This is a genomic window from Micrococcales bacterium, from assembly GCA_016703125.1.
GTDB lineage: Bacteria > Actinomycetota > Actinomycetes > S36-B12 > UBA10799 > JADKAV01.
Genome location: JADJCR010000008.1, coordinates 113906 through 171576, shown reverse-complemented (window position 1 = coordinate 171576; position 57671 = coordinate 113906). Strand labels below are relative to the sequence as shown.

Sequence of the window (57671 nt, the reverse complement as noted above, 5' to 3'; positions counted from 1 at the left end):
TGCACGACAAACTCAACACCGTCGACGACGCCGAGCGGTGCCGGCGGATCGAGGACGCGCTCGCGACGCTGGAGACCCGGCTGTACCTCTACGAGGGCGGCCCCACGGGCAACGGCCCGTCCCCGGTCGTCGTGGCGAACGCCACCGGGTGCAGCAGCGTCTACGCCTCGACCATGCCTTACAACTCCTACAGTGACCCGTGGGTGAACAGTCTGTTCCAGGACAGTTCCCCGCTGGCCAAGGGGATCTTCGAGGGGATTTCGGCGCAGATGACCGCGGACGTCCGGGCCCTGCGCATCGCCGCCCTCGAGCTCGAGGATGCCTACGACCCGGCACGCCACGAGCGCGAGTTGCGCACGCTGTCATGGGAGAAGTTCCGCCCTGAGGAACTCGCCCTGCTGCCGACGATCCTGTCGATCGGCGGCGACGGCGCCAGCTACGACATCGGGTTCGGCGCGATGTCCCGGATCCTGGCCAGCGACACCCCGGTCAAGATGCTGGTCCTGGACTCGGGCGCGTACTCCAACACCGGTGGCCAGGCGTCCACGTCGAGTTTCACCGGGCAGGACTCCGACCTCGCCCGCTTCGGCGGCTCGCACTCCGGCAAGCACGAGGCGCGCAAGGAACTCGCCCTGCTCGCCTCCTTCCACCCCCACGTGTACGCCTGCTCGACCAGCACGGCGTTCCACGGGCACTTCCTGCAGACGACCCTGGAGTACCTGGAGTACCGGACGGCGCCGGCGGTCATGAACGTCTACACCCCCTGCGGGTCCGAGCACGGCATCCCGGAATCGTCGTCGAACGCGCGGGCGCGGATGGCCGTCGAGAGCCGGATGCATCCGCTGTTCGTCCACGACCCGCGCCGCGGCTCGACCATGCACGAGTGGTTCTCCATCGAGGGCAACCCCGATGCGGACAAGACGTGGACCACCAAGACGATTGAGTACCTCGACGACGAGGGCGCTCTGCAACTGCTGACCACCCCGCTGACACCGGCCGAGTTCGCGCTGGGCGAGGTGCGGTTCAAGAAGCAGTTCCGGAAACTGGCGCCCGACGAGGAAGCCAGCGCTGTGCCCATCGACGAGTACGTGGAGTTGCCCGCCGAACAGCGCGCCGAGCACCTGCCCTTCATCTACGCCACCGACGACGACCGGCACCTGATCAAGGTCGCCTGCTCGCACGGCATCGTGTCGCTGGTCGAGGACCGGCGCCGGTACTGGCAGACCCTGCAGTACCTGTCCGGGGTCCATGAGGCGCAACTGACCGCGCTGCACCGAGCGGACCTCGAGCAGTTGGGCGCGAAGTACGAAGAGGCCGCCACCGCCCGCGAGAGCTCGCTGGACGACATCGCGCGGGCCATGTCCGAACTGGCGACGTCCAGCCGGGCACCGGCCGGGGCTGGTGGGGGACTCCTGGCGCCTGCCGACGCGAGCACCGCCGCACCGGCCGAGGCGACGCCGGCCGCCGAGACCTCGCACGGCCCGGTCTGGCTCGACCCCGCCGACGAGGGTTTGTGCAACGACTGCGGGACCTGCTACCAGGAACTGCCGCAGTTCTTCGCCAAGACCACCGTGGTCATCGACGGTGAGGCCAGGGTGATCGCCCGGATGATCCCCGGCGCTGCCGACTCCGTGGAGGTCACCCCCGAGATCGCCAAACGCATCGACCGGGTGCGCGCCAATTGTGACGCGGAGATCATCCGATGACCGCCGAACTCGACCAGGCCGGCGGCGCCACCAGCACACTCGACCACCAGGTGGAGTTGCTGCGCAGGCGGTTGCAGAGCGATCCGCGGGCCTTCCGCGAGGTGTTCATCTCCGAAGGCATGCAGGCGGTGGCTTGGGAGTTCCAGCAGCCCGACCTGGGTGAGGAGTTCACCCGCAGCCTGTGGGAGATGCTGCTGCGCGGCGACGACAGCAGCACGGTCGTGATGCGGTTCGTGTGGAACCTGCCCCTGTCGGGCAAGCGCAAGTTCATCCGGGCCATCGATGCCCACCTGTCGGACCGCTACCCGATGTTCGCCGGGCTGTCGCAGGGGTGGCCGGCCCAGAACGCGATCGAGCCCTACGTCCGCGACGCCGACAGCCGGGCCGTGGACTTCGGCCTGGTCAACCGCGGCTTCCTCGGCTACCTGGAGCAGGGCTACACCCAGCGCGAGGTGGACCTGCTGGTGTGGCTCGAGGTGCTGCGCGACAAGCAGTGCGAGGAGAAGCCGTGCGAGCTCGGGGAGTTCCTCGCCGGGTGCCGGGAACCCACGGGTGGCTGCCCGGTGTCCATCCACATCCCGCAGGTCATCGAGCTGATCGGCAAGAACCAGTTCCGCGAGGCGCTGGAGCTGATGGAGTCCAGCAACCCGCTGCCCGACGTCACCGGCCGGGTGTGCCCGCAGGAACTGCAGTGCCAGGGGGCGTGCATCCAGAAGCTGCCCATCGCGATCGGCCAGCTCGAGTGGTACCTGCCGGAGCGGGAGAAGCTGGTCGACCCGGAGGCGACGCAGCGCCGGTTCGCCGGGGTGCGCGACCCGTGGGAACGGGCGACCCACCCGCCGGTGGCGATCATCGGCTCCGGGCCGTCCGGGCTCATCAACGCCTACCTGCTCGCCGCGCAAGGGTTCCCGGTCACCGTCTTCGAGGCGTTCCATGCACTCGGCGGGGTGCTGCGCTACGGCATCCCCGAGTTCCGTCTGCCCAACGAGTTGATCGACGACGTCGTCGCCAAGATCCGGCTGCTGGGCGGCCGGTTCGTGATGAACTTCGTGGTCGGCAAGACCGCCACCCTGCAGGACCTGCGCGACGCCGGATTCGCGCGGATCTTCGTGGGTACCGGCGCCGGCTTGCCCCGCTTCATGAACATCCCCGGCGAGCACCTGCTCAACGTCATGTCGGCCAACGAGTTCCTCACCAGGGTCAACCTGATGCAGGGGTTGCGCCCCGACTACGAGACCCCGCTACCGCCAACCGACGGCAAGCAGGTCCTGGTCATCGGCGGCGGCAACACCGCGATGGACGCCGCCCGGACCGCCCGCCGGCTCGGCGGCCACGTCACCATCGTCTACCGCCGCACCCAGGCCGAGATGCCTGCGCGGGTCGAGGAGCAGCACCACGCCCTCGAGGAGGGCATCGTCTTCGAGGAGTTGCGCTCACCGGTGGAGTTCCTGGGCGATGACCGCGGGTTCGTCACGACCGCCGTCCTCGACCAGATGGAGCTCGGGGCGCCCGACGACTCCGGCCGCCGCCGCCCGGTGTCCACCGGCCGCACGGCATCCAGGCGCGCCGATCTCGTCATCATGGCCCTGGGCAACGCGGCCAATCCGATCATCAAGGACTCCGAGCCGCGGCTGGAGACGTCGGCCTGGGGCACGATCAACCTCGACCACAAGGGCTCGCAGGAGACCACGCTGCCCGGCGTGTACACCGGCGGCGACGCCGCCCGTGGGGGGTCGACGGCGATCCTGGCGGCCGGGGATGGCCAGGCCGCCGCGCGGGAGATCCTCGCCATCGACGACCTCTCCCCGCAGATCATCCGGGAATCCGTGCAACGCGCGAGCGCCTACACCGAGCTCGCCGCCACCGAGGCGACCATCCTGGGGAAGGCCGACCTCAGCGACGGCATCGTCGAGTTCACCGTCCGCGCACCGCTGATCGCCAGGTCGGCGCGGGCCGGGCAGTTCGTGCGCGTCCTCCCGCAGCCCGACGGCGAACTCATCCCGCTGACGCTGGCCGACTGGGACGCCGAGGAGGGCAGCATCTGCCTGGTCGTGCAGGGGGTCGGCACGAGCAGCATCGAGATCAACCGGATGGCCGTGGGCGACGCCTTCACGGGGATCGCCGGTCCACTCGGGCGCCCCAGCGACGTCCACGCGCACGACCCCGACGCCACGGTGGTCTTCACCGCCGGTGGCCTGGGCCTGCCGCCGGTCTATCCGATCATGCGCGAGCACCTGCGGGTCGGGAACCACGTGACGCTGATCTCCGGGTTCCGCAGCGCCGATCTCATGTTCTGGGCGCAAGCCTACGAGCGGATCGGGCTGTTGCAGGCGGAGTTCGGCGACCGGCTCGACGTCGTCTACACCACCAACGACGGCTCGTTCGGCGTTCCGGGCTTCGTCACCGGGCCGCTGGAGGAGATGCTGCAGGCACAGTCACGGGCGGAAGGGCGGCGCGTGGCCGAGGTTGTGACCATCGGCCCGCCGTTGATGATGCGTGCGGTCAGCGACCTGTGCCGCGGCTACGAGACCCCTTGCGTGGCCAGCCTGAACTCCATCATGGTCGACGCGACCGGGATGTGCGGCGCCTGCATGGTGCCGGTGCTCATCGACGGCAAGCCCGTGCGCAAGCACGCGTGCATCGACGGTCCCGAGATCGACTCGCACATCATCGAGTGGGACAAGTTCCTGCCGCGCTTCAACCAGTTCAGCGCCCAGGAGCAGGCCAGCCGCGCCCGTCACGGCCTGGTCTGAGTCTGCTGGGGTTGTCGTGGTGACGGCCGGACCAGCCGGCTTCTGCTGAGATGCCACTGCAGCGGTTCCGTTTGTAGCCGCGCCTTTGCGACGAAGGTGCCGGGCACCACCGTCGCAATGCGACGAAGGTGCGCGGTCCCCACCCCTTTGCACCCAGCACCATCACCACAAACCAGCCCCAGCCCCCGCACCATCGTCACAATCGCGTTCCAGCCGCGGGTCAACCCCAGGACGGTCATCTGGACCTCTTCAGAGTCAGGGCCCCGCCCATCCGGTCACTCAAGGCCAAATGGAGGGCGGCCACGGAAGTTCGGCACGCCGGCCTGCGGTTGTCCACTCTTCATCCCCTGCCGACTCGAGCCCATTCACCGCTCTCCCCACGCTCCCCCACTGCACCAACGCCAGCGCCAACTCCTCCTCGGTGATCCCGTTCACTCCGGCTACCCCCCTATCCTCCAACTCGTCCCGAAGCCGCGCCCGCGTCTGCCATCGCGGCGGTGTGGGCGGGTAGGCCAGGTGGTCCACTTCCGGCCCGGTGAGCATCGCTACCGGCGGGGCCACCAGAGTCGTACCACTTCACAAGCTCCCCGCCGGCCATCACCGGGCTGATCGCCCAGTGCGCGGCGAGGCCTCCACGTCACCGATGTCGTAGGGGCTGCTGATGAGCCGCTGCGCCAGCCGGTCCATGATCCCGGTGCGCAGCCAGCGGGCGCAGGGTCAGGTCGGCCCGGTCGGCCTTGCCGTAACTCCACGCCAGGTAGGTGATCGAGCGAGGTTCCAGGTGCACCGCCCGCATCGTGTCGCGGATCCATGTCAGGCTCAGGGTTGCGCGCCATCACACCGAGGTAGAACTGCACCGGCAACGGGTCGTCGGCGTCGATCTCCAGGCTGATCCGGTCGACCTCGTCCGGGTGCATCCCACTCCCACATCGCGGTCCAAGGTTCACCGGGCATCTCCGGGGCCGGTTCCGGCGCGAACCCGCGGCACAGCGCCACCACCTGCCATGCGTGCGCGCCGTGGGTCAGCGCCACATGTTTCGGGTCCCGGGCGTGGGCGGCAGCGTCCTGCGCGGTCTTGTACCCCCGGCGCGCGCAACACTGGGCCTTCTTGGCCGGGTGCCACGGCCCTCGTGACTGCGTGGCGCGAATCGGGCGGGCGACCAGGCGCTGTTCCAGCGTGAACCACTCGAGCACCGCCGGCGACGCGACATCCGCCAGTTCCAGGCACGACAGGTACCCGCCGAGCGCGGCCGGGATCCGCTCCTGCTCCAAGTCGTGCCCGGTGTCCACGGTCCGTCCGGGAACAGCGTGACCGGGTGTCGCTTCGAGCCTTTGGTGCTGGTCCGGCTGGTCCGGCAGGTCACGGTCACAGTGACAGGTCCGGGCAGGTCACCCATCGGGCACTACTTCCACCCGCTGCACCCAGCCCGGCGTCGGGGGCAACTGGTCGCGGCGCCGGCCCAGCACGCCCACGATCACCGGCACCGGTACGGGCATCGTCGGCCACGGGGTGCCGTCGGTGAGCACAGTGACCGTCTGCGGGGCCGGCCGGCGAACGGACGCCCCCGCGATCCCCACGCCCATGTCTGTGCCACCACCGCCAGTCAGCCGCACCTCGCACATCGCGGACCTGCTGCACGGTGTGCACGGCGGCGTCCACCGCCAGCACCGTCACGCTGCTGTCCGGCACCGCCAAGGAGGCAAGCACCGATTTGACCTCCCCCAGCGCCTGGGCCAGCAGCCCGTCGTCGATACTGCCCGACGTGTCGACCACCACCGCGACCGCAGGCAGCGGGCGCCGCAACGCCGGCACGATCGCCGCCCCACCGCCTGCTGGCGCCGGGAGATCTTCGAGTACGTGTAGTCGACCTGCCCCTGCCCCAGCCGATCCCACGGCGCACCGCCGCGTGCAACACCTGCTGCCACGGCACCACCGGGTCAGGATGTCCCCGACCCACCGGCCCCTCCCCAGGCATGCTGCCGTACTGGGTGCAGTGCTCGCGGAACTCGATCGCCACCGTCTTGCGGATCGCCTCGGCGGCCTGCGTGGACAGCCCCGGCATCTCCCGCGTCGCCCGGTGGCAGGTCGTGCTCGCGGGCCATCCCGTCACTCCCACTGCCACAGGTGTGGTCCGGGTCCAGCCCCAGCGGCGGCTTCGTCACCGGCCGGGCCCGCAACAGCCGGAAGTACTCCTCGGCCGAGCGGTTCGGGGCCTGGTGCACCTGCCGGGGTTGCGGCAGGCCGGCATCGAACGGCAACACCTCCCCGATCGTCAGGTCGGCGGCCATCTTCCACCTGTCCCGAGACGCGGCATCCACCCGCAGTCGGTCGCCGCCCGGCGTGGTCGGCGAGCAAGTGCCACAGTTGATGGGCGATCTCCCGGGCCAGCGCATCCACATCCGCGCCCAGCACCCACAGCGGGTTGACGTAGAGCCGCCAGTAGACGTCGGTGGACATCCGCTCCACCGCTCCGTGGGCACCGTCACCAACGCGTACACCGCCGTCGACAAGTACGGCATGTCTCCTGCCGACTGCGACACCAGCCACAACTTCGCCGCCGCCAGCCGCTCGGCGACGTCGGCTCCGATCACAGCAGACCGGCCAACTGCAATGCCGGCGCGAACACCGTCAGCCCAGGCGGCAACTCCGCACCCGCCGGCCGGCGCCCCGGCCGCAGCAACGCCCGCACCACCGGTACCGCCGAATCCAGACTCGAATGGGCCGCCGCCCCGACACAGACCCCCATCGCCGCGGTCCACCGATCCGGCGTCGGGTCGGAGGTGTACGCGGCCAGCACCCCCTGCAGGGCCACATGCACCCGGTCGGCGCGCAGCCCCTTCAACCCATCACCCAACGGATCGGCCAGCAGCTCCTCCGGATCCGGCAGATCCAACGCCGAGCGCCACGTCAGGAACTCATGGCCCACCGGCGCACCCACCGCCCCGTACACCAGCAACCGCCGCACCTCCTCGCCGGCACCCGGCATGCTCCGCGATCGCCAGCAACTGCGCCGCGTAATCCCACGTCCGTGGTGTCGGGAACGCCCGCCCGCGGCCGGCCGAATCCTTCGGGATCGACGACACTGCCCGCCCCGGGTGCGCAGGAACCCGGCCACCAGACTGCCTGCGCCGAGGCCAACCCGTCGAGGTCCGCCGGTCGCTCCGGCACCGGCAGCACCGGCCAGTCCCAGTCACGATCGATTCCGTGTGCACATCCAGTGGCAACGACCACTCCAGATGCACGAACCGGTTCGCCGTCGGCGGCGCCAACTCCCACCCGACGCCGCCACATCCGCCGGGTTCGCCGCCGCCCCGAACGACACCCGATCCGGCAACTGCAACACCCCACCTGCGCATGCGTCAGCGGCCGCAACGCGCCGCCTGCACCGCCGGGGACGCGGTCGTCCACTCGTCGAAGAACACGATCGACGGCTTCGGCTCCTCGGACAACCGCACCGCCCACCCCGGCGGAGCCAGCGTGACCCGGTCCCCGTTCACCACCGGCAACCCCGCGAAGTCCGACGGCTCGTAATGCGAACAGATCAACGTCTCCACATGCCACCCGCTGCCCGCTGCCGACTCGATCACCGCCGTCTTCCCAGCCCCCGGATCACCCCATAACAGGAACGGGATCCGCGCGGCAACGCACACGCCGACCGCCTGCAGTACCGCCTCGTACGACTCGCGATCCCTGGCCATGTCTCCCCTTCCGCCGACTGGAGCCCGATTGAAACATGGGCCTACGACACGGACGCACCAAGGTCAGATTCCTCGTCGTGCGCCCACCGAGTCGAACTCCACCGTCCCGCCCGGGAGTTGCCAGTACTTCAGCCGCCGCGCCGACGGGTGTTCACCTGCAGGCTGCACCTCCACGCGGCACCCCCGTCGGCCCGGGTTTGCTGCGGTCCGGCAGGTCCGGCCCGCCATGGATGGAGCTGGCGGCCGGGCATCGATCGCACCAGCCCGGTGAGCACCTCGACAAGCACATCCACGGCCTTGTCCCGCGTCACGCCCTTGAGGTCATCCAGCGAATCGAGGAATCTCGGCCCGAGCCGATACTCCGCGAGTGGCAGTTCCGCCCGCTGAGATTCCGGAATTCGATGCAGGTACTGCAGCCGGATCTCGTGCCGCAGTTGCTCGCCCGGATCGTTGAACACCCCCATTCCACGCGCTCGATCGTCCATCTCCTGGGCACGCCTGATCGCCTGCTTGGCCTTCTTGTCAGCGTCGCGCAGGCTGCGGCGCAGCCGGGCAGCTTCGGCCTTCGCTGCGGCCAGCTCAGCCTCCGCCTTCGCCAGGCGGGTATCCAGCAGAGTGCGCTCACGGTTGGCGGCCTGCAGCTGCCCGAGCCTGGCAGGATCGGGAGTCGGCGACCTCACCGGTGCCGGAGCCACCACCTCTTCAAGAACCAGCGGTTCCAGGGCCACCGCCTCCGCCGGTTCCTCGTCCTCGATCAGGTCCTCGGGAACCAGCCAGGGCGGACCACCGGGAATCACCGGGACCGCAGGCACGGGCGACTCGTCGGTGTCCGGCAACCGGCACTCCAGCGTGTCACCGTCGGCGTGGATCTGAACAGCGACGACGTCGCCAGCATCGATCATGCGGCTCAGCGGCGGGCCGGTGATCTCTCCGAGCAGCCAGATCTCGACGTCGGGATGCAAACCCACCTTGGCACTGAGTTCCCCGACCTCGACCACCTTGGCCAGGACCACCGAGCCATCGGAGTAGGCCGACCTGACGCGCTGCATCGGATCATCGGGGATCTCGGCGATTTGGAACTGACTGATTGGCCCGCCCCTGCCGTCCAGGTACCCCGACAGACGCTGTCCTTTGACCACCAGCCGATCAGCCGCGACGCCCGGGCGGATGGTCGCGGCCAGCGCCACCGCCTGCCCACCATCGGGCACCTTCAGCAGGACGTGGAACTCGCCCATGGGGCCCTCGACGATCGCCTGACACTGTCTGGCCTTCGCCCGGGGTGCCGCCGGCGTCAACAACCCGGCGGCGTGGGCAGCCGACAGGCCCGCCTCGATCACCTCCGTGGTGATCCGCCGCGCACCGATCCCGTCCCAGCAGAACTTCAGCGGCGCCCTCGTCTCGTCCTGCAGCCAGTCCAGTTCAACCGGATAGACCCGCGCCGCGCCGCCGAACACCCCGAGCCGGTCTGGCATCGCACCCGTGAACGCCCACGACGCCTCGCCCTGGATGAGCCGGCATACCTCAACCAGTCCATCGAGGTCGCTGGCGATGCGTTCGGCATCCAGATAGGGGCCTCGCCCGTCGCGTTCGTCACCACAACGACGGGAAACCGACGGTTCGGATCCTGGAGGCGGTCTGCCATCGCCTCGGCGTCGCCCGGCGTCGCGATCCGGGCGACCCCCGATCTGGGCTTCGTCGCGGCCTGAAGTGGTGGGGCGGCTGGACGCGGGGGCACGGGAGCCAGCGGAGGACGCTGTTTGCGCTTCGGCTCCACGGAGCGGCGCAGGTGGTCGATGAGCGCGCCCGTCGCCTTGCCCGCCTCCTGCTTGCCCTGACACAGCACAAGTGGCGCCCCGAACGGGTTCCCCTTCAGGTCAATACGCGGCGGGTAGACCCGGCCCCCTCCGCCGTAGACCTCCCAGTTGGCCGGCACGTAGTCGGCCAGCAGCCACGTCAGCTTGGTCCGCCGGATCACATACACGCTGGCATCCGACCGCGCGGCGGCCAACTCCTCGGCATCGATCCACGGCTCAGCATCATCCACCCCGACGTCACCAGCACGACCGGAGTGGTGCGATGCGGCGACTGGATCCAGGCCACCACGTCAGCCAGTCCAGATTCCGACCGCACCTCAACTGCCGCACTCCCGGACTCCGCACCCAACGGTGCGAACGTGACACTGCCCGGATCCGGAACCGCCGGCTTCTTGGTCATCTGACCTCCCCACGTCATTGTGCAATCCGGGTCTGACATCTCCGGTGTGCTGCGACGCAAGAGCCGTGCCCTGCCCACACCACCCCCGGTCCCTTCCCCGATCCTGTCGCACCCGTCGGTTACGGTCGTTCAAACGGTTCCGAAGGGGGTGCCGATGGACCACGACGGCCTCGTGGCACTGCGCCAGCACCACCCTGCCTGGCAACTGCTGAGGGCGGACAACGCCCCCCTGGTCGCGACCGTCCTGCACCGCATCTTCGTGGCGGAGAACGCCCGCACCATCTCCCGGACCGCACTGGCCGAGGCGCTCGACGACGACCTGCACCGGCTCCGACTGGAGGACCCCGGCGCGTACCCGAAGGACGCACTGGCCTACCTCGCGGACTGGTCGGCGCCTGAGCGCGGCTGGCTGCGCAAGTTCTATCCGGAGAACTCCGACGTGCCCCACTTCGACCTGACCCCGGCGGCGGAGAAGGCGCTGGCGTGGCTCGGGTCGCTGGGCGAGCGGTCATTCGTCGGAACCGAGTCGCGCCTGATGACGATGTACGCGCTGCTGGAGCAGATGGTCGAGGGCACGCAGGCCGATCCGGCCGAGCGCATCCGGGCCCTCGAGCAGCGCCGCGACGCGATCGACGCGGAGATCGAGCGGATTCGCGCCGGTGAGATCCAGATGCTGGATGACACCGGCCTGCGTGACCGCTACCAGCAGTTCACCGCGACCGCGCGCGCCCTCCTCAGCGACTTCAGGGAGGTCGAGGAGAACTTTCGCATGCTGGACCGCACCGTTCGGGAGAAGATCGCCGCTTGGCAGGGTCCGCGTGGGCAACTGCTGGATCAGGTACTCGGGGAGCGCGACGCGATCGCCGACTCTGACCAGGGCGTGAGCTTCGCGGCGTTCTGGAACTTCCTGATGTCCTCGCAAAGGCAGGACGACTTCGACCGCATGCTGGAATCCGTCCTGGCCCAACCCGCCCTGAACGGCGCCGACCAGCAGATGCGTTACGTGGTCAGCGACTGGTTGAAGGCCGGTGACGCCGTGCAGCGCACCGTCGCGCACCTGTCCCGGCAGTTGCGGCGCTTCCTCGACGACCAGGCCTACCTGCAGAACCGCCGCATCGCCGAACTCATCAGGGAGATCGAAGCGGCTGCGCTGAACGTCCGGGACGGCCACCCTCCGGGGGCGTTCGCAGAGATCCCCGGAGTGCGCGCGGACGTGTCGATGCCCATGTCCAGGCCCCTGCACGACGCCTCTGACCCCGTGCACTTGGCGGAGGTGGAGGTGGTCGAGGCCGACGACGAGGTCGAGCTCGACGCCCTGTTCAACTACTTCATGGTCGACACGACGCGGTTGCGCAGCGCGATCGACGAATCGCTGCAGGACGCCGACCAGGTGACGCTGCGCGGGGTGATCGAGACCCACGGGCTGCCGCAGGGCCTGGCCGAACTGGTCAACTACCTCAAACTCGCCGACGACGACCCGCGGGGTGCCTTTGTCGACGACGGCACCGAGACAATCTCCTGGACAGCAGACGACCGGCAGGTGGCGGCGGACATTCCCACCGTGATCTTCGTGAGGAACGCCGATGGATGAGCCGAGGATCGCCGAGGCGGCCGTGCCGCTGCTCAAAGGGGTCGTCTACGCCGACTCGCACCCGGCTGCGTGGAACGCCCTGCTGACCATCCCCAACCAGGTGCGCGACCACCTGTCGGCGCTCGGCGTCGAGGTGATGATCGACGAGTCCGAGGGCTACGCCTTCCTTCGCAACGCACCCGCCGATCCGGACGGACCCGACCTGCCGCGGCTCGTCTCCCGCCGGCCGCTGACCTACCGGGTGAGCCTGCTGATCGTGCTGCTGCGCCGACGACTGCTGGAGTTGGACGGCCAAGGCGACCAGACCCGCTTGATCATCACCCGGGACGAGGCCGTGGAACTGGTCCGCACCTACCACCCGGCACGTTCCAACGAGGCGAAACTGGCCGACGAGGTGGAGGCTGATCTGCGCAAGCTCGCCGAACTGGGGTTCACCCGTTCCCTGCGCGACCAGCCCCACACCTACGAGGTGCGCCGTATCATCAAGGCCTTCGTCGACGCCCAGTGGCTGGCGGACTTCCACGAGCAGTTGCAGCAGTACCTCGTCGCGGGGAGCCGGGCATGACACTCGAACTCGACCTGTACGACGCGGCCACAACGGGCTTCCGCCTGCAACGCCTCGAGATCTTCAATTGGGGCACGTTCAACGAGCGGGTCTGGACTCTCGACCTCGACGGGGACAACACCCTGCTCACCGGTGACATCGGCTCGGGCAAGTCCACTCTGGTCGACGCCATCACTACCCTGCTGGTGCCGCCGGGGAAGGTCTCGTACAACAAGGCCGCCGGCGCGGAGTACCGAGAGCGGACGACCTCGTCGTACGTCCTTGGCCACTTCAAGGCCGAGCGCACCGAGTCCAGCGGCGTCGCCAAACCCGTGGCGCTGCGTGGCACCGGGAATTACAGCGTGCTGCTCGCCCGGTTCGCCAACACCGCCCTGCAGGAGACCGTCACCGTCGCGCAGGTCTTCTGGTTCAAGGACCGTGCCGACCAGCCGTCACGCATCTACGCGGTGTCGGGCACGGCGCTGAGCATCACTGGGGACTTCCGGGACGTGGGCAGCGATCTGTCCAACCTGCGCCGGCACCTGCGCGAGCGGGACACGACGATGCACGACAGTTTCAGCAAGTACAGCGCCGACTTCCGGCGCCGCCTGGGGATCACTCACCCGCAGGCATTGGAACTGTTCCACCAGACGGTGTCGATGAAGTCGGTAGGGAATCTGACCGAGTTCGTCCGCACCCACATGCTCGAACCCGCCGACGTCGATGCCCGCATCGAGGCGCTGATCAAGCATTTCCAGGACCTGAACCGCGCTCACGACCTCGTGGTCGACGCCCGGCAGCAGGTCGACGCGCTGACCCCGCTGGCGGCCAGGCTCGACGACCACGACACGGTGGCCACGCAGGCCGAGCAGACCCGGGCGGTCCGCGACGCGCTGTCCCCTTACTTCGCCTTGCGCCGGACCGAGTTGCTGACTGAGCGCATCGCCCGCCGGCAGGGCGAGCGGGAGGGACTGCTGAACCGCAAGGCCGCCGCCGAGCAGAGCGTGCGCTGCGCGCAGCGCGAGGAGCAGGAACTGCACGCGGCGATCCGGGAGAACGGCGGCGAGCGGCAGGAGCAACTCCAGTCCGACATCGCCGACCTGACAGCCGGCCGGGACGCCAAACGGGAGGCGCACACGCACTACGTGGGCTTGTGCCAGCAGGTCGGAGTGGCACCGGCCACCGACGAGCAGTCGCTGGTCCACCAGCAGCAGGAGCTCGCCGCCCTCAGCGGAGAACTCACCGCGGAGCGTGACCGCTTGGAGAACTCCGCCACGGAGCAGTCGGTGACCCTGCGCGACGCGCGGACCCGGCTCGACGAGATCGAGACCGAGCTCAAGGGCCTGGCCGACCGCAGCAGCAGCATCGACCAGACGATGATCCTCCTGCGCGCCCGGCTGTGCGAGGGGACCGGGCTGGAGCCGGCGGACGTGCCATTCGCCGGAGAGCTGCTACGGGTCTCCGACGAGTCGTGGGAGCCGGCCGCCGAGCGCCTGCTGCGCGGCTTCGCCCTGTCGCTGCTGGTGCGCGACGAGGACTACGCGGCCGTGGCCGGGTGGGTGGACCAGACCGACCTGCGCGGACGCCTGGTCTACTACCGGGTCCGCGAGGGCGTGCGGGTGCCGGCGGTCACCGACCCGCGCTCGCTGGTCCACAAGCTCGAGGTGCGCCCGGGCACGGTGTTCAGCGACTGGCTCGGCGCGGAGGTCCAGAAGCGCTTCGACGTAGTGTGCGCGACCTCCCCCGACGAGTTCCGCATCGAGCGGCGGGCGCTGACCCGCAACGGTCAGATCAAGGGTGGCGGGGAGCGCCACGAGAAGGACGACCGGCGGCGCCTGGGTGATCGCCGCTGGTACGTCCTCGGTTGGGACAACACCGCCAAGCGCAAGACGATGGAGCGGCAGCGTTCCGAGGCGGCGGCGCTGGTGGACCGGCAGGCGCACGAGCAGGAGGGGATCCGCGCCCATCAGCGCTCCCTGGACGTGCGCGCCCAGCAGATCGCCGTGCTGATGCAGCGCCGCGCGTGGTCCTCGCTGGACTGGCAGAACGACGCGGCCCGCTTGGAGACCGTGCGCCAGCAGTTGGCGCTTCTTCGGGAGTCCAACGACACCCTCAAGCACCTCAACCAGCGGCTCGAACAGGTTCTGACCGAGTTGCGTTCCCTGGAGGCCGCACGCATCGAACTCGAAACGCAGGACGCGGTACTGGTCGACCGGATCGGACAGGACGAACAGGACCTCGAGGAACTGACGCAGCAGCCGTTGGCGACACCCGAGCAGCGCGGGCTGGTGCAGCCGTTCGAGCCGGAGAACCTGCAGGTGCGGACCTGCGAAAGCGCCGAGCGCACGATCCGCCTCGAGTTGCAGACCACCATCGACCGGCTCGACGAGCGGGCCAAGCGCCTCAACACCTCGATCGTGGCGGCGATGGGCGAGTTCCGGAACCGGTGGCCACTGCAGACCCAGGACATGGACACCGCGGTGGAGGCCGGCCACGAGTACCGCGAGTTGTTGCAGCGGCTCCTCGACGATGACCTGCCCCGCTTCGAGGACGCGTTCAAGCGCGCCTTGAACACCCACGCCATCCGGGAGGTGGTCGGGTTCCGCACCGCGCTGGAGGTGGCCCGGGAGGACATCAAGCGCCGCATCGGCGACATCAACACGTCCCTGCGCGACATCCCGTACCAGCCGCACACCTACATCCGCCTGGAGCCGACCGGTTCCACCGACGCCGACGTCCGGGAGTTCCGCCAGCAGTTGCGCGCCTGTACCGAGGACACCGTCACTGGGTCTGCCGACGACCACTACTCCGAGCAGAAGTTCCTGCAGGTCAAGGACATCGTCAGCCGGCTACAGGGCCGGGAGGGCCGCACCGCGGAGGACAAGCGGTGGACCGCGAAGGTGACCGACGTGCGCAACTGGTTCACCTTCGCCGCCAGTGAGCGGCTCAGCGCCGACGACTCCGAACACGAGCACTACGCGGACTCCGGAGGCAAGTCCGGCGGCCAGAAGGAGAAACTGGCCTACACGATCCTGGCGGCGAGCCTCGCCTATCAGTTCGGCCTGGTCAGCGGCCGGCAGACCCGTAGCTTCCGGTTCGTGGTCATCGACGAGGCGTTCGGCCGCGGTTCCGACGAGTCCGCGCGGTTCGGCTTGGAACTGTTCCGGCGACTGGACCTGCAACTATTGGTCGTCACCCGATGCAGAAGATCCACATCATCGAGCCGTACGTCGCCCCGTCGGCTTCACCCAACGAGGGCGGCGTCACCTCCGAAGCTGCGCAACCTCACGATCGAGCAGTACCGCGAAGGCAGGCACCCGTGGCAGGGTCCCTGACCTGGACCACCCCCGCGGACATCCACGGATCCTCCTCAAACAGTGGGAATCCGGCCGCCTGCTGCAGGGCCGGGTCCCGGGGCACACCGGCGTCGAGTTCCCGCTGCGCATCCCCCTTCGGCGGCCCCGGGCGGCCGACCTCTCCCGGGACTGGGAGGCAGTGCGGGACTGGGCGGCGACCCTCATGCGGGCCACCGATCTGCGCATCGAGACCCAAGCGATCGGCCATCGCGTCCTGGGCACGCAGTCGCTGCCGGTCGCGGTGTGGATCGACACCGCGCAGGACGCGCTGACCCTGATCCGGCGGACCCGGCAGGCGGCGCGCTTCGACCAACTCATCGCTGCGACGGCCCCGCAGAACCTGGACTGGGCTGCCCGGCATCCCCTGCACCTGCTCGAGATCGGCGACGACTGGGCTGCCATCCAGTCGGCCGCAGCCTGGCTGCACGCCCACCCCGACCCCGCATCTACCTGCGCCAGACGGACATCCCCGGCGTGCACACGAAGATCATGGAGCAGCACAAGCGCGTCCTCGGCGATCTGGTCCCCGGCCGCGCCACGGCCGGACCCGGTTGGTTCGAGCGGCGCTACGGCTTCCTCACCGCGCCGGCGACCGTGCGCTTCCGGGTCCTCGACGACGCCCTGTGCCTCCTGCCGGGCGTGCGGGACATGGCCCTGCCAGCGCCGGACTTCCTGCGCCTGTGTCCCCCGGCGCACACCGTGTTCGTCACCGAGAACCTCACCAACTTCCTGGCGTTCCCACCAGCCCCGGACGCGCTAGTGGTCTTCGGTGCGGGCAACGAGGCACCCGAACTCCTGGCGGGCCTGTCCGCGCGGCGGGTCGTCTACACCGGCGACCTCGACACCCACGGCCTGGCGATCCTCGACCGGTTCCGCGCCCACCTCCCGCACACGCAAAGCATCCTCATGGACCTGGCCACGTTGCAGGCGCACCGCGAGATGTGGGTGAGCGAGAAGACCCAGATCACCCGCGAACTGCCCCAATTGCTCCCCGATGAGCAGGCCCTCTACGACGCGTTGCGGCAGAACGTGTACGGCGACCATGTGCGGCTGGAGCAGGAGCGGATCCGGTTCAGCGAGGTGCGCGATGAGGTGGCGCGGGTCGCGGGGACAACCTAGGAATCGCGCACGTCTCGTAGTGACTCGAGGTAGGGCAGCGCCCGGAGATCCTTGTCACGCTTGGACTCGATGATGTCGTCCAGGGAAGCGACCCTGATGAGCAGGCGAGAAAGTCAGGTCGAGCACGCCGAAGTCCGTCACGAGATTCAAGATGTGGACCCATGACCCCAACCTCATCGTCGGACCGACCGGCCCGGTGTTCTACCAGGACCCTGACGCTGAGGGTCACCACGTGGTGCAGCGGCGACTCGAGGCGACGCTGCCCCTCATGGAACTGCCACCCAGCACGCCGGTAACCCTGGTGAGTTGGCATGACAAAGACCAGCAACGAGACGACTGGTGCCCGTGCTTCGACTCGGGCTACGACCGCCCGTACCGGGACTTCGCACGCTTCGACTACTGATCACGACGGGGGTATGCGCAACCTCATCGCTCACAAGTACGAGGTCGTGGACCCCGTTATCGTCTGGAACACCCTGGCACACGAATCGCCGGTCGATGCTGTTGCCATCCAAGCCATCCTCGAGGGATAGCCGGTGGTCACACCCCGACAACCACCAGCGGAACGACCTCGTCCACCCCGATGCCGACCAGTTCAACAGCCGCCTGCGTCAGCGTCCACTTGCTGCGGCTGTACTCATCGACCAGCAGCACCGTTCCACCGATCCCGTGGGACTGCTGCAGTTCCAGGCGACCGGTCACTTGCCGTAGTCGACCGGATCCCTCGACGTGCTCCGCCACCTGGGCGGGCCGCTTGAACACCTCAACGACCGGCAGACCCAACTGCCCCGACGCGAGTTCCGCCAGTTCCTGCACCCGCACCGGGTGGCTGGCACTGGGGATGGGAACGATAGCGGTCACGGGCGGCATGTCCTCCCGGCGCCACCGGGCCAGTAGTTGACCGAATGCGGCCCGAAGTTCCTCGGACAGCGGAGCATCGGGGCCGAACACCTCGTCCAACAACTCCGGAAAAACTCCGCCGTCCATGCCGGTGACCGCCCGGCCCGTGGCGATGCCCGAGATCTTGCCCAATCGGCCGGACCCCGAGGGCCACAACTTCCGCGGGGTGATCCGCACCGGGCGCCGGCGCAGTGACTCGTACACCCGCTCAACGCGTGCTGGGTCCGGTGTCCGGCCCGGATGGGGGCAACTCACCTGTGCACACCGAGCACCGTCCGCACGGTTGGGAGGCAGGATCGTCCAGCGCCGTGGTGAGCAACTGCATCAGGCACTGCGCACCGGAGGCGTACGACGACATGATCCCGGCTTCATGGCGGCGCACATCCACGAGGCGGTCGTACTTGTCGGTGTCGAAACTCCACCGCTTGCCGGTGACCATCCACCGCCCGCCCTGCACATCCACGACACCGTCGACGCGCAACTGCTTGAGCAGCACCTCGACCTTGCTTTTCGAGCGGGCCAGGGCATCGACCAACTCGGTCGTCTTCAGGGGCTGTTGGCGCAGCAGTTCCAGGAGCCGGTCTGCCATCTCGGGGTCCGGCAGCGTGGCCGTGGCGAACCAGTCCCACACCTGCTGGTCGGTCTCACCGGCGGGCAGCAGCACGCCCACCGCACTGTCGAGCCCGGCCGGCGCGGCCCACCTGCTGGTAGTACGAGACCGGCGAGTCCGGTGATCCCACGTGGATGCAGAACGCCAGGTCGGGCTTGTCGTAGCCCATCCCCAGCGCCGACGTCGCTACGACAGCCTTGAGCGAATTGGCCCGCAGCCGCGCCTCGATCTGCTCGCGCACATCAGGCGGTGTCTTACCGGTGTAGGGCTCGACATCGTGGCCCTGTTCCTGAAGGAACGCGGCCAACTGTTCCACCACCGGAACGGTCAGTCCGTAGATGATGCCGGACCCCTGGGACTGCGCGAGGAACTCGTCGACCCACGCGAAGCGACGGCCGTAGTTCAAGTGGGGGATCACCGCCAACTGCAGGGACTTCCGGGCCAAAGGACCGCGGATGACGGTCGTCGTCGGACCGAGTTGCTCGGCAAGGTCGGCCACCACCCGGGAGGTCGCGGTGGCGGTCGTCGCAAGCACCGGGGTGTCCGACTCCAGTTCGAGCAGCAGGCGCGCGATCCGCTGGTAGTCCGGGCGGAAGTCGAACCCCCAGTCGGAGATGCAGTGAGCCTCATCGATGACGAGCAACCCACTCGACTTCAGGACCGGCATCGCGCGTTCCTGGAACTGCGGGTGGGACAGCCGCTCCGGCGACACGAGCAACACGTCGATCTCGTCGCGGTCGAGCCGATCGAACACCACGTCCCACTCGCTCTTGTTCGACGAGTTCACGGTGGCGGCCTGGATGCCGATGCTTTCGGCGGCCTTCACCTGGTCGCGCATCAGCGCCAACAGCGGCGAGACGACGATCGTCGGCCCGGCGCCAGCATCGCGACGCGCCAACGTGGCCGCCCAGTACACCGCCGACTTCCCCCACCCGGTGGCCTGGACGACGAGGACCCGCTGGGCGCCGCCGAGCAGCGCGGACACCGCATCCACCTGACCAGGGCGCGGTAACGCCTCCGGGCCGGCCATCGCGGCGAGCACCGCCTGGATCGCCACCGAGGCAGTCTCGGTTGACTCCGCCATTGCCACCCCCACCCTCTCGTCAGCGCGATCATCGCACCTCGCTCGCGGTCCGTGACCGACACCCGGCGGGCCTCGCGGAAACCGCTGGGGGCAGGCTGGGGTCAGGGCGATCGTGAGGTGGGGTGGGCGCATGTCAGACCAGCATCCAGGGAACACGTGGAACACCCTGTACCGCCTGGGCGCGGTTGCGGCAGGTATCGCCGTCGTCCTGTACGCCGCGGCCCTGGTCATGGTCACCGTGACGGCTACACCGCCCACAGAAGGGGGTGCGGCCACTCTCGAGTACGTCCACGCGCACCGGACGGCGTACATCATCATGCAGGTGCTGTGGGTGGCCCCCAGTTTGTTGCTCATGGTCGTCTTCCTGGCCCTGGCCGTCGCGGTCCGCGGCACAGGCAAGAGTTACGCGGCCGTCGCAGGGATGATCGCGGTGTCGTCCTGGGCGATCTCCATGGCCTGGCCGACGACCGGCGGCGGTTCGCCGGCGATGGTCCTGCTCAGCGATCACTACGCGACGGCGACGACCGCCGCGGAGCGGGCACCCTACGTGGCCGGGGCGGAACTGCTCATCGCCCTCAACGACGTGCCGGCCGTCATCGGGGTGCTGCAGACCCTCGGGTTGCTCCTGATCTCGTTGGTGATGCTGCGGGGGGTCTTCTCCAAGCCCCTGGCATGGTTCGGCGCCGTCACCGGCTCTATCGGGATCGTGTCTGAGTTGTTCCGACCGGTGCTGGGCCCCGCCTACGCCGTGTACGGACTGCTGCTGTTCTTCTGGCTGGCCTGGGTGGCGCTGGCACTGTGGCGACTCGCGCGGACCGCCGCGGATTGACCGTCACACCCCTGCCGGCAGGGCCAGGAACTGCGCGATCCGCCGGGCAACTTCCGCGGGTTCATCATCCACGATGTAGTGCGCAGCGCCGGGTACGAAGTCGATCGTCAGGTCCCGGGCGTCCGCATCGAATCCCTGCAGCATCGCCCTGGGGATCACATCGTCCTGCTCCCCGAACAGCACCAGGGTCGGCACTTCCAGCACCCGACCACGGTGCCGCCCCAGCATGATCCGCAAGAACTCAGGGACGATCAACTGCCGGTACAGAGCCGAACCAGCGCGGGCTCGTGCGGGGTCGCGCAAGGCACGGAAGTACGCGGCGGCATCCGCGGCGCAGATCGAGTCGGGCCGCGCAGTGAACGTGCGGAAGAGCCAGTGCGGGAGCCGCTGCCGGCCACCGGAGAGCAGACGCGCCCCAAGCCCGGGCGTGGCCAGCGCGTACTGGAACCACAGGTGGGGCATGGAGCGCGCCATCGCGGGATGCATCCGCAGGTACGGCGGCGGCACGGCCAGCGCCACGTACCGCGAGACGCGCTCCGGATGGTCCAAGCAGAACAGGAAGGCCACCAGCGCGCTCCAGTCGTGCGCGACAATTGCCACCCGCTGGAGTCCGAGGGCATCCAGCAGTGCCAGCAGATCGCCCTGCATCGTGGCGAGGTCGTAACGCCCCGCAGGTGCGCCGGTGCCACCTGCCCCGCGTAGATCCGGGACGATCAATCGCGCAGTTCCGGCCAGGTGGTCCATGACGCGGGCATACTCCCGGGAGTCCTGCGGGAACCCGTGCAGGAGCAGGACTGGTTCGCCCGCACCCGCCTCGACCACCCGCATGCGCAGTTCGGGCAGTTCGACCGTACGCGCGCACGGCGCGTGGCCCTCAGCCATGCCCGCACGCTACGCGCGAAACCGCTGCACGTCACCGGGCCAGTCCGGGATTCGGTCACCGCGACCCCGCGGCTGGCGATGTCTCACGGCGTCCACGTGACGGCGACGATGCCGGCACTGGTGTCCACAAAGGCCACAAGCCCGTCACCGCTCATGGCGGCCGCGGTATCGGGGTAGCCCCACACGAAACTGCCCGGGGCACCGGCCGAGGGGTTCACCGCGTAGCCCGCAGCCGTCAGCGCCGCCTGCAGGTCGTAACTCACCGCCGCGGTGCGATCACGGATCTGCAAGGGATCGGCCATACTCGCCTTCCACACCACGTATCGCCCGTCGCGCGAGGAGGTCCCGAGATTCAAGCGCATCGTGGGTGGGTCCGCCGGGATGCTCGTAGCAGTCGCCACGTCGTACCAGACGACCCCGATGGGGGTCCCCTCATCCGCACCGGAGAACGAGCCGTTGATGGTGATGGTGCGACCGTCACGGGTCATGGTGTTGCCCACCCCGCCGATATCCACGAGCCGCGTCCGGTCGAACACGGCCCGGCCCGGTTGCCACGTGTTCCCCGATTCGTACGACTCGAGCCTGCCCGGGATCAGGATCGTGCGGGCGTCCTCGGATACCGACGGAGCTTGGAGCTGTTCGGTGTCACCCTCGGCCAGGTGCACCCGACCGGCGCCCTTGAACACGGTGAGTTTGCCGGTGCGCAGGTCCTTGAGGTAGACGTCGATCTTGCCCGGCTTGCGGAAGTTCGCGCTGAACACCACGTACCGGCCGTTGCCGGAGATCTGGCCGCCGGCCAGCTGCGGCGAGTAGCGCAACTTCTGGTCCTCCTCGCACAGCGCCAGGGTGCAGCGGCTGCGCCAAGTGGGCTTCAGAAGTGCGCCGTCCGAGCGCCGGGTGACGTTGGTGGTCGTTGCCTTGCGCCGATCGAAAAGCATGACCTTCTGACGGCCCCATTCGCCGACCGGCAGCGTGTACGCCACGTACCGGCCGTTGTCGCTCAACGATGGCCGGCTGGCCTTCTGGGGCAACAGCGCCACGCGGGTACCGGTGGCCAGGTCTCGCAACTGCGGGCGCCCGTACAGCACCTCCGAGCCCACGACGTAGCGACCCGTGCGGGACACCGCATTCAGGGACTCCAGGCCGGTCTCGTGGACGGTGATGGTGACCGGGACCGCCGCTGCCGGAGCAACGCCGACCGCCGGTGTGACGGCGATGGCCAGGGCCACGGCAACTCGGGTCGTCGAAGCGTTCATGATCCCTCCCAGCCCCGCGTTCGCGGTCGGGAGCCGGGACTTCCCGGCCTTCAGGGCGCACCTCCAGAGTACGCCAGCGGGACAGGAGCAGGTACCGCTCCCGCGCTGTAGCGACGGCCGTTCGTGCGATATCAACCAACTGTCGCGAGCGCGAACCATAGGACTCGCTGAGCATGCTGGGAACGCGCAGCCCGGGAGTTGCTCGACACCGGCACGCTGAGCTTCCTCCACGGCGCGATGCCCTATGCCGACCTGCAGCGCCGGTTCGCCCCGTGACCGCCTGGTGCGAGCGCGCCGCCTGTGTTTCGCTGGTTCTGTGAGCTTCGACGACGACTGGGTCAACGACGCGGCGCAGCGCGAGGCCTCGGCGCGCGAGCGGGACCTGCAGGCCAAACGCGAACGCTGGGCCGAGTTGGACCGGGCCGACCTGCAGGGCAGGGGTGAGTCGGTGAAACGCGCGAAGCGGGCCCGGCGCTCCGAACGGTGGCGCAAGACGTGGCCGTGGTTGGTGTTCTTCGGTGTAGCGGCCGCGCTGATGATCCTCGCGCGAGTGCTGGGCTACTGAGACCCACTAGCATCAGCCCTTCGAGGACATTCACCAAGAAGGCGACTCACATGCGCAAAGCATTCATCGGCCTGGCCCTGCTCCCGCTGGCCGCCTGTTCGTCCGGCACCTCGGATACCGCGATCCCGGGCTGCCGGACAGCGCCGTGCAGATCATGGAGTCCGCGCCCTACGCGGGGCGACCTGGGCGATCCGGGTGGAGGACGCAGAGTCCGGCGAGGCGCTCGTGGACTACAACGCCGCGTCCCTGCTGGAGCCCGCCTCGGTGACGAAGACCTACAGCGTCGGCTCCGCATGGTTGAAGTTCGGCCCCGATTCGAAGATCACGACGCCCGTCGTGCGGCAGGGCCAGGTCGATGGCGGCACGCTGGACGGCGACCTCGTACTTGTCGCGAAGGGCGACATCCTCATGGGCGGCCAGACCGGTCCGGACGGGCAGGTCGTGTTCACGAATATGGACCACAACGACGCGAACGTGCTGCCCGGCGCGACCATCGCCGACAACGACCCGCTGGCCGGTCTCGACGACCTCGCCGAGCAGGTGAAGGCCGCCGGCATCGACCGGGTCGGCGGGGACGTCGTCATCGACGACCGCCTCTGGGCCACCGAGAACCTGGGCATCAACGACGGCCCAGTGTCGCCGATCATCATCAACAACAACCTCATCGACGTCGTCACCACACCCGGCGCTGTCGGTGAACCCGCCGCGGTCCGGATGCGGCCGGAGGTGGCGCCCTGGCGGGTGGTCAACCGCGTCACGACGGTGGCTGCCGGTGAGGACGGCGGCATCGACATCACCAGCCCCGAGTACGGAACCATCGTGCTGCGCGGCACCATCGCCGCCGACGCCGATCCGCAGTTGAAGGTGGAGCACTTCGACGACCCGCCCCGCTTCGCCCGCACCGCATTCATCGAAGCCCTGCAGCGCGCGGGCGTGACGGTTGCGTCCAACCCGACCGCACCGAATCCGCGCGGCACGCTGCCCGCCCCGACGAAGGTCGCCGAACTGCCCGAGGTCGCCAACCTTGAGGGACTGCCGCTGGAGGAGAACGCCACCTACATCCTCAAGGTGAGCTACAACCGCGGCGCCCAGACCCAGGTGTGCCTGCTCGCCGCATCGATCGGCAGCAGGGACTGCGACGACGGCTTCCCGGAGGTGGCGAAGGTGCTCGGTGCGGCCGGGGTCGATCCGAAGCAGGCGTCCCTTGTGGACGGCTCCGGGCTGCCCGGCAACTTCGTCACCGCCAGTTCGGTCGCACAGTTGATGAAGGTCTTCAACGACCGTCCGGATGCCCAGCGCTGGATGGGGGCGATGCCCATCATGGGTGTCGACGGGTCGGTGGCCACCGTGCAGACCGACAGCCCGGCCGCGGGCAAGGTGTACGCCAAGACCGGCACGCTCGGGGACCAGGATCTGCTGAACCAACGGCTGCGGGTCGAGACCAAGGCCCTCGGTGGCTACATCGAGGCCCAGTCCGGCCGTAAGCTCGCCATCGCGATCATCGTCAACCAGGCCATGTTCGACGACATCCAAGGCGTGTTCGCGGCCAACGAGGATCTGGGCGAGATCGCGACGAGTCTCTACGAGGCGTACTGAGCCGTCAGGGCACCGCGACGACGTCCGGGAAGGTCTCGATCAGGTACTCCAGGAACGCGGGCCCGACCCTCTCCTGCCGCAGGACCTCGACCGACACGGGGAGGGGGCGTGCGCTGAACGACGCATCGGCGACAGCCCGTGCGGCGAAGTCGTGGTTGACAATCGCGCCGCGGCCCACGGAGACGAAGTCCGCACCCTTGTCCAGGCACCACTGCGCGTCCGTGGTGGACAGCACCTTGCCCGCGACGCCCAACCTCGTCGATCCCCGCGGCAGATCCACGAAGTGATCGATGAGCAGCCCGTCGCCTCCCCTGCGCGGCCCCATGAAGACGTCCCACAGCGACAGTTCGAGGTAGTCCAGTAGACCAGAGTCGAGAGCCCGCCGCGCGTACTCCCGACCATCGGCCAGAGGGATCCCGAAACCCTCCGGAGACAGTCGCAACCCGAGTTGGAAGTCCTCCCCCGTGGCTGCGCGAACCCCCTCCATCACCTCCTGGACGACCCGGAACCGGTTGTCCAGCGATCCGCCGTACGCATCGGTGCGGTGATTGCGTGTCGAGTCGAGGAACTGTCCCAGCAGGTAGCCGTGCGCACCGTGCAGTTCCACGCCATCGAAGCCGGCGTGTTCGGCTCGCACGGCTGCCGCCACGAAGTCCGCAACGGTCGCCTCGACGTCCTCACCGGTCATGGCCACCGCGTCGTGGGCGGGATCGTCCCACGGGCATTGGGCTGCCATTCCGGTGATGGCCCGCTCCGCCCGTCGACCTCCGTGGTGCAGTTGCACCGCGCTGCAGGCATTCGCCGCACGCACTCCCTCGGCCAGGCGGCGCAGTCCCGGTAGGTGGTCGTCGGAGGCGACGCCCAACTGCCCGCGCCACACATGGCCCGCCGGAGCGACGAACGCAGCCGCCGTCATCACCAGACCGAACCCACCTTCTGCGCGAGCGGTGAGCCAGGTGATCTCGTCGTCGGACAGGCTGCCATCTGCGTGGCTCTGGCAGTTGGTCAACGGCGCCAGCGCGAGGGAGTTGCGCCACGCCCGGCCATGGGCAAGCCGCAGAGGGTCAATGGGGTTGGGCATGTGGCCCATGCTACGGAGGTGCCCCGACCGGGACCTCCAGCCGGCAGATCGCCCGCGCGAGCACCGGTGGGGCACGGCCACCGTGGAGGAGTTCGAAGCGCTGGCCGCAGAGGTCAGCGGCGTGGACCTGACGGGGATCTTCCAGGCGTGGCTGGTGGACCGGCGCAGGCCTGACGCGAGCGCGGAGAACGGATTCTGAAACCCGCGCTGCCGCCCCTGCCACAACGCCGTTAGGCTCGGCGCATCGTCTGTCAAGACACGACGGGAGCCGCGGTGGCACATTCCCTGGTCCGGACCAAGTTCCACGCACCTCGCCCGCGTCCCGGCAACATCGCCAGGCCCCGACTGGACGCCATCCTCAGGCCCGGCGACCAGGCCCGACTGACCCTGATCAGCGCGCCGGCCGGGTTCGGGAAGACCACGGTGCTCGCATCCTGGCTGGCCACCCGGCACAAGGTCGCGTGGCTGTCCCTGGCCGCGGGGGATGACGCGCAGACCACCTTCTGGGTCCAGGTGGTCGCTGCCCTGCAGACAGTGGACCCGGACATGGGCCGCAGCGCGGCGTCCCTGCTGCAGTCCCCGCAGCCTGCGATGGAGTCGATCCTCACGACCCTGGTCAACGAACTCAGCGAACTCACCCACGATGTCCACCTGGTTCTCGACGACTACCACTTGGCCGACGGGCCGGGCATCCACGAGGACATGGCGTTCCTTCTGGAACATCTCCCGCCACAGGCGCACCTTGTGATCAGCACCCGCGCGGACCCGGCGCTGCCCCTGGCGCGCCTGCGGGCGCGTGGCGAGCTGGTCGAGGTCCGTGCCGCCGATCTGCGGTTCAGCCCGCAGGAGGCGGGGGAGTACCTCGGCGCGGCAACCGGTCGGGACCTCGATCCCGCAGACGTCGAGGCCCTCGAGCAACGCACGGAGGGCTGGATCGCGGCGCTGCAACTGGCGGCGCTGTCGTTGCAGGGGCGCGAGGATGTGACCAGGTTCGTGGCGGGGTTCACCGGCGACGACAGGTACGTCGTGGACTACCTCGTCGAGGAGGTCCTGCAACGCCAGCCCGAGCAGATCCGCGACTTCCTCCTGCGGACCTCGATCCTGGACCGCCTGTGCGGCCCGCTGTGTGACGCCGTCACCGGGCAGGCCGGCGGAAGGAGCACCCTGCAGGCGCTGGACCGCGCGAACTTGTTCCTGGTGCCGCTCGACGACACCCGGCAGTGGTACCGCTACCACCACCTCTTCGGCGAGGTCCTGCAAACACATCTGCTCGACGAGCACCCCGACGATGTGCGCGAGTTGCACGGCCGGGCCAGCCGCTGGTACGACGACGCTGGCGAGCCGGTGCCGGCCGTCCGGCACGCGCTGGCGGCTGGAGATGCCGAACGCGCAGCGGACCTGATGGAGTTGGCCCTCCCAGCCCTGCGCCGCGACCGGCAGGATGCCGTCATGCTGCAGTACCTCGACGCGCTGCCCAAAGAAGTCCTGCAGTCCAGACCCGTGCTCGCCATGGGCCTAGTGGGGGTCCTGATGGCCCGTTCGGAATTCGACGCGATCGAGGACCGGCTGCGGGGGATCGAACGCGCGCTGGACGCCGGTGATCCGATCTCGGTCGTCGACCACGATGAGTTCGCCCGCCTACCCGGTGAACTGGAGCTGTACCGGGCCGCCCTGGCGCTGGTGCGCGGCGATGGCGCACGTACCGTCGACCACGCCGCACGGGCGGTTGAACGCGCCGCCGCTGACGATCACCTCACGCGCGGCGGTGCGTACGCACTGCAGGGACTCTCCTCCTGGTCGAGCGGGGACCTGACCGAGGCCCAGCGCACCTACTCGGCGGCCGTCGACGAGTTGCTCAGCGCGGGCCACATCGCCGACGTCCTGGGCTGTTCGATAGCGCTGTCGGACATCCTGATCACCCAGGGCCGGTTGAACGAGGCAGCGCGCACCTACGAGCATGCGCTCCTGCTCACCAGCGACTCCCCGATCCCGCTGCGTGGCACCCCCGACATGTACGTCGGGCTCGCACAGATCGCGTGCGAGCGCGACGACCTGCCGGCCGCCCTCGACCACCTGCACCGGGCCGAGCACTTGGGCGACCCGATGGGGCTGCCGCAGTACCCGTATCGCCGCCTGGTGGCGCTTGCCGGCATCCGTCACGCCGAAGGCGACCTGCGCGGCGCAGCAGATCTGCTCGCCGAGGCCGAGCGGGTGTACGCCGGTGACTACTCCCCCGAGGTGCGGCCGGTGGGGGCGCTGCGAGCACGGGTGCTGATCACCCAGGGCCGGCTCGACGAGGCGCGGGCATGGGTGCGCCGGGCGGGCCTGCGCGCGGACGACGACGTGGCGTACGCCCGGGAATGCGAGCACATCACCCTGGCCCGACTGCTGCTCGCCGACGCTGACGAACTGGCTGGGTCGGAGCTGCTCGAGCGGCTGCTGGCGTCGGCCGAGGCCGGCGGTCGGACCGGCAGCATCATCGAGATCCTCATCTTGCAGGCACTGGCCCACCGCGACCCGCAACCCCTGGAACGGGCACTGCGACTGGCCGAACCGGAGGGTTACGCCCGCACCTTCATCAACGGGGGCGAGAAACTGGAGGCCCTGTTGCGGGCCGTGACCAAACGCCAGCCGCGCTGGCCCTTCCCGCGCCGACTGCTGGCGGCACCCCAGGCACCCCTCAGCAGTGGCCTGGCCGAGCCGCTCAGTGAACGCGAAGCAGAGGTCCTGCGACTGCTCGGCACCGACCTCAGCGGGCCGCAGATCGCCGACCACCTCGTGGTCTCCCTGAACACGCTGCGCACCCACACCAAACACATCTACGCCAAGCTCGACGTGACCAGCCGGCGCGCCGCGGTCCGGCGGGCCGCCGAACTGGGCGTGCTCTGAGCCCCGGGCAGGATCACCACCAGGTTCACCACACGATGTGATGTGCGCTCACCATTGCGCTTCTTAGCGTGCTGTCAAGCCGAAGGACCGCCGCCCGGCGGGACCCGGAAGCCACCACCGGAGGAGCGTCATGAACCACACCGGTAGCAGCGAGGCCCGCTGGTACGAGATCCGCCTGCAAGGCCATCTCGACCCCCGGTGGGCCACCCGGTTCGACGACATGACGTTCACCCGTTGTACCGACGGCACCACCGTGCTCCGCGGTGTCGTCATCGACCAAGCCGCGCTGCAAGGCCTGTTGCACCAGCTTCGAGACACCGGCCTCGCGCTGGTCTCGGTGAACCGGGTCGGCGCGGCGCGCACATCGAAAGGACAGTGACATGACCACCTCAGTAGTGACCCTCACCACCACACCCACGACGACGGACCCCACGAGGCGAACCGCCTTCGTGGCCGGCGTCTTCTACCTGCTCACCTTCGCGTCGTCCATCCCGGCCCTGGTGTTCCTCGGACCGGTGCTGGACAACCCCGACTTCATCCTCGGGGCCGGTTCGGACTCCAGCGTGCTGCTGGGCTGCTTCCTCGACCTCGTCAACGCTGTGGCATGCGTCGGGACCGCCGTCGCGCTGTTCAGCGTGGTGAAGCGCCAGCACGAGGGCTTCGCGCTCGGCTTCGTCGCCTCCCGGCTCATGGAAGCGGCCATCATCGCGATCGGCGTCGTCAGCCTGCTGGCCGTGGTGACCCTGCGTCAGGACGCCTCGACCGCCGACCCGGCGCTGGTCACCACCGGGCAGGCCTTGGTGGCGATGCGGGACTGGACGTTCCTGCTCGGCCCGGGGTTCATGGCCTCCATCAACGCGCTCCTGCTCGGAACCCTGATGTACCGCTCGGGACTGGTGCCGCGCATCATCCCCACGGTGGGGCTGATCGGAGCGCCGCTGCTGCTGGCCGCCAACATCGCCACGTTCTTCGGCTACAACGAGCAGTTGTCCCTGGTGTCGGCCCTGGCCACCCTGCCCGTCGCGGCGTGGGAGTTGTCGCTGGGCTCCTGGATGGTCGTCAAGGGCTTCCGGGCCCCAGCCGTGCGGCCGTGAACCCCGCCCGAAGCGGTCCGTCGCCTGTGGGCACGGGCCGTTTCGGCGTGGGCGGGCAGCTACCTCGCACCGGTCGTCACGTACTCCAGGATCGCGTCACGGTCCATCCCGGCCAGCCCGCAGCGCTCAAGGGTGCGGCGGTCCTCGGCGAAGTCGGTGCCGAGCAGCGCGGAGGGCAGGTTGATCACCGACTCCATCAGGACCGGCTCCGTCCCGGCCTGCCGGCCGAGTTGAGAGTAGATCGTCAGACCCACAGGCACATCCTCGGTGAGGTAGCGGGAGTCGACCTGCGACGGTCCCTTGATCCCGTGCAGCGCCGCCACCCCCGGATCACCGACCAGAAACTGTCGCCTTGCGGGCCGTAACCCATCACCGGGTAGGTGTCGATCAGGCTCAGCAGGTCGATGCCGAAGGCCGCGCCGATGGCCAGTCGTTCCGCGTCGATCGCTTCGATGGCCTGGCAGACGTGCGGGGTCATGCCCTCCTCGTAGTAGTAGAACTCACCGTGGCTGTACTCGATGCGACTGGCGGACAGCAGCACTCCCAAGCAGTGCAGGGTCGGGTTGGGGTTGCTCAGGCCGGCGGCCAGGACATTGGGCATCACGTCGATGCCCGGGTACAGATCGTCAAGGATGGCCGCGACCCGGTCGGTGCGCTGCGCGGGGAACGTGCCGACCGACACGATCCGGCGCCGGCCGAACACGGTGACCTCCGTGGGCCCCGTGATCCGGGTGGCGTACGGCAGTGCTGCAATCTCCGAGACCGTCACATCGGCGTTCAGGTGCTGGGCCACTCCAGCGAACCCAGCGAGCCCCGGCATCAGCACCACGTTCGCGCCGTCGGTCAGCAACGGTGCGAGCATCCGCGCGAACGCCCGGTGGTGGTTGGTGGGCACGACCACGAAGACCACGTCGGATCCGGCGACGGCATTCGCCAGGTCGGCCTCCACGCGGACCGGCGCCGTGCCCTGGATCTCACCGTGGGCGACGATGTGTCCGGCCCGGGCGATCGCGTCGAGACCCGCGGCGAACTGCGGCACCTCGTAAAGCGTCACCTCGTGGCCGCCGAGGCCGAACTCCGCGGCCGCCGTGCGCCCGCCGTTGCCGCCCCCGAGAACCGTCACCTTGCGCTTGGACATGCCCACACGATAGGGACTCCGTGCGCCCGTCTGCTCCGCATCCACCCATGGACCATTCTTCACGCGGCCACAGTGCGCGCGCCGGACGACGCAGTCACCTTCACGGGTGATCTGGTCGGGTTGATCGGCGCAAAGGGAGCAGGCGGGCGCAAGCCGTCCATTCGCCCCCCGGAAATGTTACACCACCCGTACCTTGGAAGTGTGAGAAACGGGGAAGGAGGTGGCCAGATGAGCGATCCGACGCCTGATCTGGACGCCATGATCGAGGCGGCGTGGAAGGACTACCGGGCGTGCCTGGCCGAGACCCTGGACCGCCTGGAGGAGGGTCAGAGCGTCCACCTCGAACTCGACTCCGAGAGCCCCACACCGTACGTCCAGGCACTGCGTGCCGGCGACAAGGTCCTGCTGGAGGCAGCGAGCAACCGCGTCCTGGATGGTGTCTGGAAGCTCGCCAAAGCCGGCCGCAAACGCCTGCGTGAGGTGGGCTTCAACAGGCCCTGCGACGAGATTCCCAACTACTGGATCCAGTTGCCCCTCACGCATGTGGACCAGGCGGCCAGCATGGCGGTCGCGGCGATGCGCGAGGTGTTCGGCATCCTGCACCCGTCGTACCTGCGCAGCGACGGCCTCGCGTGGCACTCCGAGCCGTTCCCGGCCACTGCGGGCGAAGTTGAACCGGAATCACCGGCGACTTTCCCGGACAGCCGGGCGGCGTTGGACGGGCTCGTTGAGCACACCTTGTCCCACATCCTCAACGAGGTGCCGGACCGCGATGACGACGGCGACATCCCCATCCGCACCGGGCGCACTGTGCTCTTCGTCCGCACGCAGGAGGGCAGCCCCATGATCCGCCTGTTCGCGCTAATGGCCAAGGACGTGGCCGACCACGACGCTGCGCTGCGGGAGGTCGACCGCCTGAACCGGGCCGTCGACGGCGTCAAGTTCATCCTGCACAACTCCACGGTGATCGCCACTGCCGGACTGCTGGGCTGGCCGTTCGCGCCGACGCAGTTCCAGGCGCTGCTGACCCACATGTGCGATGAAGTCGCGAAGCAGGAAGCGGACCTGGTCGAGCGGGTCGGGGGCCGGCATTTCGTGGGAGAGCCCTCGGCGGACGAACCCGAGGAGGACGACGACATCCACCCGGCGATGCTCAGCATCCTGCAATTGGATGCCGAACGCCCGGGCGCGCTGCGGCCCAAGGACGCCGCCAAGATCTGCGGCAACGATCCCGACCTGCTGCTGGAACTCATCCGCTGGAACGAGGAGCAGGAGATCGCGTGGCGGCAGTCTCGCGCCGAGACCGACGATCCCGAAGAAGCGCGGGTCTGCGAGATCGAGCGCAAGCACGCCCACCGGACCGTGAAACTGCTGCGCAAGGCCCTGCGACGAGTGCTGCTAGGGTGACCCATGGGGGAGAGGTTCAACGGATATCGTCGTCGATTCCCCCTGTGTGAGAGGAATCACTCGTCATCCCCTTCAGACAGAGCCGGTTTTCGTCGATATGATAGAGGTGAGGTGAACTGATGAACAGCAATGTGAGGATTCGGCCAGGACGCAAGGTTCTGCATCGGACTTGGGCATTCGTCGCGCATCTTGTCGACGACGTCGAGCCTGATCGCATTTCGACCATCGCCCCCATCGCGGCCGACGGTAGCCGCGTCAAGCCCTTCTCCCAGAACTGATCGGGGAGGTTCCCGGCGGTTGATCCAGCCGCTGGTGGGTACATCGCAGCCATGAGCGATCCAAACTCTGATTCCGCAGTCCCGGTTACGGGCGAGATCCCCGATGATTCGTTGCTGGACACGGACATACCCGGCGAGGGATCCGGGCCCACCACCGATGAGCAGATACTCTCCGACGCGGATCTGACGGACATTCCGGAACCGAATATGGGACCCGCACGAGAGCCCGACCCGTCCGACATCCCCGACCTCTAGATTACCCAGCTGTGCACAGGTTCTTGCCCGGTTCGAACATGTGTTCTATACTGAGGTATGCCCGAACTCCCCGAAGACCCGTTCCCGTCCGTGAGCACCGCGCTCGCGGACGCACGGGCCCTCGGCGACCAGGAGCTCGTGGATGAACTCCAGGCGGTCAGTGGCGAGATGCGCGGGCTGCAGGCCCGGCAGGCCGCCGTCATCACCGAACTCGACGCGCGCATCCGTGCTGCGAGCCACTCCATGTCCGGGTCGGCGGAAACGGTCGCTGTCACGCTGGCCATGTCGCCGCGCTCGGCGGAGCATCTCACCGATGACAGCGTCCACCTCTGTTCCCGCGAGGTGGTATGGGCCGCGCTGGCCGAGGGCCGCATCGACTGGACCAAGGCCCAGCGCATCATCGACGAACTGCGCGAGATACCCGACCCGCGCCGCGAGCACCTCGAACTGCTGGCGCTGGAGTACGCGGAAGACCACACCCCCCATCAACTGCGCAAGTACTTGCTTGGACTCACCTGCGACCACGACCCCGACGACACCCTTCGCAAGCGCGCACTCGACAACCGCGGGGTCAGCATCATCCCGCGCGGCCACGGCATGGCCGACGTGTGCGCCTACCTGTCTGCCGAGGTCGCCGAGGCGTTCATGCAGGCCCTCGAGGCGCTCGCCGACTCACCGGACTGCCCCGACCCCCACGGTCAGGGAGACGCCCGCACCCGCGACCAGCGTCGCGCGGATGCCTTGACCGGCTTCCTCGAGGCGCACTGCACGTTTCAGGTCAGCGTCGACGTCGTCATCCCCGCCGACACCCTCATTGGCGACAACGAGTACGGCGCGGAAACCAAGCAACTCGGCCCGATCCCGTCCGAACTGGCACGCCGCCTCTGCTTCTCCCCCGATGCCCGCTGGCGGCGCCTGGTGACCGATCCGCTGTCCGGGCGGCTGGTGGATCTCAACGCCGAGACCTACCGCATCCCCGAGCGCATCCGCAACGCCGTCAAGGCCCGCGACCTCACCTGCCGCTTCCCCGGCTGCCACCGCCGCGCCGAGTACCTGGATTGCGACCACATCGTCCCGTGGCCGAGGGGCAAGACCCGCGCCGTCGACCTCGCCGGACTGTGCCGGCACCACCACCGGATCAAGACCCACTCCGCCTGGCAGGTCCGTCACGATCCCAGCACGCCCCGCCACGACCTGGTGTGGACCAGCCCGCTAGGGACCCAGCACAGAACGACCGCCCACAACTACCACCGCCGGGACTGAGCACTCAGGCTGGCACAGGTTCAAGCCGGAACCGGGGTTTCGGATCGCCGATCCGCACGGCGCTTGATCAGGAAACCGAAGGCTGCCGCGATGAAGAACATCAGCACGCCGTAGATGGCCGCGGGCAGGGACATCTCGGTACTCAGCAGGACGGACTGGGCGACGACGATCGCCAGCGTCGCGTTGTGGATGCCCACCTCGAAGGAGGTCGCGATCGACTCGCCCTCCGTGACGCGGAACATGCGCGGCACGACGTAGCCGATGGTGAGGCTCAGTGCGCAGAACACGATGGTGATGCCGGCCAGCGACGCGAAGTTCGCCCGCAGGATCTCCAGGTTGCTGATCACCGCGCCCACGATCACCAGCGCCAGGATCACCGCGGACCCGATGCGCACGGGCTTGTCCATGCGATCCGCGAACGCCGGGCGCCAGCGTCGGATGAGCATGCCGATGACCACCGGCAGCAGCACGATGGCGAAGACCTCCAGCGTCTTCTGGAACTGCAGCCCGACCCGGTCACCGTCCGGCGCGAAGTACGCGATCGACAGGTTCACCACGATCGGCAACGTGAACACGGCAAGCACCGAGTTGATCGCCGTAAGGCTGATGTTCAGGGCCACATCCCCGCGGAACAGGTGGCTGTAGAGGTTGGCGGTCGTGCCACCGGGTGAGGCGGCCAGCAGCATCATGCCGACGGCCAGGATCGGCGGCAGGCCGAACAACTTCACCAGCCCGAAACAGATGACCGGCAGCACGAGGATCTGGCAGACCAGGGCGATCGCCACCGCTTTGGGGTGACGCGCCACGTGGGCGAAGTCGTCGGTGGTGAGGCTGAGCCCGAGGCCCAGCATGATCAACCCGAGGGCGAGGGGCAGAAGTGTGGTCTCCATCGTGACTCCCGAAGCCGCCGGCAATGAGGTCTGCCTGAGCCTAGTCGTCTCAGTACCGGAATGTCACTTCTGTGGATTGGTGGCTACTGCTCCTCGGAGATCTGCGCCGCGACAGCCACGCCCAGCGCAGCACGGCGTGCACCGTGGATGAAGTCCCCGGCGAACTGGTCGATGGCCTCCTGGGTCGCGTGGCGGCCACGGATGACGACGGGGCGCCGCTTCTGAGCCCACTCGACGAACACTCTGAGCGTCGGCGCCACCCAGGCAATGTGATCGGCCTGCCAGACCACCGAGGGTGCGAAATCGCACAGGAACATCTCCACGGTGGTCGGTGACCAGACCTCCGGGCGACCCCGCAGGTCGCACGCGAAATCGATGAACAACTGCGCCAACAGGTCCACCATCTGGGGATCCGGCAGTTGCCCTTCGACCTCGGTGGCCAGGAAGTCCTTGGTGACCTTGGCCCGCAGGAACGCCCGGCGATCCTTGTCGCGCTCGGCCGCTGGGTGCGGCTTGGGAGCGTCCCGGGGTGCGGGCAGGCAACGCCGGACCCGGGAGCGCAGCAGGTACCACGTCGATGCCGTCTCTTCCCCGAGCAGTTCGCCGACATCCACCGTCAAGTCCGTGCTGTCCATCGCCCGGGTGATGGCCCCGGCCACATACGCGAGATCGGGGACTGGCAGCACGTAGAGGTCGGGGTCCGAGTTGAAGACCGCCGTCAACTGCTCGAACGTGGGCCCCTCGACGATGAACGCATCCTTCATCAGATGCAGGTTGTGGTCCACCATCGCGATGATGATGTGACAGCCAACTACGCGCCCACCATCGCGATACCCGAACTGCATGATGTAGTTCGTTTGGTCACCGAAGACGTCCTCGCTGGTGACGATCTCGAGCAAGGCGACGTTGTCCAGCAGTGGTAGCCAGCGCGGGGCCGTGCCGGTGCTCCTCAGCGCGAGCGCACTGATCGCTTCAGCCGATTCAGGCGGCCCGATGAACGCCAAGACCTCCAGCACGGCACGGCTCAATGCCCCAAGACTCGCGCTATCCCCGGCCAATTGCGTCGAGAACTGCACGACGGCGTCCGTGGGCGAGTGATCCACGCCTTTCCAGACTCCGCCGAGCACGTCGGACATCAACAACTCGGCCTGGAATGGGGTGTCCGCGAACAGGGTCGGCTCGAACGCTTGGGCGATGATGCGACTGAGGTCCGCACGTCCGGGTGCACCCATGCCGATCACGGTACCGGGGCGGACGCACCGGACACGTGACTCACCACGACATGCGAACCTCCGCGAAGCCCGCGGCCGGGGGGCGGCACGGGCGGCCGCGATGCTGCGCAGTTCGTCCCAGGGTGGTGACGGGGATGTTGGGTAACCACGGTCAACTGAATTGACGCAGGTTACCCACCATCGAACCGGGTCAAGCCCGGGCGATCGCTGCCACACTGCTGCGTGTGGACAGCCAACTGACCCGCGAACTCCACCTACTCACCGGTGTGCACGAGCAGGTGCTGCGCGAGGCCGGTCTCGAGCGCGTGGCCGCGCAGGTCGCGTCCATGCACAGGGGAGGGTTCGAGCCGCCCGCCACCGCGCAGGAGGCCATCCGGCTGGCCGACGCCTTGACGGTCCACCTACACCTGGTCAACCTCGCCGACGAGCGACACCGGGTTCGCCTGCTCAACGCCCCCGACGCCGGTGAGGATCTGTGGCCGGCGGTGTCGGCAGCCGCCGGGATCAAGGACCGGCTCGGCGGTCTACGGATCCACCCGGTGCTCACCGCACACCCGACGGAGGCCCGCCGCCGCGCCATCGCCACCGCGCTGCGCCGGGTGTCCGAACAGCTCCAGCGACTGGAGAATCCGCGGCTCGGCCCGGAGGAGAAGGACGCCGCCCACCGGCGACTCCTCGAGGAGGTGGAACTGCTGCACCACACCTCCGCGCTGCGCATGACCCAGCCCGAGCCCCTCGACGAGGTCCGCACGATCATGACGGTCTTCGATCAGACCCTCATCCGCGCCGTGCCGCGCTTGTACCGGGCCACCGAACATGCACTCATCGGGCAGCGCAGCGGGACCGTTCCGACCCCGGTGCCTGCCTTTGTCCGGTTCGGCTCGTGGGTGGGCGGGGACCGGGACGGCAACCCGTATGTCACCGCCGAAGTGACCCGGCAGACCCTGGCCGTGCAAGCCGACCATGCGCTGTCCGCGTTGCAGGTGTCCGTCGAGCGGGTCGGCAGGACGCTGACCGCCGACCAGGCCGACACCCCGCCGTCGCGGGCGCTGACGGATGCGTTGGCCCGTGACGCGGTAGCCATGCCGCAGCGCTTCGCCGAGATCCGCACCGGCTCACCCGGGGAACCCCACCGCCAGCGCATGCTGGTCATCGCCGAACGTCTGCGCGCGACGCGGGCAGGACGCGCCGAGTACTCCTACCGCGACGCCGATGAGCTGACCGCGGACCTGCAGGTGGTGCAGGATTCCCTCGCGCAGGGAGGTGCCCGCCGGGCGGCCCACGGCGAACTGCAGCACCTCATCTGGTATGCGCAGACGTTCGGCTTCCACCTCGCAGAGTTGGAGGTCCGGCAGCATTCCGACGTCCACCGGGCGGCGCTGGTGGACCTGCTCGCACAGGTGCCCGATGCGCCGGAAGGGGCGGCGGAGAACGCGGCGTTCCTGGACCGGCTGGCCCGCGAGGGGTGGCCCGACCACGTCGCGCCCCGCGAGGAGCGCACCCGTGAGGTGCTGGACACCTTGCGGGTCATGTCCTGGTTGCAGCAGCGCTGGGGGGACAGGTCCTGCGGACGCTACATCGTGTCGTTCTCGCACTCCGCCGCGAACTTGGTGGCGGTGCGCGCGCTGGCCCGGCTGGCGGTCGGTTCCGCACCCCTGCGCCTGGATGTCGTGCCGCTGTTCGAAACCGGAGCCGACCTGGCCGCGGCGGACAAGGTGCTCGCCGACTGGCTGGAAATGGCCTCCACGCAGAAATGGCTGGAAAGCACCGACCGCCGCGTGGAGGTGATGCTGGGGTACTCGGACTCCGCCAAAGACGTCGGCCCGACCGCGGCGACCCTGACGCTCGCACGGGCCCAAACGGCCATGGTCGCCTGGGCGCGCGACCACGACATCGCGCTCACGATGTTCCACGGCCGCGGCGGCTCGCTGGGCCGTGGTGGCGGGCCGTTGCACCGCGCGATCATCGCGCAGCCACCGGGCAGCGTCGACGGCCGGCTCAAGGTGACCGAACAGGGGGAGGTGGTGTTCGCGCGGTACGCCGACACCACCATCGCGCAGCGGCACCTCGAACGGCTGACCACTGCCGTGCTCCTGGCCGGCACACCGGAGGTCGAGCACCACAACGCCGAGGCGGCCACCCGGTTCGCCGCACTGGGTGAACACCTGGCGCAGGCCTCCCGGGCGGCCTACTGGGACCTGGTGCGCACGCCCGGTTGCGCCGACGTGCTCGCCGAAGCCAGCCCTTTGGAGGAGATCGGCGAGCTGCGGATGGGCTCCCGGCCGGTGCGCCGGAGTGCCGCGACGTCGGGCCGTGAACTGTCCGACCTGCGGGCCATTCCTTGGGTGTTCGCGTGGTCGCAGACGCGGGCCAACATCCCGGGCTGGTACGGCCTCGGCACGGGTCTGTCCGCCGTCAACGACCTCGACCTGCTGCGGTTGGCGTACGCGCAGTGGCCACTGTTCACCTCGCTGATCGACATCGCCGAGATGAGCCTGGCCAAGAGCCACCGAGACCTGGCCGCACGGTTCCTCGCGTTGGGCGGCCGGACGGACATCACCGATCGCATCCTGGCCGAGATGGACCTCACCGTGTCCCTGGTTCTGCAGGTCCTCGAGCAGGACCGGCTGCTGGAACGCAAAGTGGTACTGGGATCGGCGATCGCCATGCGCGCGCCGTACGTGGACGTGCTGTCGGAACTGCAACTCGCCGCACTGACCCATGTGCGTGCCGGCGGCGGGGATGAGTGGCGCCGGTTGCTGCTGCTGACCGTCAACGGCTTGGCGGCGGGTCTGCAGAACACGGGTTGAGCCGGATCCGTTAGTGATGCGGACAGCGGGGAGGGAAAAGGACCGGTTGCATCGCTCCCCGCTGTACGAATGACTAACGCCCTTACCTGGACGGGCTGTCAGGGGCGACGGATCCGCTCGCAGGAGCGCGCCACCGAGTCCTTGCGATCGGCGATGACAGTGTCGCGGCCGGCACCGCAGTCGACGCGGTCCTTTGAGCCGTCCTTCGAGCGGATGGTGTCCTTGCCGCCACCCCCGGAGATGCGGTCGGCGCCGGGGCCGCCCTTGATGCGGTCGTTGCCCCTGCCACCCTCGAGGCAGTCGTCGCCGCCCTTCCCGAGGATCTTGTCGTTGCCGGCCTTGCCGAGCAGTCGCTCGCTGGCAGCGGTGCCGCGCAGGACGTCGGCCCTGCCTGTCCCGGAACGGGTGAGGGAACACGCCGCCAGCACCGGAGCCCCGGGCACCGTTGCGGATGTGCTCGCGGTGTTGTTCGCCGCGACCGGGTCGGGCTGATCACCACCGACGGAGGCGGTGATGGGGACGGTCCCGGAGCCAGGCATGCGCACCGTCAGCAGCACCTCGCCCGCGGACCCGGAGGCGATGGAACCCACCAGGCAGGTGGCGGCGTCACCGGCGATGCTGCAGGACCCACCGTTGGCCGACAGGATCTGGGCACCAGCCGTCTGCACCACCAAGGAGGTGCCGGTACTGCCATCGGCGCCCTTGTTGCGCGCGGTTGCAGTGACGACGATGTCCGAGCCAGCCGACGGCGCGCTGTTGGACACCGACACCGCGGCCTCCCGGTCGGAGCCGACCTCGACCGCGCCGAGGTCGCAAGCGGCGGCGATCGGGCGGGCCTGGCCGCGCTGGTCGGCGGCACTCGCGCACGCCGACGCTGCATCGATGGCCGGGCTCGTGGCCGTCGGCACCCGGGTATGCGTGGGGCCGCCGTTGTCCGCCAGCGCACCGAGTTGGGCGTTGGCGATGGTGCGGGTGGCCGATGCCGCACCACAGGAGGTGTCATCCAGGAGGTTGCGGGCCAGGAATGCGGGCAGCTTCCCGCCCGACCCGCAGTTGGTCACGCCTCTGGGATCGGCGATGACAGAATCGGCCACCTCCACGCTGCCGCTGCCGCCGGTGTGCTGGAAGAGTGCGGCACCGCGCAGATTCGGGGCGTTCAGCCTGTTCCCCGCGATCGTCGAGGCGGTGACAGTGACGCCACTGTTCTGGCCGGCCCAGACCCCGCCGCCGAAAGCCCAGTCGATGCCATTGGCCGTGTTGTCGGCGATCGTGGAGTTGACCACGCTGACGGTGCCGGCGTAGACCGCCAGTCCGCTGCCGTACACCGAGCCGGAGGTGCTGGTGGCCGTGTTGCCGGAGATCTCGGAGTCCCGCACCGTCATGGTGGCGTTCTGGACGTAGACCGGCCCGTAGGTGCCACCGAGGCTGGAGGCGTTGTTGCCGGAGATGCGCATGCGGTCCAGGGTCACGACCCCGCCGGTCTGGTTGACCGCCTGCGCGCCCCCCACACTGGTCGCGCCCGTGATCGTCATATCGCTGATGGTCACGCTGCCGTTGGTCACCGACATCATCACGTGGCTGCCGCTGCCCGTAAGGATCGTGCTCTCGGCACCGGCGCCTTGCACTGTGAGGTTACTCGTGATGGTCAGGGCCGACCCCAGGCTGATCGTCCTCGCCCCCACGGTGATGACATCTGCGCCTGGCAAGGAGTTCGCCTGCTCAACGGCCGCCCGTAAGGTGCAGACGTTCGCTGCTGTGGCGCACGCGGGGTTGGCCAGGTTGGCGTCGCCAGCATCACCGCTGCTGTTGACGGTGTAACCGGCCGCCGATGCCGGGGCCACCGGCACGAAGCCCACAGTGGCCAGGATCAGGGTGGCGGCGATGCCGAACCGTCGTAACACGAGTCGTTCCCTCCGAAATCGATTCCTCATGGTACGCAAACGCCCGTGCCGCCGAACGGATGACGGGGCCGCCGGACTGGCTGTCAGCCGCCCAGCACCCAGGCCTTCGTCACAAGTCCCCCGTCCTTGCAGACATATGCCATCCGGTCCTTCTTGGCCGCCTTCTTGCGGGCGGACTTGGAACCCGGCTTGCACTTGGTGCGGAGGGCCTCGAGTCTGGGCGGGAGGACCTCACCGGTCGAGACGTACGACGTCCAGAACGCCTTCGCCTCGGCACAACTCAACCCCTTCACCTCAACATTCGTGGCCAGCACCATCCGCTGGCCGGCGGCCGCCTTGACGTTGCTGCAGTCCTGGAAACCGGCCGCTGCAGCGGGTGCAGCCATGACGGGCACGGCGAAGGCGGAGGCGATGAGAACCACGGTCAGACGGCGCATGGCGGTCACCGTACACCGCCTGCGGTTGGCCGCAGATCAGACGAACGGCCCAGACGCCGGCCGAAGGCGTCGGGGTCCAGCCATTCCACCAGATGGGAGTACACCGCATCGTCACGCATGACCGCGAGGTGGTTCACCCCGCCGACGGTGACCCCCATGTCGAAGGGGATCCGTCGAACCTCGCCGCGGCCGGAGGCGCTGGCCTGGCGGACCATCCCGTCGCCGAACATGCGGGCCGCGGGGCCACTGCTGTCCTGAGCGATCGTGGCGGCCACCCAGTAGTAGGTCACGTCGTCCAGCAGTGGGACCTGCGTGCACCGGTCGCGCAGGAACTCGTCGGGGTCGTGCCCGTCCCAGTCCTGGGTGACCAGCGCGCCGTAGCGCAGGTCCTTGATACCGACACTGCGACGGGTGAGGAAGTGGCCCAGCGGGCGGGTCTGCGGCACACTGCGCAGCACCCAGTCCCCGACGTGGACGGACTTCTCCACCGGCGAGCCGAGATGCGGCGTGCCGAGGGTGACGACCGTGGCCAGCAACGGCCGCCAGTCGCGGTCCTGCGACTGGTGGGCGGCGCTGCGGGCGACCAGGCCTCCCATCGAGTGCCCGACCAGGGCAATGGACGCGATCGGCACCTGCCAGTCACCGACGACGGTGTCCAGCAGGTCGCTGAGCAAGCGCCCGTTCTCGCTGATCCGCAGGCCGGAGTTGTAGCGGATGTGCAGTGACGTCACCCCGAGGTCGCGTTCCAGCCGGCATCCGAAACTGCCGTCCTCGCAGTCCCATGCCCGCTCGTCCTCGAACAAGCCGTGGACGAACACGACGAGGTGCTCGCTGGCCTCCGGGAAGGCACCGGCAATGTCGCGCACGTCACGGCCATCCCGGCGCACGGCCATGCGGATCGTCAGGGGTTCATCGGCGCCCGCGAGATGGTCGCCCCACAGCCCGTGGACCAGGGGAAGCACCACCTGGCCGGCGCGAGACCCGGTGACCGGTTCAGCCCGCTCGGGCGCCATCTGTCCGAGCACCTCGGGAATTCGCCGGTGCGCCGCCCCCACCCGCTGGTAGACCCGTGCCGCGTGTCCCCGGTGCAGTCCCGCCACCTCGGCGGCAACCGGCGGCAGTGTCTCCTCGACCCGCTGCACGATCGCATCGTGCATCCCTGCGACCACATCCACGACCGTTCCCAGACCGTGGCCGGCGATCCGGCCGGCCGACGCCCACTCAGCCACCCTCCACCTCCAGAACATGGCGCAGGATCGACTCACCCACCAGATCGGGCGCGTCGACGTGCGGGTGGTGGCCGGCTCCGGGGACGGCGACGAAACCGCTGCCCGGAAGCAACTCGTGCGCCTGCAGGCCGTGCGACATGGGCAACGTGGCATCGGCGTCGCCCCAGACGATGAGCACCGTCGAGGGATCGGTCACCGCACCGAACCGGCTTGTGGCACGCACCAGTTGACCCTGCGGCCCGACGACGCTGCGCACCGTGGCCAGGAACGCCTTGCGCCGGCCATCTTCGCGCAGCCGCTGCAGTTTCTCCACTGTCTTGTCGGCCATGCCGGTGCTCATGCTCCCGGTCGCCACCAGCCCGCGCGTGGCACGCCGGAGCCACGCGAGCCCATGTTCGCTGGAGATCATCCGGAAGACGACCTCCGACCCGGGCAGGCTGGCAGCGCGCAGGCCCAAGCTCACCTCGGCACCGAGGCCGCCGCTGGAGACCAGCGTCATGGACTCCACACGCTGCGGGAACTGGTACTGGAACTGCATGGCCACCCCACCGCCCAGCGAATAGCCCACGAGGTGCACCCGCGCGATGCCGAGGTGATCCAGCAGGTCCCGCAGGCGCGAGGCGTTCGATCCGAGGCTGAAGTCACCATTGCCATGGCCGGACTCCCCGTGACCGAGCAGGTCCACGGCCACTACGGTCCGGCCCGCGTCGCGCAACCGCACGATGAGATCGGCCCAGGTACCGGTCGACGAGCCGACGCCGTGGACGAGCAGCAGGGGGATACCCGTGCCCGCGTGGAACTCGTAGGCGAGGTCATCGCCGTGCAGGATGACGGTCTTCGTCATTCTTCCCTCCTTACCTACGCAAGCGTAACTTACGCAAGCGTAGGTAAAGAAGTCAGGACACCTTCAACCGGGCCACCACCCCTGCGTGGTCGGACTCCCACAGCGGGGCAGGGGTGGCGCGGAACAGACTGATGTTGGTGTTCACGCTCCCCTTGCCCTTGGCCTTGCCGTGGGTCAGTACCAGGTCGATGCGGGTGTCGTTCTCACTGACAGGGTTGGAGAGGTCCGCGCTCTGGCAGCAGCTCAAGCCCTTGCCGTCACGCTTGCGCTTCCACGAATCGGTGAAGTACGACTTCGTGAGGATCTTGTAGGTCTTCGGGGAGTAGTTGCCGTAGGCATCGGTGTTGAAGTCGCCGGTGGCCACCACCGTCCCGGCTCCCTTCTGCACCAGCTTGACGAACTCCTTGCCCTGCTTCTCCTGGATGGCTTCGGACTCCCCGCCGACCTCGAAGTGAGTGTTCGCGAATCGGAATTTCGCACCCTTGTAGGTCATGTCGGCGTACACCCAACCACGGCCGAAGGAGATCGTCTGGCCGGCGATGACATAGGTCTGCTGGGCCTTGAACTTGCCCGACTTCACGGACTTCTTCGTGTACGTCAGGCCCTTGGTCTCGGTGTTGACGAGGATGACGTCGCGGTCCTTCATGGAGATGGTGCACGGCCACCCGGAGGGCAGCAGGCCGGACGGCTCACCACAGGACGACGCGGGGTCGATGTAGGGGAACGGCCCGAGGCTGGCGTTGTCGGAGATCCCGACGACCTTGTACGCCAGTCCCTCGGCCTTCAGCGCCTTCTTGACGATCTTCAAGAAGTCCTGGCTCTGCAGGGCCGGACCCTCGGAATTGCGGGTCGTGATCCAGTTGGTCACCTCCTGCAGGCCGATGAGATCGGGCTCCTGCTCCTTGACGGTCCTGGCGAACGCGGCAGCACGGGTCTGGAAGTCCGAGGCCATGGCCTCCTGGTAGACCTTCGCCGCGGCCAGCAGGAACGCCGTGGTGCCCTGGGAGGCCGCCTCGATGGCGGGGAAGAGGTCGGCACCGAGGTAGAGGTTCTGGGTCATGACCGTGAGCTCCCCACCCTTCTTCGCCTTCGCTGCTTGGGCAGGCAGTGGGGCGGCGATCACGGCCGTGGCGATCAGGGTGCCGGCAGCAGCACCGCACAGCAGGGTCTTGAAGCGGTTTCGTAACGTCATGACAGGGCCTCCCGGTGGTGCGTCAGGCGCCCATCCTGTCAGGGGTTCCCGCGCCTTGGCCAGCGTTCGTGTCACTCGACAGGTGACAGCGCAATGTCCACCAGCAGTTCGGTGGCCAGCCGTTCGAGGTCGGCCCGTAGTGCTTCCGGCTCGGCCGACGCCGGGACCTTGACCACGATGTGCGCCTCGAAGAGCTGTCCGCCGGCCATGGGCGCCTCACGGGTATGCGTCTCCATCATCTCGATGGAGAGCTCGTGCCGGTGCAGCACCGAAGAGACCTCGTGCACGATCCCCGGCCGGTCGTTGCCCAGCAGGTCGATGGTGAGCAGTTGCTCGGGCCTGTTGTCCGCGCGACCGGACGCGGGGTACGCGGACACATCGAGTAGTCCATCCAGCGCCCGCACCGCTGCGGTCAGGGCCTCGACGCGCTCATCGGGCACCGACACCACAACGATCCCGGCGAACTTGCCTGCCAGTTCGGCCAACTGGCTGCGCTCCCAGTTGCCATCGTGGGTGGAGACGACTTCCGACAAAGCCGCCACCAGACCAGCGCGGTCGTCGCCGATGACTGTGAGCACGATTCGGGGCACGCGAGCATCGTAGGCACGTCCGGCCTCGATCACGCGCAGTGAGGTCCCGGCGTTCAGCCCCCATCCATCCTGCGGGCGTACTAGAACAGAAGGTGAGGGTCTCCTCGAGGAGGACGACATGACCTCTACGGCAACCGTTCCGAGCCGCCTGCAAACGCTGGAGCGCGCCCGCGGCCAGGGCTTGCGGGTCCTCGCGGCGCTTCCCTACCACTACCCGCGGGCCCTGATCCGCGCGCACGGGTTCCACCCGATGGAGGTGTGGGCGCCCGCTGCCGGTACGGATACGGGCGCAGTGCACTTCCAGGCCTACGCCTGCTCGATCGTCACCCGGGGCGCCGCGTTCCTCTTGGATGGCGGCTTCCGGTCCGTCGACGCGGTGCTGGTGCCACACGGGTGCGATGCCCTCCAGGGGCTCGGCTCGGTGTTGCGTGACTTCGTGACCGACCGCCCACCGGTCCTGACCCTCTACGCCCCGCGCACGCGGCGACCCGTGGATGCGGACTACCTGGTGGCTGAATACCAGCGACTCGGAGACTCCTTGGTGGCGGCCGGGGGGCACGAACCGTCGACCCAGGACTGGGCCGCGGCGTTTGCGATGGAGGACGCTGCCGACCACGCGATGCGCGAGTTGTACGCCAACCGGACGGCCCTCACCGACCGGGAGTTCTACGCCGCCGTGCGGACCCGGGAGTACCTGTTGCCCGAGGACTTCGTGGAACTCGTGGCGGGGCTGCCGCGAGGTGAGGCGGCGCGGACCGGCCTGCCCATCGTGCTGAGCGGGATCATGGCCGACCCGCCCGATCTGCTCGACATCGTCAACGACGCGGGTGCGTACATCGCCACCGACGACCTGAGCACCGGCAGCCGGCGCATCCTGCCCGCCACCGACGGCGCAGACCCGTGGCGACGCCTGGCGCAGGCATATCTGGAGGGACCCGTGGACCCCACCCGCGCCGACCCCATCGCCGACCGGGTGCGCCGCGTGCGCGATCTGGTCACCAACTCCGGGGCGCGGGGGGTGCTGGCAATCGCGCCGCCCTTCTGCGAACCCGAGCAGTTCTACCTGCCGGCGCTGCGCAAGGGCCTGGATGTGCCGTTGCTGTACATCGAGCACGAAGGCGGTGGCGACGTGGACGGCCAACTCGTGGGCCGGATCGAAGCCTTCGTGGAGACGCTGGAGGTGGCGCGATGAAGACGCCGCTGCCGATGCCGCGCATCCGGTCGGCCATCGCTTACGACCTGGTCGGACGCAACGTGCTGCGCGTGCAGCGGATGCGCGACGAGCGGGCCATGGCCAGTCACCCGCCCGGGCCGGACTCCCCGATGAACCCGCCGCCGCGCACACTGGCCAACGTCAAGGAGTTGATGAGTGCGAACTACCTGAAAGCCCGGTACGCCCCCGGGGTGCACAAGGTCGCATGGGTCACGTCCGGCGCACCGGCCGAGGTACTGCAGGCGCTGGGGTACGTGCTGATCTACCCCGAGAACCACGCCGCGTTGTGCGGGGCGCGCAAGATGGGCGCGGAATTGTGTCAGGCCGCAGAGGACGAGGGCTACAGCAAGGACCTGTGCTCCTACGTGCGCACCGACCTCGGTTCCATCGCCACCGGGAACACCCCGGTCGGCAAGTTGCCGCCGCCGGATCTGCTGCTCTGCTGCACGAACATCTGCCAGACGGTCAAGTACTGGTACGAGGTGCTGGCCGACCACTTCGGCGTGCCGCTGGTGGTCGTCGACACCCCGTTCCTGTACGAGCAGGCCCACGAACACCAGGTCGAGTACGTGCGCCGGCAACTCGAGGAGGAACTGGTGCCGGTTGCCGAGCGGGTGGCCGGCCACGACCTCACCGACCAGACGTTGCGGCGGACCACGCGGGAGGCGCAAGCCGCATCCCGGCTGTGGTGCGAGATCCTCGACCGCAGCCAGCACCGGCCAGCACCGATGACCGCGTTCGACGGCTTCCTGCTGATGGGGCCGATCGTGGCGATGCGCGGGCAGCCGGAGACCACCGCGTACTACCGCAAGGTCCTGGCCGAACTCGACGACCGGATCGCCGCCGGCGTCGGGGCGATCAAGGACGAGCGGCACCGGGTGCTGTGGGACAACCTGCCGGTCTGGTACCGGATCAGCCGGCTGTCGAAGTCCCTGGCCGCGCTCGGGGTCAACGTTGTGGCCTCCAACTACACCTACGCGTGGGCCGAGCTGGCGGACATGTTCGATCCCGACGACGCGATGGCCTCCGCGGCGCGCACCTACCTTCATCCGATCCTCAACCGGTCCACCGCGCACAAGCTGGCCGGGATGCGGCGGATGATCGATGACTTCGACCTCGACGGGGTGATCCTGCACTCCGACCGGTCCTGCAAGCCATACTCGCTGGGTCAACTCGATGAACGCGACCGCATCGTCAGCGAGGCCGGAGTGCCCGCGATGCTGCTGGAAGCCGACCACAACGACGCCCGGGTCTGGGCCGACGAGCAGACCGCGGGGCGCATCGAGGCGTTCGTGGAGATGATGGAGGCTGGGTTGTGAGCGAGGTGGACCTCGTCGTCGAATCGGACGTGCCGATCGTCGCACTGGGCATCGACGCAGGGTCCACCACCTGCAAGGCGGTGGCCGTGGACGCCGACCTCCGCATCGTCGCGTGGACACTGGCCGCCATGTCACCGCATGTGGAGAACCAGACCCGGGACACGGTGGCGGCGTTCCGGACGGATCGCGGGATGGGCGCGGAGGTTCCGGTCTTCGCCACTGGCTACGGGCGCAAACTCGTGCCCGCGGCCGACCGCGCGATCACGGAGATCACCTGCCACGCGCGGGGCGTTTTCGCCGACACCGGGATGGCCGGGACGCTGATCGACATCGGCGGGCAGGACAGCAAAGTGATCCGCATCGGTCCGACCGGTTCACCCATCGACTTCGCCATGAACGACAAGTGCGCCGCGGGCACCGGACGGTTCCTGGAGCACACGGCCGGGCGGCTCGGCGTGGAGCTCGACGACCTCGGCCCGACGGCACTGTCCGCGCCGGACGCCGTGCGGATCACCTCCACGTGCACGGTCTTCGCCGAGTCGGAGATCATCTCGCTGGTCGCACACGGGGAGACGGTCGACCGGATCCTGTTGGGTCTGCATGCGGGCCTGGTTTCCCGCATCCTCGCGATGGCACGCAGCGTCGGGCTTGTGCCGCCGCTGCTGCTGTCCGGCGGGGTGGCGCGCAACTCCGCGATCGTGGCACTGCTTGCCGAGCAGAGCGGGCTGGACGTGCACATGCCCTCGCGCCCGCAGTTGATGGGCGCGTATGGCGCGGCGCTGTTGGCTGCGGAACGTGCGGTGACCGATCCAGTGGCAGGGCCGGTGCCGCAGGTGACGACGCAGGAGTGCGATGCGTGCGAGGAACCCGCGGGGCGGCGGGGGTTGTTCGGGGCTTTCCGGCGTTGACCGGGCGGGGGTTACGCGCTACCCGGGAGGGCGGTGGGATCAGCCCCCGAGGACCCACGCCTTCGTGTTGATCTTGCCGTTGCTGCTGGTGCATGAGTAGGCCATCCGGCCCCGCTTGGCGGCCGCCTTCTGCTGCCCTTTGGAGCCGTCCTTGCAGCCGACGCGCAAGTCCTCGGTCGTGGCATCGCCCGTCTCGCCGGTCGCGAAGGACTTCCAGAAGGCTTTGGTGGCGGAGCACGGCAGCCCGCGGACCTTCACCTTGATGGCCAGGACGTAGGTCTTACTGCCGATGTCGGCGCGCACGTTGTCGCAATGGACGACCGGCTTGGCCGAGGCGCTGGCGGGCATGAACAGGATGGCGAGGGCAGCGATCGGGAGCATCAGCAACAGGCGGCGCATGGGCAGACCCTACTCCGACCGGGTCCGGGAGGGGAATACTCACCGAAGGAACCGGACCAGCGAGTCCACGAGGAGGCGCGGAGCTCTGGGCAAGGGCATCGTGGCCGAGTCTGGGGATCAACTCTACGTCGGCATCCGGCATCACCGCGGCGAGGTCGTCGATCACGGTTGGGAGGCCGAGGTCCGCCGGCATGGCAGAACTGCCACCGCGGCCGCGGCGTTACCGCAGGGCCCCGGCCAGAACTGAACACCTCGATCTGACCGTCATCGACCGGGCTGGTGACCATTGTGGCGATGGGATCCATGTGGCTCCTCTTTCCCTCTCATCGTCACACCGGAGGCGTAGCCTGTGTGCGGAGTTGATCGCCATGCCAACCGCCTTTCCGGGTTTCCGGTCCTTCGAGACGCTGCACTGCGTCACAGGGTCGATGCGCCACATCTACGACTTCCACGGCCAGCCGGTCAGCGAGGATCTGCTGCTCGGCCTCGGAGCCGGAGTCGGCTTCGTCTACTGGCACATGAAGGGGCAGACGCCGTTCCTGGGCGGCCGCGCCAACGTCGGCCGTCCCGGGGAGTTGGGGCTTGTCCGCACCGCGGGCAGTCGCACCGGCGTCAGCGTCGAGGAGTTCACGACGTCGAGCCGGGGTAAGGCCGAGAGGGCGCTGGTCGGGGTGTTGCAGAGCGGAACGCCCGTGATGATCGGGGTGGACATGGGGTTCCTGCCCTACTTCGACTTCCCTGAGGAGTACCACTTCGGCGGGCACGTGGTCGTGGTGTGCGGGTGGGACGCCGACAGGCAGGTGCTGGTCGCCGACCGCGACATGAACCTGCACCCGGTGTCCCTGGACGAGATCGCAATGGCCCGGAGCTCAACCTACAAGCCCTTTCCGCCCCGCAACGTGTGGTGGACGTGGGACTTCGCCGAAGCCCGCCCGCCGACCACTGACGAGACGCGCACAGCGATCCGGGAGGTCGTGCGGGGAATGCTCGAGCCGCCCATCGCGAATCTGGGCGTGCGCGGCATCGCCACCGCCGCCAAACGGGTGCGCGAGTGGCCGCAGGCGCTGACCCCGGAGCAGATCCAGCGGGCGTGTGTAGAGGCGTTCATCCTCATTGACTCCACAGGGGGGACCGGCGGCGGCATGTTCCGGTACATGTACGGGCGTTTCCTGGCCGAGGCCGCCGGAATCATGGGCGATCCCGGGCTGGCCCAGATCGGATCCGGATTCGAGCCCATCGGGGACGCCTGGCAGCAGGTGGCTGAGGCATTCAGCGCCGCGGGTCAGACCGTCGACGCCGCAGACCGCCTGCCGGACATCGCCGACCTCCTCGCCGGCATCGAGCCTCTGGAGCGCGAGGGGTGGGCCAGCCTGCGGGTTGCGGTCGGCCCCTGAGGTGCGAGCTACAGGTCCGCGGCGGCCAGACGGTCGTGCCAGCGGCGATAGGCCGCGCGGAGGGCGGGTTCCCGGCGCGGGGCGAAGCTGACCGGTTCCTCGCGCACCAAGGGGACCACCACCCCCACCCCGGCCGCGGCGAGCATGGCCGCACCGAGGGCGGACGCGCTGCGGTCGGGGAACACGTGCACTTGCGCGCCTGTGACATCGGCCAGCATCTGCGGCACCAGTGGGTTGCGGGCACCACCACCGGTCACGCGGATCTGCCGGGGCGCACCGCCGAGCAGGTCGATCCCCTGCCGGATCGCGAAGACCATCCCCTCGACTGCGGCGCGTGCGATGTCGGCGCTGGTGGTGGCATCGGTCAGCCCGAGCCAGGCGCCGCGACTGGTCGGCGAGGCCACACCGCCACGCTCACCGCTCAGGTAGGGGACCACGCTGACCCCGCCAGCCCCTGGGGCGACCGCGCCGGCGGCGGCGAACAGCTCGTCCCACGGCATCTGCAACCACTCGCGCACCCGGTTCAGGGCGAGGCCACCGTTCTGAAGCGCGACCATGCCGTACCAGGCTTCGCCCGCGTCGGCGTACACGTGGGTGACCGGGTCGGCGATCGGATGTGGGGAGTCGATGCCGACAAGGATCTGCGCGCCCGACCCCAGATTGACCTGGACCTCACCGGGCGCCAGTCCGCCGCTGCCCAGCAGCGCGGCTGGGGTGTCACCGGCCCCGGCGACCACCGCCGGCTCCCCTGGCAGGTCAGCGGTACCCACCACCTCGTGACTGGGCACCACCTGCGGCAGCAGGTGGCCGGGCAGACCGAGCTCCTCGACGACGTCGCCGGCCCACGCGTCCGCCGGGATGTCCCACAGCAGCGTGGCCGAGGCGTCGCTGCGCTCGCCCACAAGACCGCCGGCCAGCCCGGAACGCACGTAGTCCTTCGGCTGCAGCATCGCTTGCGCGGCTTGCAGAGTCACTGGCTCGTGCTGCTGGATCCATCCGAGGATAGGTCCAGCCATGCCCGGCGTCAGCGGGTTGGCCAAGCGGGTCCGCTGGTCCGCCGACAGAGCACGCCAGGCGGGCAACTGCGTCTCCGCCCGCCGGTCCGGCCACAGCACCGCCGGCCGGCAGGGCGCGCCCTCGGCGTCGACGAGGACGAGTCCGTGCATCTGCCCGGCGATCGCGAGACTGCGGAACCGGATCCGGCTCAGTTGCCCGAGGGTCTGCTGCAGTGCCTGGGTCCAGGCCTGCGGGTCGATCTCCGCGTGCCCCGGCAGTGGGTGTTCGACCTGGTACGCGGCCTCGGCCTCGGCGACGACCACGCCGTCCTCATGGACAGCGGACACCTTGAGACCGGACGTACCCAGGTCGATGCCGAGGAACACATTCATGAGCGCAAGTGATCGGCCATGAACTGGTAGGCGTGAGTTGCGAGGTCCTCGCTGTCGTCCCACAGGTTGCGCCAAACGGCCAGCAAGTTGCTCAGTTCCGGGTGCACCACGGCCGACGAGAAGGACTCGAACGTGACCGGGCCGGAGTAGCCGCTGGCCTTGAGTGCTGTGAAGAACGTCGCGAAGTCGATGGTGCCGGTGCCCAGGTAGCCGCGGTGCGACTCCCCGATGTGCACGTAACCCAGGCGGTCGCCGGCAGCGGTCACCGGCTCGAAGAACCCGTTCTCCTCGATGTTCGCGTGGTAGGTGTCGAGGTGGACGCCCAGATCCACCCCTGCCTCGTCGAGCAGCACGACCATGTCGGCCACCGTGTTGACCACGTTCGTCTCATAGCGGTTCACCACCTCCAGCGAGGTGGGCAACCCGGCCTGCGCGGTGCGCTCGCCCAGCCACGCGATGCTGGCCAGGACGTTCTCCCGGCCGGCCGGACTCAGTGGCTCGGGGTATTTGCCCAGCCGCGAGTACAGCACACCGCACAGGTTCCCGGCGCCGATGCCGGCAGCCACGTCCACCGCTGCGGCCAGGCGGTCCCGGCCGCGAGCGACGATCACCGGGTCCGGGCTGGACACGTCGGTGTCCTCCGACAGACCCAAGGAGCAGGCCGCCTGCAGGTCGTTGTCGGCCAGCAGCTGCCGGGTCATCCCGATGTCGAAGTGCTCGGGCTCCAGGATCGGGATCTCGATGAGGTCGAAGCCGATCCGCTTGGTGCTCTCGATGGCGTACCGGGCGGACTCGGGGGTCCACTGTCCGGTCCACACTAGGGCGTGCAGGCCCAGGGGGTTCATGGTGGTCCTTTCAGGGGGTCTGGAATTCGGGGTCGGCGGGCACCGCGCCGGTGACCAGGCCGACCAGTTCGTCGCCATGGGTGGCCGCCGCCCGCCGCGTGGCGACGGTGCGCCCGGAGCGCATGACCGTCACCGCATCGGACAGGCGTAGGACCTGGTCGAAGTTGTGGCTGATCAGCATGATGGAGATGCCCCGGGACTTCAGGTCGTGGATGAGTTCCTCCACACGTGCGGTCTCCTGCACACCGAGAGCGGCGGTGGGTTCGTCCATGATGACGATGGATGACCCCCAGCCGGCAGCGCGGGCGATGGCGACTGCCTGCCGCTGCCCGCCGGACAGTCGGCGCACCCGCGACTTCACCGACGGCACGTTGATCGCCAGGGTGGACATCATCTCCGTCGCCTGAGTGGCCATGGCCCGCCGGTTCATCAGCTGCAACGGGCCGATGCCGCGGGTCTTCTCCCGGGTGAGGAACAGGTTCTGCCACACCGTCAGGTCCTCGACGAGTGCCAGGTTCTGGTGCACCGTCTCGATACCGGCGTCGCGGGCCTGCTCCGGGTTGCTGAAGCGGACCGGCTGGCCCTGCACCTCGACGGTCCCGGCGTCGGCGAGGTGGATGCCGCAGATGCAGCGCACCAGCGTCGACTTCCCGGCGCCGTTGTCGCCGATCAGCGCGGTGACCTCGCCCGGCTGCATGGTCAGGGACGCGTCCTTGAGTGCATGCACGTTGCCGAAACTCTTGCGGATGTGACTGGCGGACAGCACCGCCTGTTGCGTCATGGTCTCAGTCATTTCTGGAACCTCGTGAGCAGGGCGGCCAGCACCACGACGATGCCGACAGCAAGCGGTTGATAGAACTGCGACAGCCCGAGCAGGGTCAGTCCGTTGACCAGTGCGGTCAGCAGCAGGGCACCCATGACGGGGCCGGTGATCGTGGCGCGGCCACCGAACAGGCTCACACCACCGAGGACGACCGCAGCCACCGAGTTCAGCAAGAAGCTCGTGTTGCTGGCCGGCTCAGCGGCGCCGACGCGTGCCACCAGCAGTACCGCGGCGACCCCGGCGAGCAGACCGCTGAGGGTGTAGACGGCGATCTTCACCCGGGCGGTACGCACACCCACTGCCCGGGCACTCTCGTCGGAACCACCGGTTGCCAGGACATGCAGTCCGAAACGGCTGTTGAACAGCGCTATGTGAGCCACGACGGCGACGATCGCCGCCACGATCACCGACCAGCTGAAGGGCCCGACCCCGCCGGAGGCGAGCTTGAGCATGAACCGGTCGAGAACGGGGATGGGCTTGCCATCGGAGATGATCAGCGCCAGGCCGGAGGCCGCAGAGAGCGTGCCCAGCGTGACGATGAAGTCGGTGATCCCGCCCTTGGCGATGATGGTGCCGTTGAGCAGGCCCACTGCGCCGGAGGCCAGGATGCCGGCCACGATGGCCAGTGCGATGTTGTCGGTGGCCTGCAAGGTCAGACCGAGCACGATGGCACCGAGGGTCATCACGGAAGCCATCGACAGGTCGATCCCCGCGGTGGCCACCACGAAGGTCTGCCCCACGGCCAGCACCACCAGGATCGCGCTGGCCTGCAACATCGCTTCGATGTTGCCGCCGGACACGAACGTTGAGTCCAGCAGTCCGAAGATCACGACGAGCACGACCAGCCCGATCGGGGCTGCGAGTTCCGGCCAGGGGGCCGAGGCGAGCCGGCTGGTCCAGCCGGCTCGCTCCTCGTCCACCTCCGCCGTGGGGGAGACGGTCGACATCGTCGATCAGCTCCCGGCCAGCGGGTTCTGGTACTCCTCGAAGGGCGCCGGGAATGCGGCAATCGCCTCAGCGGCGTTCTCCTCAGTCACCAGAGCGGTGGGCGACTCGATGTTCGTCGGGATGTCCTGACCGGCCAGCACGGCTTCACAGGCCTGCACACCGAGCGCTCCGATCTCGTACGGGTACTGGGCCACGGTGGCCGTCAGGTCGCCCGACTCCACGGCCTTCAGCGCGTCCTCGTTGCCGTCCACGCTGATCACGGCGATCTCACCGGTCTTGCCCTCGTTGGCGACAGCGCGAGCGATACCGAGGCCCATGTCGTCGTTCGCGGCGAAGAAGCCCTTCAGGTCGGGGTTGGCGCGCATGATGTCGGTCGCGGCGGTCAGTGCCTTCTGGCGCTCCCAGTCCGCGGCGACGGTCTGCACGATCTCCAGGGTGCCGTCCACCGCGGCGGTGAAGCCGTCGAGGCGGGCCTGGCTGGTCACGTCGCCGGCGATACCGCCTACCAGCGCCACCTGCCCGCTGGTGATCTGCTCGATCATGTACTCGCCGCCCTTGCCACCGGCGGCTTCGTTGTTGGTGCCGATGTAGGTCTCGAGCGTGATGTCGGCCTCTTGCGCGGCGTCGGCGTCGATCGGGCTGTCGATGTTGACGATCGGGGTTCCCTCAGCTGCCACCGGTGCGAGCGCCTGCACCAGGTTCGTGCCGGAGATCGGGTTGACGACATAGCAGTTGAAGTCCTGCTGCGACATGGTCGTGAGCTTCTCGGCCTGGCCGGTGGTGTCGGTGATGCTCGTGGCCGCCTGGATCTCGACCTGGGCGCCACTCTCCTGCGCCTGGGCGTTGATGCCCTCTTCCATGGCCTGGAAGACGGTGGAGGCCGGCCTGCTGGTCGCCGCGGGCACCACCTCGTCGGCACGGGGGCGGCCGGCCGCCCGCTTCGCCTTCAACTCCGATCGTGCGCAACTCTTGCTCGCCGACATCGGCGCATCGGGGATGCGGCTGGCGGCCACCGACCTGAGCGGCCGCGTTCTGCGCCGTCGAGACGAAGTCATCACGATCGCCGACGGACCCGACGTGGTCCTCGCCGCCGTCGAGGCCGGACTCGCCGAATTGCGTGACGAGCGACTGCCGCAGTGGGGGGTCGGGGTATCGGTGCCCGGCCCGGTGGAGTCCGCCACCGGCACCGTGGTGAGCCCCCCGATCATGAACGGCTGGGACGGCACGTGCATCCCGGACCGGCTGCGTGACCGCTTCGGCCCGTTGGTGTTCGTCGACAACGACGTCAACGCCATGGTGATCGGAGAACGCGCGGCACGGTTCCACGACGTGGACGATCTGCTGTTCGTCAAGGTGGGGACCGGCATCGGCGCCGGGATCATCGCCACCGGCCGCACATTGCGCGGGGCGCAGGGCACCGCCGGCGACCTGGGGCACATCCGCGCCGACGTCGAGGCGGACGGCGAGCCACCGCTGTGCCGGTGCGGTCAACTCGGCTGCGTCGAGGCGTACGCGGGGGGCTGGGCGATCATCCGGGACCTGATCGCGGCCGGTCGATCCGTACAGACCGTCGACGACGTCGTGACCGCGGTGCAGAACGGCGATCCGGTCGCCACCCGCCTGGTGCGCGAGGCGGGCCGCGTGCTCGGCTCGTCCGTAGCCGATGCGGTCGGCCTGCTCAACCCGGCCATCGTCGTGATCGGTGGGCAACTGTCCAACACCGGGGAGCACCTGCTGGCCGGTGTGCGCGAGCGGATCTACTCCCGTTCGCTGCCGCTGGCGATGCGGGACCTGAAGATCACTGCCAGCGATTTGGCTGGCGATTCCGGCGTACTCGGACTCGCCGACGGTCTCCTCGACCGGCTGCTCACGCCGGATGCCTTGAACCAGGCGCTCACGTACGGCTAGCTCTCGCACCTTCGCGTGAGCGCGGGTAGCGTCGCGCCCATGAACGCACAGAACTTCGTCATCGTCGGCGCCGGACTCGCAGGCGCCAAGACGGCCGAACATCTGCGGGACAGCGGCTTCGAAGGCCAGGTGACGGTCATCGGCGACGAGCCGTCCCGGCCGTACGAGCGCCCTCCGCTGACGAAAGCGATCCTGCTGGGCAAGCACGACGTGGACGTCCATGTACACCCGGAGCAGTGGTACGCCGAGCACGACGTGGACCTGCGGCTCGGGGTCGCTGTTGTCGCGCTGGATCCGGCCCGGCATGTCGTTTCACTGGCAGATGGCACCGAGGTCGCCTTCGACAAGCTCGCGATCACCACCGGCGCCCGCCCGCGCCGGTTGAAGGCTCCCGGTGCCGACCTGGCCGGCATCCACTACTTGCGCACCCTCGAGGACGCACAGCGAATCCGCGCTCTGTTCGACGAGGTGGGAGCCCTGGCCGTCGTCGGCGGGGGCTGGATCGGGCTTGAGGTGGCTGCAGCCGCCCGGAGAGCCGGGGTAGATGTCACAGTCATCGAGGCCGCACCCCTACCGTTGGCCGGTGTGCTGGGTCCGCGGATGGCGGCCGTGTTCGCGGATCTGCACCGGGAGAACGGGGTCCGCCTGGAACTGGGCACCGGTGTCGAGGGTTTCGAAGGTGACGCCACCGTGCGAGGGGTGCGCCTGGCTGACGGCCGGGTGATCGCCGCCGACGCAGTTGTTGTCGGAGTGGGCATCGCCCCCAACGTCGAACTCGCGCAGGCCGCCGGGCTGGACGTCGACAACGGCATCCTCACCGACGAGCACCTGCGGACCAGTCACGCCGATGTGTTCGCAGCCGGGGACGTGGCCAACGCGTTCCACCCGGTGCTGGGTCGGCGGATCCGGGTGGAGCACTGGGCCAACGCGCTGAACCAGCCGGCGGTGGCAGCGGCAAGCATGCTCGGGATCGAGGCGGCGTACGACCGGCTGCCGTACTTCTACACCGACCAGTACGACCTCGGGATGGAGTACGTGGGGCACGCGGACGCGGCGACATCGGACGTCGTGGTCCGCGGCAACGAGCTGGCTCGCGAGTTCATCACCTTCTGGCTCGACGACGGGCGGGTGAAGGCGGGGATGAACGTGAACGTGTGGGACGTGGTGGATCCGATCCGCGGACTGATCCTGTCGGGTCGGCAGGTGGATGCGGGACGGCTGGCCGACCCCGATGTGCCGCTCGACGAGGTGTGAGCCTCATCCGGGAGAGTTGAGCCCTACCCGGGAGCGAA

Annotated in this window: 50 protein-coding genes and 2 pseudogenes (1 of these 52 cut by a window edge); 25 read left to right on the top strand and 27 right to left on the bottom strand. The window is 68.8% G+C overall.

Translation table 11 applies throughout. The annotated features are described in order from the left end of the window. Positions 1-1706, top strand: the 3' end of a protein-coding gene (locus IPG68_13340) for a 2-oxoacid:acceptor oxidoreductase family protein (protein MBK6764191.1). Its footprint begins 3355 nt before the window's first position; only the last 1706 of its 5061 coding nucleotides appear in the window; its start codon lies beyond the left edge, outside the window; it ends in the stop codon at positions 1704-1706. After that, entirely contained in the window at positions 1703-4459 is a 2757-nt protein-coding gene (locus tag IPG68_13335; protein ID MBK6764190.1) for a sulfide/dihydroorotate dehydrogenase-like FAD/NAD-binding protein, read from the top strand. The genes IPG68_13340 and IPG68_13335 overlap by 4 nt, the downstream gene beginning before the upstream one ends. Before the next feature lie 637 nt (positions 4460-5096). Here the strand turns inward: IPG68_13335 and IPG68_13330 are convergent. From IPG68_13330 to IPG68_13300, 7 genes are all read right to left on the bottom strand, one after another. Beyond that, positions 5097-5246 carry a hypothetical protein gene (locus IPG68_13330; GenBank protein ID MBK6764189.1) on the bottom strand — a complete coding sequence of 50 codons (150 nt, stop codon included), beginning with the start codon at positions 5244-5246 and terminating at the stop codon, positions 5097-5099. Positions 5247-5278: 32 nt separating this feature from the next. Beyond that, positions 5279-5749: a hypothetical protein gene (locus tag IPG68_13325; GenBank protein ID MBK6764188.1), complete on the bottom strand. Its 471-nt coding sequence runs from the start codon at positions 5747-5749 to the stop codon at positions 5279-5281. 76 nt (positions 5750-5825) lie between these two features. Beyond that, on the bottom strand, positions 5826-6272 hold the full coding sequence (locus tag IPG68_13320; protein MBK6764187.1) for a hypothetical protein: 447 nt from the start codon (positions 6270-6272) through the stop codon (positions 5826-5828). Positions 6273-6397: 125 nt separating this feature from the next. After that, complete coding sequence (locus tag IPG68_13315; protein MBK6764186.1) at positions 6398-6748, bottom strand: hypothetical protein; 351 nt, start codon at positions 6746-6748, stop codon at positions 6398-6400. Between the two features lie 299 nt (positions 6749-7047). After that, positions 7048-7446, bottom strand: a complete 399-nt coding sequence (locus IPG68_13310) for a hypothetical protein (protein MBK6764185.1) — start codon at positions 7444-7446, stop codon at positions 7048-7050. Between the two features lie 373 nt (positions 7447-7819). After that, complete coding sequence (locus IPG68_13305) at positions 7820-8158, bottom strand: hypothetical protein (GenBank protein MBK6764184.1); 339 nt, start codon at positions 8156-8158, stop codon at positions 7820-7822. A gap of 128 nt (positions 8159-8286) precedes the next feature. Then, entirely contained in the window at positions 8287-9630 is a 1344-nt protein-coding gene (locus IPG68_13300) for a hypothetical protein (GenBank protein MBK6764183.1), read from the bottom strand. A gap of 890 nt (positions 9631-10520) precedes the next feature. Here IPG68_13300 and IPG68_13295 point away from each other — a divergent pair. From IPG68_13295 to IPG68_13270, 6 genes and pseudogenes are all read left to right on the top strand, one after another. Next, positions 10521-11963: a DUF3375 domain-containing protein gene (locus IPG68_13295; protein ID MBK6764182.1), complete on the top strand. Its 1443-nt coding sequence runs from the start codon at positions 10521-10523 to the stop codon at positions 11961-11963. Then, on the top strand, positions 11956-12528 hold the full coding sequence (locus IPG68_13290) for a DUF4194 domain-containing protein (GenBank protein ID MBK6764181.1): 573 nt from the start codon (positions 11956-11958) through the stop codon (positions 12526-12528). The genes IPG68_13295 and IPG68_13290 overlap by 8 nt, the downstream gene beginning before the upstream one ends. Beyond that, positions 12525-15842 (top strand): annotated as a pseudogene (locus tag IPG68_13285) (AAA family ATPase). Before IPG68_13290 ends, IPG68_13285 begins: the two are co-directional and overlap by 4 nt. A 264-nt stretch (positions 15843-16106) precedes the next feature. Beyond that, positions 16107-16982, top strand: coding sequence for a hypothetical protein (locus IPG68_13280; GenBank protein MBK6764180.1), 876 nt, complete (start codon positions 16107-16109; stop codon positions 16980-16982). A gap of 151 nt (positions 16983-17133) precedes the next feature. Beyond that, positions 17134-17385 carry a hypothetical protein gene (locus IPG68_13275; protein MBK6764179.1) on the top strand — a complete coding sequence of 84 codons (252 nt, stop codon included), beginning with the start codon at positions 17134-17136 and terminating at the stop codon, positions 17383-17385. 13 nt (positions 17386-17398) lie between these two features. Further along, positions 17399-17515: a DUF86 domain-containing protein gene (locus IPG68_13270; protein ID MBK6764178.1), complete on the top strand. Its 117-nt coding sequence runs from the start codon at positions 17399-17401 to the stop codon at positions 17513-17515. Between the two features lie 7 nt (positions 17516-17522). Here IPG68_13270 and IPG68_13265 read toward each other — a convergent pair. Next, positions 17523-19576, bottom strand: a pseudogene (locus IPG68_13265) (RecQ family ATP-dependent DNA helicase). 130 nt (positions 19577-19706) lie between these two features. Between IPG68_13265 and IPG68_13260 the strand changes: the two are divergent. After that, the gene (locus IPG68_13260) at positions 19707-20405 is read left to right on the top strand and encodes a hypothetical protein (GenBank protein MBK6764177.1); all 699 of its coding nucleotides are present in this window, start codon (positions 19707-19709) and stop codon (positions 20403-20405) included. A 3-nt stretch (positions 20406-20408) separates the two neighbouring features. Here the strand turns inward: IPG68_13260 and IPG68_13255 are convergent, their stop codons facing one another. Both IPG68_13255 and IPG68_13250 read right to left on the bottom strand, forming a co-directional pair. After that, the gene (locus IPG68_13255) at positions 20409-21287 is read right to left on the bottom strand and encodes an alpha/beta hydrolase (protein ID MBK6764176.1); all 879 of its coding nucleotides are present in this window, start codon (positions 21285-21287) and stop codon (positions 20409-20411) included. A gap of 83 nt (positions 21288-21370) precedes the next feature. Next, positions 21371-22543, bottom strand: coding sequence for a hypothetical protein (locus IPG68_13250; protein MBK6764175.1), 1173 nt, complete (start codon positions 22541-22543; stop codon positions 21371-21373). A gap of 316 nt (positions 22544-22859) precedes the next feature. On the opposite strand from IPG68_13250, the gene IPG68_13245 reads away from it, so the two are divergent. Both IPG68_13245 and dacB read left to right on the top strand, forming a co-directional pair. Continuing rightward, positions 22860-23108, top strand: a complete 249-nt coding sequence (locus IPG68_13245) for a hypothetical protein (GenBank protein MBK6764174.1) — start codon at positions 22860-22862, stop codon at positions 23106-23108. Positions 23109-23303: 195 nt separating this feature from the next. Then, on the top strand, positions 23304-24704 hold the full coding sequence (dacB, locus tag IPG68_13240; protein ID MBK6764173.1) for a D-alanyl-D-alanine carboxypeptidase/D-alanyl-D-alanine-endopeptidase: 1401 nt from the start codon (positions 23304-23306) through the stop codon (positions 24702-24704). 4 nt (positions 24705-24708) lie between these two features. Here dacB and IPG68_13235 read toward each other — a convergent pair whose 3' ends face one another. After that, a complete protein-coding gene (locus tag IPG68_13235) occupies positions 24709-25785 on the bottom strand; it encodes an NADH:flavin oxidoreductase (GenBank protein MBK6764172.1) in 1077 nt (358 codons plus the stop codon). On the opposite strand from IPG68_13235, the gene IPG68_13230 reads away from it, so the two are divergent. The 4 genes from IPG68_13230 (at position 25784) to IPG68_13215 (ending at position 29768) form a co-directional block, all read left to right on the top strand. Continuing rightward, complete coding sequence (locus IPG68_13230; protein ID MBK6764171.1) at positions 25784-25984, top strand: hypothetical protein; 201 nt, start codon at positions 25784-25786, stop codon at positions 25982-25984. The two genes, IPG68_13235 and IPG68_13230, sit on opposite strands and share 2 nt — an antisense overlap. 74 nt (positions 25985-26058) lie before the next feature. Then, positions 26059-28674 (top strand): tetratricopeptide repeat protein, encoded by a 2616-nt coding sequence (locus IPG68_13225; GenBank protein MBK6764170.1) that lies wholly within the window; start codon positions 26059-26061, stop codon positions 28672-28674. Positions 28675-28804: 130 nt separating this feature from the next. Continuing rightward, positions 28805-29053: a hypothetical protein gene (locus IPG68_13220; protein ID MBK6764169.1), complete on the top strand. Its 249-nt coding sequence runs from the start codon at positions 28805-28807 to the stop codon at positions 29051-29053. 1 nt (position 29054) lies between these two features. Next, the gene (locus tag IPG68_13215; GenBank protein MBK6764168.1) at positions 29055-29768 is read left to right on the top strand and encodes a DUF4386 domain-containing protein; all 714 of its coding nucleotides are present in this window, start codon (positions 29055-29057) and stop codon (positions 29766-29768) included. Positions 29769-29827: 59 nt separating this feature from the next. On the opposite strand, the gene IPG68_13210 is transcribed toward IPG68_13215, so the two are convergent. Continuing rightward, the gene (locus tag IPG68_13210; protein MBK6764167.1) at positions 29828-30091 is read right to left on the bottom strand and encodes an NAD/NADP octopine/nopaline dehydrogenase family protein; all 264 of its coding nucleotides are present in this window, start codon (positions 30089-30091) and stop codon (positions 29828-29830) included. Next, positions 30013-30906, bottom strand: a complete 894-nt coding sequence (locus IPG68_13205; GenBank protein ID MBK6764166.1) for an NAD/NADP octopine/nopaline dehydrogenase family protein — start codon at positions 30904-30906, stop codon at positions 30013-30015. Before IPG68_13205 ends, IPG68_13210 begins: the two co-directional genes overlap by 79 nt. A 228-nt stretch (positions 30907-31134) precedes the next feature. On the opposite strand from IPG68_13205, the gene IPG68_13200 reads away from it, so the two are divergent. The 3 genes from IPG68_13200 (at position 31135) to IPG68_13190 (ending at position 34109) form a co-directional block, all read left to right on the top strand. After that, on the top strand, positions 31135-32313 hold the full coding sequence (locus tag IPG68_13200; GenBank protein ID MBK6764165.1) for a hypothetical protein: 1179 nt from the start codon (positions 31135-31137) through the stop codon (positions 32311-32313). 119 nt (positions 32314-32432) lie between these two features. After that, on the top strand, positions 32433-32591 hold the full coding sequence (locus IPG68_13195; protein ID MBK6764164.1) for a hypothetical protein: 159 nt from the start codon (positions 32433-32435) through the stop codon (positions 32589-32591). A 312-nt stretch (positions 32592-32903) separates the two neighbouring features. Beyond that, a complete protein-coding gene (locus IPG68_13190) occupies positions 32904-34109 on the top strand; it encodes a DUF222 domain-containing protein (GenBank protein MBK6764163.1) in 1206 nt (401 codons plus the stop codon). Positions 34110-34129: 20 nt separating this feature from the next. Here IPG68_13190 and IPG68_13185 read toward each other — a convergent pair whose 3' ends face one another. Both IPG68_13185 and IPG68_13180 read right to left on the bottom strand, forming a co-directional pair. Beyond that, positions 34130-34999: a bile acid:sodium symporter family protein gene (locus IPG68_13185; protein MBK6764162.1), complete on the bottom strand. Its 870-nt coding sequence runs from the start codon at positions 34997-34999 to the stop codon at positions 34130-34132. An 83-nt stretch (positions 35000-35082) separates the two neighbouring features. Beyond that, on the bottom strand, positions 35083-36231 hold the full coding sequence (locus IPG68_13180) for a hypothetical protein (protein MBK6764161.1): 1149 nt from the start codon (positions 36229-36231) through the stop codon (positions 35083-35085). A 326-nt stretch (positions 36232-36557) separates the two neighbouring features. Between IPG68_13180 and IPG68_13175 the strand changes: the two genes are divergently transcribed. Beyond that, positions 36558-39041: a phosphoenolpyruvate carboxylase gene (locus IPG68_13175; protein MBK6764160.1), complete on the top strand. Its 2484-nt coding sequence runs from the start codon at positions 36558-36560 to the stop codon at positions 39039-39041. Between the two features lie 98 nt (positions 39042-39139). On the opposite strand, the gene IPG68_13170 is transcribed toward IPG68_13175, so the two are convergent. From IPG68_13170 to IPG68_13145, 6 genes are all read right to left on the bottom strand, one after another. Continuing rightward, positions 39140-40942, bottom strand: coding sequence for a hypothetical protein (locus IPG68_13170; GenBank protein ID MBK6764159.1), 1803 nt, complete (start codon positions 40940-40942; stop codon positions 39140-39142). A gap of 83 nt (positions 40943-41025) precedes the next feature. Next, a complete protein-coding gene (locus IPG68_13165) occupies positions 41026-41379 on the bottom strand; it encodes a hypothetical protein (protein ID MBK6764158.1) in 354 nt (117 codons plus the stop codon). Between the two features lie 5 nt (positions 41380-41384). Beyond that, complete coding sequence (locus tag IPG68_13160; protein ID MBK6764157.1) at positions 41385-42608, bottom strand: hypothetical protein; 1224 nt, start codon at positions 42606-42608, stop codon at positions 41385-41387. Continuing rightward, entirely contained in the window at positions 42601-43452 is an 852-nt protein-coding gene (locus tag IPG68_13155; protein MBK6764156.1) for an alpha/beta fold hydrolase, read from the bottom strand. The genes IPG68_13160 and IPG68_13155 overlap by 8 nt, the downstream gene beginning before the upstream one ends. Before the next feature lie 52 nt (positions 43453-43504). Continuing rightward, positions 43505-44644, bottom strand: coding sequence for a hypothetical protein (locus IPG68_13150; GenBank protein MBK6764155.1), 1140 nt, complete (start codon positions 44642-44644; stop codon positions 43505-43507). Between the two features lie 71 nt (positions 44645-44715). Beyond that, positions 44716-45234 carry an ACT domain-containing protein gene (locus IPG68_13145; GenBank protein ID MBK6764154.1) on the bottom strand — a complete coding sequence of 173 codons (519 nt, stop codon included), beginning with the start codon at positions 45232-45234 and terminating at the stop codon, positions 44716-44718. A 118-nt stretch (positions 45235-45352) separates the two neighbouring features. Between IPG68_13145 and IPG68_13140 the strand changes: the two genes are divergently transcribed. The 3 genes from IPG68_13140 to IPG68_13130 are packed head-to-tail and all read left to right on the top strand — an operon-like array spanning position 45353 to position 48674. Beyond that, positions 45353-46426, top strand: coding sequence for a 2-hydroxyacyl-CoA dehydratase (locus IPG68_13140; GenBank protein MBK6764153.1), 1074 nt, complete (start codon positions 45353-45355; stop codon positions 46424-46426). Then, entirely contained in the window at positions 46423-47766 is a 1344-nt protein-coding gene (locus IPG68_13135) for a 2-hydroxyacyl-CoA dehydratase (protein MBK6764152.1), read from the top strand. Before IPG68_13140 ends, IPG68_13135 begins: the two co-directional genes overlap by 4 nt. Further along, positions 47763-48674: a 2-hydroxyglutaryl-CoA dehydratase gene (locus IPG68_13130; GenBank protein MBK6764151.1), complete on the top strand. Its 912-nt coding sequence runs from the start codon at positions 47763-47765 to the stop codon at positions 48672-48674. Before IPG68_13135 ends, IPG68_13130 begins: the two co-directional genes overlap by 4 nt. Positions 48675-48713: 39 nt before the next feature. Here the strand turns inward: IPG68_13130 and IPG68_13125 are convergent, their stop codons facing one another. Beyond that, positions 48714-49073 (bottom strand): hypothetical protein, encoded by a 360-nt coding sequence (locus tag IPG68_13125; GenBank protein MBK6764150.1) that lies wholly within the window; start codon positions 49071-49073, stop codon positions 48714-48716. Between the two features lie 368 nt (positions 49074-49441). Between IPG68_13125 and IPG68_13120 the strand changes: the two genes are divergently transcribed. Then, positions 49442-50467, top strand: coding sequence for a BtrH N-terminal domain-containing protein (locus IPG68_13120; GenBank protein MBK6764149.1), 1026 nt, complete (start codon positions 49442-49444; stop codon positions 50465-50467). Positions 50468-50475: 8 nt separating this feature from the next. Here the strand turns inward: IPG68_13120 and IPG68_13115 are convergent, their stop codons facing one another. From IPG68_13115 to IPG68_13095, 5 genes are read right to left on the bottom strand one after another with little or no spacing between them, the layout of a single operon-like run. After that, positions 50476-51855 carry a carbohydrate kinase gene (locus IPG68_13115; protein MBK6764148.1) on the bottom strand — a complete coding sequence of 460 codons (1380 nt, stop codon included), beginning with the start codon at positions 51853-51855 and terminating at the stop codon, positions 50476-50478. Beyond that, entirely contained in the window at positions 51852-52700 is an 849-nt protein-coding gene (locus IPG68_13110; GenBank protein MBK6764147.1) for a sugar phosphate isomerase/epimerase, read from the bottom strand. The genes IPG68_13115 and IPG68_13110 overlap by 4 nt, the downstream gene beginning before the upstream one ends. Positions 52701-52710: 10 nt before the next feature. Next, positions 52711-53493, bottom strand: coding sequence for a sugar ABC transporter ATP-binding protein (locus IPG68_13105; GenBank protein ID MBK6764146.1), 783 nt, complete (start codon positions 53491-53493; stop codon positions 52711-52713). After that, a complete protein-coding gene (locus tag IPG68_13100; protein MBK6764145.1) occupies positions 53490-54470 on the bottom strand; it encodes an ABC transporter permease in 981 nt (326 codons plus the stop codon). Before IPG68_13100 ends, IPG68_13105 begins: the two co-directional genes overlap by 4 nt. 6 nt (positions 54471-54476) lie before the next feature. Next, positions 54477-55454: a substrate-binding domain-containing protein gene (locus tag IPG68_13095; GenBank protein ID MBK6764144.1), complete on the bottom strand. Its 978-nt coding sequence runs from the start codon at positions 55452-55454 to the stop codon at positions 54477-54479. On the opposite strand from IPG68_13095, the gene IPG68_13090 reads away from it, so the two are divergent. Further along, complete coding sequence (locus IPG68_13090) at positions 55441-56379, top strand: ROK family protein (protein MBK6764143.1); 939 nt, start codon at positions 55441-55443, stop codon at positions 56377-56379. The two genes, IPG68_13095 and IPG68_13090, sit on opposite strands and share 14 nt — an antisense overlap. 39 nt (positions 56380-56418) lie before the next feature. Next, the gene (locus IPG68_13085; GenBank protein ID MBK6764142.1) at positions 56419-57633 is read left to right on the top strand and encodes an FAD-dependent oxidoreductase; all 1215 of its coding nucleotides are present in this window, start codon (positions 56419-56421) and stop codon (positions 57631-57633) included. Positions 57634-57671: the final 38 nt, after the last annotated feature.

Bases quoted from the DNA above. Each gene is read 5' to 3' on its own strand.
- IPG68_13235 (MBK6764172.1), bottom strand. From the start codon at position 25,785: ATGCCCAACCCCATTGACCCTCTGCGGCTTGCCCATGGCCGGGCGTGG.
- IPG68_13215 (MBK6764168.1), top strand. From the start codon at position 29,055: ATGACCACCTCAGTAGTGACCCTCACCACCACACCCACGACGACGGAC.
- IPG68_13220 (MBK6764169.1), top strand. From the start codon at position 28,805: ATGAACCACACCGGTAGCAGCGAGGCCCGCTGGTACGAGATCCGCCTG.
- IPG68_13175 (MBK6764160.1), top strand. From the start codon at position 36,558: ATGCACAGGGGAGGGTTCGAGCCGCCCGCCACCGCGCAGGAGGCCATC.
- IPG68_13230 (MBK6764171.1), top strand. From the start codon at position 25,784: ATGTGGCCCATGCTACGGAGGTGCCCCGACCGGGACCTCCAGCCGGCA.
- IPG68_13165 (MBK6764158.1), bottom strand. From the start codon at position 41,379: ATGCGCCGTCTGACCGTGGTTCTCATCGCCTCCGCCTTCGCCGTGCCC.
- IPG68_13095 (MBK6764144.1), bottom strand. From the start codon at position 55,454: ATGTCGGCGAGCAAGAGTTGCGCACGATCGGAGTTGAAGGCGAAGCGG.
- IPG68_13195 (MBK6764164.1), top strand. From the start codon at position 32,433: ATGAACAGCAATGTGAGGATTCGGCCAGGACGCAAGGTTCTGCATCGG.
- IPG68_13150 (MBK6764155.1), bottom strand. From the start codon at position 44,644: ATGACGTTACGAAACCGCTTCAAGACCCTGCTGTGCGGTGCTGCTGCC.
- IPG68_13110 (MBK6764147.1), bottom strand. From the start codon at position 52,700: ATGAACCCCCTGGGCCTGCACGCCCTAGTGTGGACCGGACAGTGGACC.
- IPG68_13125 (MBK6764150.1), bottom strand. From the start codon at position 49,073: ATGCGCCGCCTGTTGCTGATGCTCCCGATCGCTGCCCTCGCCATCCTG.
- IPG68_13105 (MBK6764146.1), bottom strand. From the start codon at position 53,493: ATGACTGAGACCATGACGCAACAGGCGGTGCTGTCCGCCAGTCACATC.
- IPG68_13205 (MBK6764166.1), bottom strand. From the start codon at position 30,906: ATGTCCAAGCGCAAGGTGACGGTTCTCGGGGGCGGCAACGGCGGGCGC.
- IPG68_13255 (MBK6764176.1), bottom strand. From the start codon at position 21,287: ATGGCTGAGGGCCACGCGCCGTGCGCGCGTACGGTCGAACTGCCCGAA.
- IPG68_13115 (MBK6764148.1), bottom strand. From the start codon at position 51,855: ATGAATGTGTTCCTCGGCATCGACCTGGGTACGTCCGGTCTCAAGGTG.
- IPG68_13315 (MBK6764186.1), bottom strand. From the start codon at position 6,748: ATGGCCGCCGACCTGACGATCGGGGAGGTGTTGCCGTTCGATGCCGGC.
- IPG68_13180 (MBK6764161.1), bottom strand. From the start codon at position 36,231: ATGGGTGCACCCGGACGTGCGGACCTCAGTCGCATCATCGCCCAAGCG.
- IPG68_13135 (MBK6764152.1), top strand. From the start codon at position 46,423: ATGAAGACGCCGCTGCCGATGCCGCGCATCCGGTCGGCCATCGCTTAC.
- IPG68_13270 (MBK6764178.1), top strand. From the start codon at position 17,399: ATGCGCAACCTCATCGCTCACAAGTACGAGGTCGTGGACCCCGTTATC.
- IPG68_13305 (MBK6764184.1), bottom strand. From the start codon at position 8,158: ATGGCCAGGGATCGCGAGTCGTACGAGGCGGTACTGCAGGCGGTCGGC.
- IPG68_13335 (MBK6764190.1), top strand. From the start codon at position 1,703: ATGACCGCCGAACTCGACCAGGCCGGCGGCGCCACCAGCACACTCGAC.
- IPG68_13275 (MBK6764179.1), top strand. From the start codon at position 17,134: ATGTGGACCCATGACCCCAACCTCATCGTCGGACCGACCGGCCCGGTG.
- IPG68_13185 (MBK6764162.1), bottom strand. From the start codon at position 34,999: ATGGAGACCACACTTCTGCCCCTCGCCCTCGGGTTGATCATGCTGGGC.
- IPG68_13100 (MBK6764145.1), bottom strand. From the start codon at position 54,470: ATGTCGACCGTCTCCCCCACGGCGGAGGTGGACGAGGAGCGAGCCGGC.
- IPG68_13120 (MBK6764149.1), top strand. From the start codon at position 49,442: ATGCCAACCGCCTTTCCGGGTTTCCGGTCCTTCGAGACGCTGCACTGC.
- IPG68_13260 (MBK6764177.1), top strand. From the start codon at position 19,707: ATGTCAGACCAGCATCCAGGGAACACGTGGAACACCCTGTACCGCCTG.
- IPG68_13300 (MBK6764183.1), bottom strand. From the start codon at position 9,630: ATGCCAGACCGGCTCGGGGTGTTCGGCGGCGCGGCGCGGGTCTATCCG.
- IPG68_13200 (MBK6764165.1), top strand. From the start codon at position 31,135: ATGAGCGATCCGACGCCTGATCTGGACGCCATGATCGAGGCGGCGTGG.
- IPG68_13250 (MBK6764175.1), bottom strand. From the start codon at position 22,543: ATGAACGCTTCGACGACCCGAGTTGCCGTGGCCCTGGCCATCGCCGTC.
- IPG68_13085 (MBK6764142.1), top strand. From the start codon at position 56,419: ATGAACGCACAGAACTTCGTCATCGTCGGCGCCGGACTCGCAGGCGCC.
- IPG68_13310 (MBK6764185.1), bottom strand. From the start codon at position 7,446: ATGCCGGGTGCCGGCGAGGAGGTGCGGCGGTTGCTGGTGTACGGGGCG.
- IPG68_13290 (MBK6764181.1), top strand. From the start codon at position 11,956: ATGGATGAGCCGAGGATCGCCGAGGCGGCCGTGCCGCTGCTCAAAGGG.
- IPG68_13190 (MBK6764163.1), top strand. From the start codon at position 32,904: ATGCCCGAACTCCCCGAAGACCCGTTCCCGTCCGTGAGCACCGCGCTC.
- IPG68_13155 (MBK6764156.1), bottom strand. From the start codon at position 43,452: ATGACGAAGACCGTCATCCTGCACGGCGATGACCTCGCCTACGAGTTC.
- IPG68_13140 (MBK6764153.1), top strand. From the start codon at position 45,353: ATGACCTCTACGGCAACCGTTCCGAGCCGCCTGCAAACGCTGGAGCGC.